The 57671-nt window shown below is 63.2% G+C and carries 48 protein-coding genes, 1 tRNA gene and 1 pseudogene (1 of these 50 only partly in view); 15 read left to right on the forward strand and 35 right to left on the reverse strand.

Translation table 11 applies throughout. From position 1 onward, the window contains the following. The 6 genes from ACTQ1Z_RS04530 to ACTQ1Z_RS04555 form a co-directional block, all read left to right on the forward strand. A protein-coding gene (locus tag ACTQ1Z_RS04530; RefSeq protein WP_441859080.1) for a response regulator crosses the window boundary here: on the forward strand, positions 1-168 show its 3' portion. Its footprint begins 462 nt before the window's first position; only the last 168 of its 630 coding nucleotides appear in the window; its start codon lies beyond the left edge, outside the window; it ends in the stop codon at positions 166-168. A 455-nt stretch (positions 169-623) separates the two neighbouring features. Continuing rightward, positions 624-1835 carry a tyrosine-type recombinase/integrase gene (locus ACTQ1Z_RS04535; RefSeq protein WP_441859082.1) on the forward strand — a complete coding sequence of 404 codons (1212 nt, stop codon included), beginning with the start codon at positions 624-626 and terminating at the stop codon, positions 1833-1835. A 2-nt stretch (positions 1836-1837) separates the two neighbouring features. Beyond that, complete coding sequence (locus tag ACTQ1Z_RS04540) at positions 1838-2554, forward strand: hypothetical protein (protein ID WP_441859084.1); 717 nt, start codon at positions 1838-1840, stop codon at positions 2552-2554. A gap of 377 nt (positions 2555-2931) precedes the next feature. Then, positions 2932-3108: a helix-turn-helix domain-containing protein gene (locus ACTQ1Z_RS04545; RefSeq protein WP_441859086.1), complete on the forward strand. Its 177-nt coding sequence runs from the start codon at positions 2932-2934 to the stop codon at positions 3106-3108. A 161-nt stretch (positions 3109-3269) separates the two neighbouring features. Continuing rightward, complete coding sequence (locus ACTQ1Z_RS04550) at positions 3270-4340, forward strand: CHC2 zinc finger domain-containing protein (RefSeq protein ID WP_441859088.1); 1071 nt, start codon at positions 3270-3272, stop codon at positions 4338-4340. Beyond that, positions 4327-5475: an AAA family ATPase gene (locus ACTQ1Z_RS04555; RefSeq protein WP_441859090.1), complete on the forward strand. Its 1149-nt coding sequence runs from the start codon at positions 4327-4329 to the stop codon at positions 5473-5475. Before ACTQ1Z_RS04550 ends, ACTQ1Z_RS04555 begins: the two co-directional genes overlap by 14 nt. 702 nt (positions 5476-6177) lie before the next feature. Here the strand turns inward: ACTQ1Z_RS04555 and ACTQ1Z_RS04560 are convergent. From ACTQ1Z_RS04560 to ACTQ1Z_RS04630, 15 genes and pseudogenes are all read right to left on the reverse strand, one after another. Then, a tRNA-Phe gene (locus ACTQ1Z_RS04560) sits at positions 6178-6253 on the reverse strand. 119 nt (positions 6254-6372) lie between these two features. Next, the gene (locus tag ACTQ1Z_RS04565; protein WP_441859092.1) at positions 6373-7131 is read right to left on the reverse strand and encodes a hypothetical protein; all 759 of its coding nucleotides are present in this window, start codon (positions 7129-7131) and stop codon (positions 6373-6375) included. A gap of 391 nt (positions 7132-7522) precedes the next feature. Then, positions 7523-8125, reverse strand: a complete 603-nt coding sequence (locus ACTQ1Z_RS04570; protein WP_320678610.1) for a hypothetical protein — start codon at positions 8123-8125, stop codon at positions 7523-7525. Further along, positions 8122-10257 (reverse strand): hypothetical protein, encoded by a 2136-nt coding sequence (locus ACTQ1Z_RS04575; RefSeq protein WP_441859094.1) that lies wholly within the window; start codon positions 10255-10257, stop codon positions 8122-8124. Before ACTQ1Z_RS04575 ends, ACTQ1Z_RS04570 begins: the two co-directional genes overlap by 4 nt. Continuing rightward, entirely contained in the window at positions 10232-10555 is a 324-nt protein-coding gene (locus tag ACTQ1Z_RS04580; protein ID WP_320678615.1) for a hypothetical protein, read from the reverse strand. The genes ACTQ1Z_RS04575 and ACTQ1Z_RS04580 overlap by 26 nt, the downstream gene beginning before the upstream one ends. A gap of 12 nt (positions 10556-10567) precedes the next feature. Then, positions 10568-11020: pseudogene (locus ACTQ1Z_RS04585) on the reverse strand (TadE/TadG family type IV pilus assembly protein); the annotation flags it as partial. After that, positions 10936-11304, reverse strand: a complete 369-nt coding sequence (locus ACTQ1Z_RS04590; protein ID WP_320678606.1) for a hypothetical protein — start codon at positions 11302-11304, stop codon at positions 10936-10938. The gene ACTQ1Z_RS04590 and the pseudogene ACTQ1Z_RS04585, both read right to left, overlap by 85 nt. A 226-nt stretch (positions 11305-11530) precedes the next feature. Beyond that, entirely contained in the window at positions 11531-11707 is a 177-nt protein-coding gene (locus tag ACTQ1Z_RS04595) for a Flp family type IVb pilin (RefSeq protein ID WP_441859229.1), read from the reverse strand. 102 nt (positions 11708-11809) lie between these two features. Continuing rightward, complete coding sequence (locus ACTQ1Z_RS04600) at positions 11810-12418, reverse strand: type II secretion system F family protein (protein ID WP_320678605.1); 609 nt, start codon at positions 12416-12418, stop codon at positions 11810-11812. Next, positions 12418-13323: a type II secretion system F family protein gene (locus ACTQ1Z_RS04605; protein ID WP_441859097.1), complete on the reverse strand. Its 906-nt coding sequence runs from the start codon at positions 13321-13323 to the stop codon at positions 12418-12420. Before ACTQ1Z_RS04605 ends, ACTQ1Z_RS04600 begins: the two co-directional genes overlap by 1 nt. 8 nt (positions 13324-13331) lie before the next feature. Continuing rightward, positions 13332-14678, reverse strand: a complete 1347-nt coding sequence (locus ACTQ1Z_RS04610; RefSeq protein WP_441859099.1) for a CpaF family protein — start codon at positions 14676-14678, stop codon at positions 13332-13334. 2 nt (positions 14679-14680) lie between these two features. Beyond that, the gene (locus ACTQ1Z_RS04615) at positions 14681-15913 is read right to left on the reverse strand and encodes a P-loop NTPase (RefSeq protein WP_441859101.1); all 1233 of its coding nucleotides are present in this window, start codon (positions 15911-15913) and stop codon (positions 14681-14683) included. Further along, on the reverse strand, positions 15913-16614 hold the full coding sequence (locus ACTQ1Z_RS04620; RefSeq protein WP_320680143.1) for an SAF domain-containing protein: 702 nt from the start codon (positions 16612-16614) through the stop codon (positions 15913-15915). Before ACTQ1Z_RS04620 ends, ACTQ1Z_RS04615 begins: the two co-directional genes overlap by 1 nt. 363 nt (positions 16615-16977) lie before the next feature. After that, positions 16978-18165, reverse strand: a complete 1188-nt coding sequence (rsgA, locus tag ACTQ1Z_RS04625; RefSeq protein ID WP_441859103.1) for a ribosome small subunit-dependent GTPase A — start codon at positions 18163-18165, stop codon at positions 16978-16980. Positions 18166-18168: 3 nt separating this feature from the next. Then, a complete protein-coding gene (locus ACTQ1Z_RS04630; protein WP_441859105.1) occupies positions 18169-20850 on the reverse strand; it encodes a cation-translocating P-type ATPase in 2682 nt (893 codons plus the stop codon). A gap of 503 nt (positions 20851-21353) precedes the next feature. On the opposite strand from ACTQ1Z_RS04630, the gene ACTQ1Z_RS04635 reads away from it, so the two are divergent. Next, positions 21354-22346: a 2-hydroxyacid dehydrogenase gene (locus ACTQ1Z_RS04635; RefSeq protein WP_293814269.1), complete on the forward strand. Its 993-nt coding sequence runs from the start codon at positions 21354-21356 to the stop codon at positions 22344-22346. 162 nt (positions 22347-22508) lie between these two features. Then, positions 22509-23990 (forward strand): pyruvate kinase, encoded by a 1482-nt coding sequence (gene pyk, locus ACTQ1Z_RS04640; protein ID WP_441859107.1) that lies wholly within the window; start codon positions 22509-22511, stop codon positions 23988-23990. 189 nt (positions 23991-24179) lie between these two features. On the opposite strand, the gene ACTQ1Z_RS04645 is transcribed toward pyk, so the two are convergent. The 15 genes from ACTQ1Z_RS04645 to ACTQ1Z_RS04715 form a co-directional block, all read right to left on the reverse strand. Beyond that, complete coding sequence (locus tag ACTQ1Z_RS04645; protein ID WP_441859108.1) at positions 24180-25331, reverse strand: iron-containing alcohol dehydrogenase family protein; 1152 nt, start codon at positions 25329-25331, stop codon at positions 24180-24182. A gap of 201 nt (positions 25332-25532) precedes the next feature. After that, positions 25533-26267, reverse strand: coding sequence for a GntR family transcriptional regulator (locus ACTQ1Z_RS04650; protein WP_320680136.1), 735 nt, complete (start codon positions 26265-26267; stop codon positions 25533-25535). Between the two features lie 365 nt (positions 26268-26632). After that, on the reverse strand, positions 26633-27448 hold the full coding sequence (locus ACTQ1Z_RS04655; RefSeq protein WP_441859110.1) for a hypothetical protein: 816 nt from the start codon (positions 27446-27448) through the stop codon (positions 26633-26635). Between the two features lie 138 nt (positions 27449-27586). After that, positions 27587-30049: a phenylalanine--tRNA ligase subunit beta gene (pheT, locus tag ACTQ1Z_RS04660; RefSeq protein WP_441859112.1), complete on the reverse strand. Its 2463-nt coding sequence runs from the start codon at positions 30047-30049 to the stop codon at positions 27587-27589. 148 nt (positions 30050-30197) lie between these two features. Further along, positions 30198-31274 (reverse strand): phenylalanine--tRNA ligase subunit alpha, encoded by a 1077-nt coding sequence (pheS, locus tag ACTQ1Z_RS04665; protein ID WP_441859114.1) that lies wholly within the window; start codon positions 31272-31274, stop codon positions 30198-30200. A 508-nt stretch (positions 31275-31782) separates the two neighbouring features. Continuing rightward, positions 31783-32892: a hypothetical protein gene (locus ACTQ1Z_RS04670; protein ID WP_441859116.1), complete on the reverse strand. Its 1110-nt coding sequence runs from the start codon at positions 32890-32892 to the stop codon at positions 31783-31785. Positions 32893-33801: 909 nt separating this feature from the next. Then, positions 33802-34509, reverse strand: coding sequence for a hypothetical protein (locus tag ACTQ1Z_RS04675; protein ID WP_441859118.1), 708 nt, complete (start codon positions 34507-34509; stop codon positions 33802-33804). 9 nt (positions 34510-34518) lie between these two features. Further along, the gene (locus ACTQ1Z_RS04680) at positions 34519-36006 is read right to left on the reverse strand and encodes a S10 family peptidase (protein ID WP_441859120.1); all 1488 of its coding nucleotides are present in this window, start codon (positions 36004-36006) and stop codon (positions 34519-34521) included. Next, a complete protein-coding gene (locus tag ACTQ1Z_RS04685) occupies positions 36007-37269 on the reverse strand; it encodes a M20 family metallopeptidase (RefSeq protein ID WP_441859122.1) in 1263 nt (420 codons plus the stop codon). Between the two features lie 121 nt (positions 37270-37390). Next, on the reverse strand, positions 37391-38383 hold the full coding sequence (locus ACTQ1Z_RS04690) for an ABC transporter ATP-binding protein (protein WP_293814279.1): 993 nt from the start codon (positions 38381-38383) through the stop codon (positions 37391-37393). Then, a complete protein-coding gene (locus ACTQ1Z_RS04695) occupies positions 38384-39436 on the reverse strand; it encodes an ABC transporter ATP-binding protein (RefSeq protein ID WP_320680125.1) in 1053 nt (350 codons plus the stop codon). Between the two features lie 5 nt (positions 39437-39441). Beyond that, the gene (locus tag ACTQ1Z_RS04700; protein WP_320680124.1) at positions 39442-40347 is read right to left on the reverse strand and encodes an ABC transporter permease; all 906 of its coding nucleotides are present in this window, start codon (positions 40345-40347) and stop codon (positions 39442-39444) included. Next, positions 40347-41303 carry an ABC transporter permease gene (locus ACTQ1Z_RS04705; protein WP_320680123.1) on the reverse strand — a complete coding sequence of 319 codons (957 nt, stop codon included), beginning with the start codon at positions 41301-41303 and terminating at the stop codon, positions 40347-40349. The genes ACTQ1Z_RS04700 and ACTQ1Z_RS04705 overlap by 1 nt, the downstream gene beginning before the upstream one ends. A 115-nt stretch (positions 41304-41418) precedes the next feature. After that, complete coding sequence (locus ACTQ1Z_RS04710; RefSeq protein WP_320680121.1) at positions 41419-43020, reverse strand: ABC transporter substrate-binding protein; 1602 nt, start codon at positions 43018-43020, stop codon at positions 41419-41421. A gap of 365 nt (positions 43021-43385) precedes the next feature. Beyond that, positions 43386-44801 carry an aminopeptidase C gene (locus ACTQ1Z_RS04715; RefSeq protein ID WP_441859126.1) on the reverse strand — a complete coding sequence of 472 codons (1416 nt, stop codon included), beginning with the start codon at positions 44799-44801 and terminating at the stop codon, positions 43386-43388. A gap of 145 nt (positions 44802-44946) precedes the next feature. Here ACTQ1Z_RS04715 and ACTQ1Z_RS04720 point away from each other — a divergent pair, with 145 nt between their 5' ends. Then, a complete protein-coding gene (locus ACTQ1Z_RS04720) occupies positions 44947-45885 on the forward strand; it encodes a DUF1177 domain-containing protein (protein WP_441859128.1) in 939 nt (312 codons plus the stop codon). A 99-nt stretch (positions 45886-45984) separates the two neighbouring features. Then, a complete protein-coding gene (locus tag ACTQ1Z_RS04725) occupies positions 45985-46665 on the forward strand; it encodes an AroM family protein (protein ID WP_441859130.1) in 681 nt (226 codons plus the stop codon). Here ACTQ1Z_RS04725 and ACTQ1Z_RS04730 read toward each other — a convergent pair. Continuing rightward, positions 46662-47063, reverse strand: a complete 402-nt coding sequence (locus tag ACTQ1Z_RS04730) for a hypothetical protein (RefSeq protein WP_441859132.1) — start codon at positions 47061-47063, stop codon at positions 46662-46664. The two genes, ACTQ1Z_RS04725 and ACTQ1Z_RS04730, sit on opposite strands and share 4 nt — an antisense overlap. Positions 47064-47336: 273 nt before the next feature. Then, positions 47337-48521 (reverse strand): N-acetylglucosamine-6-phosphate deacetylase, encoded by a 1185-nt coding sequence (nagA, locus tag ACTQ1Z_RS04735; RefSeq protein WP_441859134.1) that lies wholly within the window; start codon positions 48519-48521, stop codon positions 47337-47339. A 200-nt stretch (positions 48522-48721) separates the two neighbouring features. Between nagA and ACTQ1Z_RS04740 the strand changes: the two genes are divergently transcribed. From ACTQ1Z_RS04740 to ACTQ1Z_RS04750, 3 genes are all read left to right on the forward strand, one after another. Further along, positions 48722-49456, forward strand: a complete 735-nt coding sequence (locus tag ACTQ1Z_RS04740; RefSeq protein ID WP_320679999.1) for a GntR family transcriptional regulator — start codon at positions 48722-48724, stop codon at positions 49454-49456. Positions 49457-49640: 184 nt separating this feature from the next. Beyond that, positions 49641-50060 (forward strand): RbsD/FucU family protein, encoded by a 420-nt coding sequence (locus ACTQ1Z_RS04745; protein ID WP_441859136.1) that lies wholly within the window; start codon positions 49641-49643, stop codon positions 50058-50060. 229 nt (positions 50061-50289) lie between these two features. Next, complete coding sequence (locus ACTQ1Z_RS04750; RefSeq protein WP_441859138.1) at positions 50290-50787, forward strand: PTS sugar transporter subunit IIA; 498 nt, start codon at positions 50290-50292, stop codon at positions 50785-50787. A 323-nt stretch (positions 50788-51110) separates the two neighbouring features. On the opposite strand, the gene ACTQ1Z_RS04755 is transcribed toward ACTQ1Z_RS04750, so the two are convergent. From ACTQ1Z_RS04755 to glmM, 3 genes are all read right to left on the reverse strand, one after another. Beyond that, positions 51111-52613, reverse strand: coding sequence for a PTS transporter subunit EIIC (locus tag ACTQ1Z_RS04755; RefSeq protein ID WP_441859140.1), 1503 nt, complete (start codon positions 52611-52613; stop codon positions 51111-51113). A 492-nt stretch (positions 52614-53105) separates the two neighbouring features. After that, on the reverse strand, positions 53106-53912 hold the full coding sequence (locus ACTQ1Z_RS04760; RefSeq protein WP_441859142.1) for an HAD family hydrolase: 807 nt from the start codon (positions 53910-53912) through the stop codon (positions 53106-53108). Between the two features lie 81 nt (positions 53913-53993). Beyond that, positions 53994-55325 carry a phosphoglucosamine mutase gene (gene glmM / locus ACTQ1Z_RS04765; protein ID WP_441859144.1) on the reverse strand — a complete coding sequence of 444 codons (1332 nt, stop codon included), beginning with the start codon at positions 55323-55325 and terminating at the stop codon, positions 53994-53996. A gap of 260 nt (positions 55326-55585) precedes the next feature. Here glmM and ACTQ1Z_RS04770 point away from each other — a divergent pair, with 260 nt between their 5' ends. Continuing rightward, positions 55586-57100, forward strand: coding sequence for a carboxypeptidase M32 (locus tag ACTQ1Z_RS04770; RefSeq protein WP_441859146.1), 1515 nt, complete (start codon positions 55586-55588; stop codon positions 57098-57100). Between the two features lie 10 nt (positions 57101-57110). Next, the gene (gene dtd, locus ACTQ1Z_RS04775) at positions 57111-57563 is read left to right on the forward strand and encodes a D-aminoacyl-tRNA deacylase (protein ID WP_441859147.1); all 453 of its coding nucleotides are present in this window, start codon (positions 57111-57113) and stop codon (positions 57561-57563) included. Positions 57564-57671 lie beyond the last annotated feature (108 nt).

Raw genomic sequence — 57671 nt, forward strand, 5'->3', positions numbered from 1 at the left:
CGCGAGTTCGAGGTGGTTCGCCTGATTGCCGAAGGTCTCGACAACAAGGAAATCGCCGCCACCGCCTACATGGGCGAAGGCACGGTACGCAACCACATCAGCTCGATCCTCGCCAAGCTGGGTCTGCGCAACCGCACGCAGATCGCGATCGCGTACCTGAAGGCGTAAGCGCGACGCGCCCGCCGGAACCCGCCTCTTGCCCGCCGGAACCCGCCTCTTGCCCGCCGGAACCCGCCTCTTGCCCGCCGGAACCCGCCTCTTGCCCGCCGGAACCCGCCTCTTGTAAGGGATTGGCGGCAGAAACGGGCCCAATTCCTTACAAGAGGCGGGTTTGGCGAAGGTGGGCTTGGTGAGCAAAAGAAAACAGGCCAGAGGTTTTGGCCTCCGACCTGCATCTTTTCTGGTGGCGGGGAAGGGAATCGAACCCCTGACACGGGGATTTTCAGTTCTATTTTCCTGGGAAACCTTGAAGCACGCGTTTGGACAGGTTTCTCACGTTTCAGCTGGTAGGCATAGACATTTATGGACTATGATGGACAGGGATGAAGCAGAGTCACAAATTGATTTTTCCCCGATTTTTCCCCGGATTTTTCCCCTAAGCGCATCATCAGCAAGGAGGAGCCATGTTCTATACGTCTGCGGGGCTTGAAGAGCGCGACGGCTCATATCGCGGATATCTCACCTACAAGAAGGATGGAAAGTGGCACAAGCGCAGGAAGTCCCTTGGGACGAAGAGCAAGGCGGAGGCCAAACGCCTCCTATCGACGTGGCGTGCCGAGATGGAGAACCAGGCGGAGATAGACGCCAAGCGTGGGCCGTCCGCCACGTCAATGGCGAAGCGCCCCGTGGCCGATTGCGTGGACGCCTACATATCCGAGCAAGAGGCCAACAGGACCGTTGAGGCATCGACCATCAAGGGATACCGGGCGACCGCCAAGTTCATCCGCGAGGCGTTCGCGAGCATCCCCCTGGAGAAGCTAACGGCGGAGCAGGTCAGGGATTGGGAATCGAGCCTCACCGGGCGCGGACTCTCCTCCTCAACCGTTGGCAAGTGCCACAGGCTGCTCAAGATGGTCGTTCAGGACGCCGTGAACATCCGCGCGATCGACTGGAACCCGGTCAGCGCCGTCAAGCCGCCAAAGCGCGAGAAGGTCCACAAGGGAATCAACGCGTTGGACGCTGAGGGGCGCTCTAAGGTCCTCACGGCCCTGGACGCCATGGACCTTACCCCCGTCACCGTGGCGGCGCGAATCGCCCTCTATACCGGGCTCAGAGAAGGCGAGATATGCGGCCTACAGTGGCGCGACATCGACCTGGAGGCACGGACCCTATGGGTGAGGCGGGCCATAGGCGAGGGCGTGGGCGGCTGCTACGAGAAGGAGCCTAAGACCGATAAGACGCGAGACGTGGCGCTCCCCGACACGCTCGCCGACCTTCTCGCCGCCTGGAGGCGTCAGCAACGCGTGACGTTCGCCGAGGCAGGGGCGCTCCTCGACGGGTCTTCATACATCCTGGGCGACGCCATCGGCTTCATGAATCCGAGGACCCTGGGGCGCGGATGGGCAACGCTCGCCAAGGCTATGGGCGTGAAGGGCACGGAGGGGCGCATCCCGACGTTCCATGATCTCAGGCACACGTGGGCGACGCTGTACCTAGCGGCGGGCGGAGACGTGAAGACCGCAGCGAGTAATCTGGGACACGCCAACGTGGCAATGACGCTCAACGTGTACGCGAGCGCCGACCCCCACGCCAAGCGCGAGGCCGCGCGGCTCACGGAGGTAGCCATGAAGAGGCGACCCGCCGAGGTCCTGCGCTTCAACGGGACGGAGGGCTAGCCATGGCTGCAAAGGCGAAGGCGAACCGCGAGCAGCTAGAGGCGTTAGAGAGGGAGCTAGCGGCCCACGGCATCAGGCCGCAAGTCCCAGCCCACCCGCTGCAAGAGAGACCGTCAAACGCGCTCAGGGACGCGCTAGCAAACGGTCTGGGCATTGGGAGCACGAAGGAGGCCGCAGGCTTCCTAGCGGGGCGATGCGGCTGCTCAGACAGGGCTACGAGGGAATGGCTCAGGGACAGCCGAAAGATGAACAGGGACCAAGTGGCGCTCGCGCTCGACGCCCTAACGAACGGGATACTCGACGCCCCGTGGGCCGACGGGCCATACGCGGAAGAGATTGCAAACGCCGAGCAGGACGCTAGCCTCAGCGGGCTCTATCCGGTGAGTTTCGAGACACCGGAGGAGCGGGCGGGGCGATATGCGTTCGAGCTCCTATTCATGGGCATGGCCGACGCCGACCGCGCCAAGGTCCTAGAGCTTGAGGCCATGCGCGCCATCACCATGCTGGGGACCGACTCGCTCGAAGCCCTTCTCGACCTACTCAAGTCGCTGGGCGCGGGCACCGCCCCATTCACCAACCTTGGGGTGAGGGACGCCGAGAAGCCCGGCAACGCCAAGTTGGCGGCGGCATGGGCCGATTGCGTTCTCCTACGCGCGGAAGAGCTCAAGGAGTGGGCCGACAGGCAACGGAAGGAGCCCGACGAGCCATTGCCGTTCTGACGGAATGTGTTCAGCACGTGAAGGCGATGCATCGGCGGGGCCGCAGGCAGATGAAGCGGCGGCCCCGTTTTGCCCCAAGTCCTCATAGGCAGGGCGATGGGACGCCCGTCCATGTATTTCGGAAGGCACTACAAATTTCAGGTAGAGAAGTACAACAAACCAGTATGGTTCTCTCATCAATTCATGTATCGGACATTAACCAGCCATCCAAATACAGTGAAGCAAAACCCGACATCTAGCTTCATCACATCGAGAGGCCATCGTCCGAATCCGAATAATGAGCAATCTACCTGCATAGATTAAGTACGTTACGCGTGGTACCTTGGGGCCAACGAGGGGGCAAACGGTCCCCTCGAACCCATCGAAAGGAATCACGTATGAATGACAGCGGAAACGCCCTTATGACCGTCAATAGGGTGGCCGAGGTGCTTGGCGTCAGCAACAAGACCGTCTATCGCATGATTGCCGACGGCCAGCTCAAGGCCGTCCGCATCCGCAACGCGTGGCGCATCAGCGCCGACGAGCTCAAGCGGGTCGTTGCCTATGCGGAGTAGCGGGGGCGCGGCGAACGCCCGCCGCGACAGGAAAGGACCCCTCCCCGCCCACTCGCCAAAGTATCGCGGGAAGGGGCCTGACGAGCGCCCTCAAGGGCACACCCCAAATTCTACCAGCATGGCAATGGCTGGGCCTCACCGGCGGGGATTGGGGGCAGGCGTTGCGTACTTCCTCCTATAGGGACGAGTTCGAGCGAATCAAGGAGGTCGTCAGCCTCAGGGAATACGCCGATGCTCACCTGGAGAGGCGGGGCCGTCAGTACGTGTGCCCCGCGTGCGGAAGCGGGACCCACGCAAACGGAACACCCGCGCTCAGCATCACACCGGACGGCAGCCGCTGGAAGTGCTTCTCATGCGGCATCGGTGGCGACGTGTTCGACCTCGCCGGGGCCGTCAACGGGACGGACGACAAACGCGAGCAGCTAACCGAGGTTGCCAACTGGGCGGGGCTGAGCGCCGAGCCCGAATCCCGGCCCCCCAGGCGAGAGAAGCCCCACCGCGCGACCGTCGCCGAGACCAAGGAGCGCATGGCAAGGATTGCATCCGAAGCCGCTCGCAGGAAGGCCAACAGGGAGGCGCACGCCGAGGCCGTCAGGCGTGCCCGTGAGCGCATCGGCGACCCCGTGGCCGTCTCCTACCTTGCGTCGCGAGGAATCACGCTGGAGCAGGCCCGGGAATGGGGCCTTGGGTACGCGGAGCGCTCGACGCACTACCGAACGCCTCACATCGTCATCCCCTACCCCGGCAACGAGTGGTACCACGCCGACCGCTCAATTCGACCAGACATCACGCCGTGGAAGTACTTCAAGTGGCCCACCGACGAGGTGGGGCCTGAGCCGCTGTGGAACCCCAACGCCCTGGACGGCAGCCTCATCGTCCTGGTGGAAGGTCAGCTAGACGCCTTGGCCGTTCAGTCGTGCGGGTTCGAGGCCGTGGCGTGCGGTGGGCACGGGACAAAGGCCCTACTCGCCGAGATGGAGCGCCGTCGCTGGACGGGTGTGGCGCTCCTCATGTTCGACGCCGACGATAGCGGCATGGACGCGAGCGTGAGGCTTGGGCTGGAGCTCGACCGTACCCCTGGCGTCACGGCGTGGACCTTCTGGCGTTGGCCGGAGGACGGGCGGGGCATGAGATTCAAGGACCCCGCCGAGTGGTTCGCCGCAGACCGTGACAGCATGGCCGAGGCCATCGCCGAGACCGCCGAGGAGGCGGCCACTTATGGACCGCGTTAGGAACCTCCCGCCCGTGAGGTCATGGGCCGACGAGTCGCAGCAGCTTCCGACGCGCCCACGGGTCCTCATCGGGAAGGAAAACAACGGGCTGCTCAGGGCGGGACACAAGATGGTCATCACCGGACCGTCAAAGGCCGGAAAGTCGTGGCTCGCGCTAGAGCTTGCATGCGCCTTGGCGACGGGCGGCGAATGGCTTGGATACGGCTGCAAGCCCGGCAGGGTCATATACGTGAACCTCGAACTGGACCCCTCATCGAGGCCGCATCGGCTCAATACGGTCTGGAGCTCCCTCTACGGGGAGCAGGAAGAGGGAAGGGACAATCTCCTATCCGTGGACCTGAGGGGCGAGCACTGGGCCCTTGGCGAGCTGTGCCCGGCACTCGCTAACCGCATCGCCGAGTTGGCCGGAAATGGCGGAGAGAACCCGCAAGGATATATATCCGCCATCATCATCGACCCGTTTTACAAGGCGTTCGACGGCGACGAGAACTCAGCCGGGGACGTTGAGGACGCCATGAGCGAAATGGACGGACTCGCAGCGGTCACCGGCGCGGCGGTCGTGTTCGTCCATCACCACGCCAAGGGCACGGCGGGCGCGAGGAAGTCCATTGACAGGGGAAGCGGCTCAGGCGTGTTCGCCCGCGACCCCGACGCCATCCTGGACGTGTCGCCTATCAGCATCGACGAGAGCGGCTTGGAGCTCATCGGGGCCAACCACCCGGATCTAACGGACCCGAAGCCGTGGCGCGTCTCCTTGACGCTCAGGGAGTTTCGCGACCTCGGCCCCATCGACGTGCTGTGGGCGTTCCCGGTCCACGTCCTCGCATCCGAGGAGGACGGGCTATCCGGCTGCGACGTAGAGGGGAGCAACCCGCTAGCGGAGAAGTCCCGCGCCTATTCCTCAAAGGGGTGGCATCTCAAGAACGAGGCCATCGGAATCGCCCTCGCAAGGTGCGACACTGAGAAGGTCACAGCGACGGCCAAGAAGGTCTATGACCGCATGGACTGGACCGGCTTGCAAATTGTGGGGTTAGAGACGTTCAAGAGGTGGCTCAAGAACCCAAGGTGCGAGTTCGAGAGCCGTGAGACCATCCCAGGAAGTTGGGTCGTCACACCCAGGGCGGTCAGCGACTAGGGGGGGGTACACGCACCCTTATATAAGGGTGTACACCCTCCCTAGAGGGAGGCGGCTGGATTGCCGCCGCCTCCTCCCCCGTAGGGAAACAAGGTTAGCCCAGAAAGGATGGCGGGCCCGGTCACCCCATAGCCCCATTCGCGGGCGGGGCGCGGGGACCGTTGGCACCATCGCTGTTCTACGGCGTCACTCCGTTTTTGGATGAATCGAACTCGCGACAGGCGCGTCATATCGTCAGTGCAGGCGACCACGGGGGTCTTTTGGGCGGGCGTCACGGGCCACCCCACGGCACCAGGGCCGAAATACCCCCGAATGCATCTCTTTTTCTGCGGCCTCCAACCCTAAAGCCGCGCTTGAGGGTTTCGGGTTGGACGCGTGGGGGGCACCCCCCCGCCCATACCCGGCGGCACGCCCGGCGGCATTGCGCCCATATAGCGCGGACCATTTATTTCCACGGGCGAGTCGAAGGCCCGAAGCCATCAACGGCACCGCCCGCATACCCCCCCCTATCCGCGCGGGGAGAGAAAGAATGACGGCCCGGCGGGCTCTTGGCTCACGAGCGGCCCGAGATTTCGACTCCCCCGCCCATCGACGGGGACGTTTTCGGAAGCCGAAACGTGGATTTTTTCCCCGGATTTTTCCCCTGCTTTTCCCCGACAAGAAAACAGGCCGGAGGTTTTGGCCTCCGACCTGCATCTTTTCTGGTGGCGGGGAAGGGAATCGAACCCCTGACACGGGGATTTTCAGTCCCCTGCTCTACCAACTGAGCTACCCAGCCGAATATGTTGCTCTCCACTCGCGCTTCGAGCTCGTTAACTATATCAAATAGCAAACCTCGGTCAAGCGACTTTTTTGGAAAAGTTTGAAATTGGTCAGACCGCCGGCAAACGCCCTATCTCAGTCGCACGCCTTCGGTCGCCCTTCGACACCGACAAGAGGCTCTTGCCTGATAGTGACGTTGCTTCCGTCAACCTCGACAACGACCGTCGACACCGGGGTCTGAATCCTCACGCAAGGCACCCCGCGGACAAATGCAACGGGCTTCTGAACGGAGTCGGAAATCGACGACACCACAACGTGCGAAGGTGCCGGGAAGGTGGGAGCGACTGATGCCGAAAATGCCGGAGAGGCGGGGTTCTCGGACACCGGAGAGGTGGCACCCGCAGGCGACACGGTGCGAGGCGAAACCGAACGGGCAAAAAGGGTGGCGGGAGTGGCGCCAGACGGCGATTGAGCTCCCAGGGACTCGGAAACCCCAGCTCGAGACTCCCCCTCGACGCTCTCCTCGGCGCCCTCCTCGGCGCCCGGCACGACATCCGGCATCCCCGTGAATTCCTCAAACGCCGCATCGCGTTTGTCAGCGCTTGGCAACGCCCCACCAACGGCGGCCTCACCCTCAGCCCAAAGCCCGTCAAGCGACCCCCAAGGCTCGTCAACGTCCTCCCATGGCTCGTCGGTCGTCATAGGGCCAACCTCGGGAGCCTGCTCCGGGAAGTCATAGAGACACCCGTAGCACCTATTCATGTCCGAGAAGAGCACGGCCCCGCATCGTGGGCACGTCTTCGTGGCACCCGTCTCATCGTTTGCGCCAGAACGCCCGACCGCACTCCCGCGCCCTCTCCCCTCGCTCATCCCCGTCGTCTGCATCCCAGACATCGATTCTCCCTTCAAGTCTCCTCATCAACGATTCGAATCCCCAGCTGCTGTCCCACGCAGGGCCAGGGTCCCGGCATACTCAGCCTCTCGAGCGCATGGCACGCGCCACGGGCTCGCACGAGCCTCCCCGGTCGGAGTCCTCGCCACGAGCCGAGGACCTCGCCGGATTCACCCACCAATGCCACGTCGATCGCATAACGCATCCCAAAGGTATGGACAGACGCGCACGGGGTGAGCAGCACGCACCTAGCACCCGAGTCCAAGCTCGTCCCCAACAGGCCCCGAGCACGTCTCCACCAGCTCCGGAACACCTCCGCCTGAGCGACCACGACCTCGCGCCCGCTCTCCTCGAGAGTCACCTCGACTAACTGGCCCTTCACATCCGCCCTCCTCACGTAATGATCGCCGCACGATATCTGTCAATGACAATCTCCCGTTCGTGCCGGATCGAAGCAGGTGCTTGATATCCCACGCCCGCAATGGAGACGGACGAGGGCCACGGCCGGAACACGAGCGTGCAGGTAAAGCGCGTCGTTCCCGCGGAAAGGTCGAGAAGCGCGCCGGAAGCGCCTTCCATCAGGTCCTCGACGGAGACCTCCACCTCGCAAGCCATGGGACTCATGCCGCGCTCGATGGCGCTCCTCACCTCGTCAACGCCCGCAAGCGAGCTCGTAGCCCCCGAAGGCGACACGCCATGGGCGAGCACCGCATCCGGCGCAACCCTATCGAAGCGAGCGCAGAGTTCGGCATAGCGCATGACGTTCACCACCACAAGTGCACAAGCGACGATGACGGGGATGAGCACGGCCAGCTCGACGGCCATCTGCCCGCTCGACTCGCGAAACACGGCGCTTCCGTGCCGTCCGGTGCCCACGCGCAACGCCGTGATCGCACGCCTACCGAAGCCCGCGCTTCGCGCTTGATTCGCACGCCTACCGAAGCCCACACGCTTACCGGAGGCCGCGCGTCCCTCGGCGCCCCCATATCCCCTCATGACGAACCAGCCCCCAGAAGAGCGCCGACGTCGATTGTGAGCGGCACCGTGATATCCGTCCCAGGTATTGGCAGCTCCGCAATCGCATAGGGACCGCCACCAAGCTCGTTGACGACTACCTGACCGAGCGCTCTCGCAATCGAGGCGGGATCCCCTGCATCCGGCAGACGCTCGATGAGCTCTCGTGCGTTCGCCACCTGCCCGAAGCCCGCTCGGTCAAACACGTTCTGGGAGTTGGTGAGAACCGGCTTCCGAAGTCGCAGGTCAGCTGGCTCAAAGCCCACGGCCCTCACGATTTCCGACAACTTATCGTTCAACCAGGAGGCAACCGGCCCAAGCAGCGTGCCGCTCAAGCCTGAGAGAGCCTCGCTCGCCGCGTCTGACAAGCCATCCGCACTCGAGCCATAGCCTCGCAAGAGCCCCACCCACAACTCGCCAATCCCACCGAGTACGCCAGCGCACCCCCAGCCGATGTCATCGCCCAAAGCCTCGAGGAACCGCGTAAGGACATCATTGCCAGCAGCGTCAAAATCCGGCGCGAGCGTGGCTGCGGATATGGCAGCGCCAGTCGAAACGGCGAGGGGTGCGGCGAAGCCGTTCTCGAGGGAATCCGGCAGGTCTCCCTCGCCCCTTCCTACCACGGCGACGCAACCCCATGCTCCCGGCGGGCAGATCTTGAGACGCGGCGACGCGAGGGTCTCGAGCGCTTCCTCGAAGGCCGACGCACCTTCATCCGCATAGTCCCTCATCTCCGCCTCGGCGGCGGCGAGATCGTCGGCGGCGACCTCGTAATCGAGCGAAGCCGCGACCACACGAGCCCAGTAGTACTCGTAGCCGTTGTCGATACTCGTTGACGCGGCGGCAACCTTACCCATATCCGCCGAGCTCATCTGGCAGGTGGGGCACCGTGCGACGGCACCCGCATCAAGCTGCGACAGAGACGCCTCGCCGGCGGACGCGCCCTGAGCCCCCGGGCACCGAAGAGTTGAGTGGAGCGTGACGCGCCCTCCCTCCTGCGTGCAGGGCCAGCGGGCATCCGTGTAAAGACACGTGCCCTGCATCTCGCCGGTATTCTTGGGGAGGCTCGGGAGATCGATGTCGACTGATCCATCCGGAAGCTCCAGATAGTAGCCTGTCTCCATCTCAGACAGCGCGTACTCATAGAACGCCAGCCTACACTCGGAGTCAGTGAGATATCTGATTCCCTGTCCAGCGGGCGCTTCGATGGCGGCGCGCCTCGCGTAGTAACTGCGCGAGCGCAAGAGCGGAACGCCAAACGTCCAGCTCTCCGGCGAGGGATAGTGCGGGTTCTCCGTCACCAAGAGACCAGCAAGGCTATCCGCCCGCTCGCGCATGTTCATGGGTTCTCCGCCACAATCGGCAAGCCAACCCTCATGCAGGGCCTCATCAAGACGGTCCTGGGCATCCTTGGCTCGGTCTGACGCATCCTGCAGATGATCCGCCACCTCGGCTATCTCGTCTCCCGTGACGTCAGCTTCGAGCGCGGAGAAGTCGCTCTGGGATTCTTGGGGAAAGGGAATCGCGCAGCCGATGTAAGAAGAACCCTCACCCTCGTTCGCCTCCACGACGGCGGCAGAGCGAGCGGCAATTGCCAAGGGCAGCGTCTTCTCGACTGCCTCGAGGCCGCGTGCCGCCGACATGGCGAAGTCCCTGCGCGCATCGAGCATTTTCACGCCCGCCGAAATGGTCTCGGCACCCACCGCGGAGAGACCGGGAACGGCGGAGACCACGAGGCCGGCGCCCAACGTGACCATGCCCGCAAGGCCCAGGGTAAGCACGCACGCATCAAGCGTCGTTGCCACGGTCGAATACGCCGCCACCACGTTCGCACCGGCAAGCGCGACGGAGTCCGCCACAGACTGAACGTCCGCAGAACGGTTTTGCACCCATGCGACCGAGACGAGCGAACATACGAGAGACAGGCTCACGAGAAGGGCAAGAGCCACCGCGACGGAGGTGTAGCCGCCCTCGTCGTCGACAACAGCACCGATGCCCAGCTCGAAGCTCGCAACGCCTCTCTTTGGCTCGCAGCAGGACGCGCGGGAGCCTTCCCTCGCCGGCGCGTCTCCACGCTCGCTCCGCCCGTCAGTCCCACATAGTGACCCACTCACCGTAACCTCCCTCCAACCAGTCCGGGCGAGCCCCTCCCGTCACCTCGACGCGCAGCACCACCTCGTCGCCATCAGGCTCGCCGAGCATCTGGGCCAGCACGCCAAGCAACGGCAGCGGGCGCAAACGGCCCTCAACGCCCACGCGAACCTCACGCGACGTCGAGTCACCCGAGAGCTCGACCTCCCATTCGCCGGTATGGAACGCCGCGACGTCAGGTACCGCGCGAAGGCGTCTTTTGACATACGCCTCGCACGCGGCATCATCGCCAGCACCTCCCACTTCTCTCGTGGCCAGCACACGCACCCCCTCAGCCGCCGCCTGCTGCATGACCGATCGCGTATAGAGCAAGAACGCCGGTTGTAGCAATAGCGCGAGGAGCAGCATGATCACCGGAATGAACGCCGCGGCCTCGACACTTGCCTGCCCTAGCGCCTCAGAACAGAACGATGTCCCGCATGCCCCCGAGCACCCCCTCGCCCGAAAGAGAATGCGACGAAGCAGATTCCCCAAGGCGCGCGAGGCCTCCCGCGCCCACAGCCTTCCAGACGGCGCCAAGAGCGAACAGCATCGCAAGGAAGGCCGAGAGCACGAGCACATACTCGACCGTCGACTGTCCTCGACACTCGTGCACGAGAGACGCCCGCTCAGGGCCGCTCTCGCGTGGCCCCGTCGGTTTCCTAGCCAGACCCCTCGCTCTCGCCCGCAGCCTCCTCCGTCTCTGCCTCCCCCTCCGTCGCCGTTGCCGCATGGGAATCCCTCCATTCCGCGACCTCCATCCGCACCGTCGTCACCCGGCTCCCCTCGCCCGCCTCACAGACGAGGCGCAGCTCAGACCAGCTCGGCCCACGCACCACACAACCCCATGTCCGGCCAAGCAGATCAATCCAACCGGCATGGGCAAGCACCACCTCTCCCTGAGAGCGGTACTCGTCAAGAACCTCCCGCGCCGCCTCAACCACGCCAAGGTCAACCTCGCGCACAGAGGTAGAAGAAGGAGCAGAGAAGGCGAGGTCGCCGAGGCTCTCGACACCAGAGGAGACACCCAAATTGGCGGCGCTCCCATCTGGCGGAGGCGGGGAGGACGCTCCACCCGTCCAAGGCAGTGGCTCGATCGGTGAGGCCAGACCGCCCCCTCCACCAGCACTTTCAGCCGAGCCTGACCCGGTAATGCCTCCTCTCGCACCCAGAGCGAGGTATCCACAGACCAAGACCACCAACAGAGCGCCAAAGATGACGAGCAACACCACCTTCATCCGGCGCCGCGGCGAGCGCCTAAAGCGAGTTGATGCCATCAGTGATCTCGGTCCAGAGCTCTTGGAGCCTGCCCCTGAACGCCACGACGGCAACTATCGCCATCAGGACCAGCACGCCAACGAGAATCGCGTACTCCGTCGTCCCCTGGCCCAACTCCTCCTTAGCGAGCTCGCGCGAACGCACGGGCAGGCACATCCTCGAGAACAAGCCCGTCTTCACGCGACAGACCGCATCTCGAACCCGCCCAGCAACCAGACCAACAGTCATCTCATCCTCCATTCCGAGCGGCATCGCCGCTCAACCTGCCAGGGCCGCCGACAGCAACGGCCCCAATATCGCCAGCAACATCGCCGGAACCACAAGCGTCCCCAGGGGAACGAGCATCTTCACCGGAACCTTTTCGATGCGCTCCTGTACCCGCGACCTCTGCTCCTGCCTGATCGAGGCAGCCTGGCGCTCAAGCGTCTGCGCAAGCGGGGCACCAAACGAAAGTGCCTCCGTCGCGGCCGAGCAGAACCCCTCGAAAGAGGGCGACCCCAAGCGGGCGGAGAGGGAGGAGAGCGCCTCCGAGCGTCCTTCCATGCCCATCTGCCACGAGAGCATCGCCGCCCGGATCTCCCTCGAGAGCTCGCAGTCTCTGCGGTCGCAGAACAGCGCGAGCGATGCGTCGAAGGAAAGGCCCGCGGACAATCCCAGGCCAAGGATGTCGAGAAACTCCGGCATCTGCCTCTCGCAGGCACGCGTCACTCGAGCCGACCCCTCGCGCTCGAGAGCCTTCCGGACCCTGGGCATATGTCTGAGCAGCGCCCTGGCATCAAACTCCGGAGCGCCCTCACCCCTCTCCCCGCCAAGCGCGAGCCATGCCGCCAGACAAGCCGCGGCTCCCACCGCAAGCCCACCGGTCATCACATCACGCTCCTCATGAGCCGCCGGATAACGAGGAGGGCAACGGCGTCGAGAAGCACCGCCGCGCACACGCAACCACAACCAACCGGTGTCGCGAGGCCGAGCCTAAAGTCCGGCGAAATCAGCGCCAGGGCACCAACCATGCAGGCCGGCAACGCGCTCACGACCCTTGCAGAGAGCCTCACCTGAGCAGTCTTGGCGATGAGCTCCCGCTCGAGCTCAAAGCGCTCCTCCACGAGCCGCGCCGAGCGCGCGAAAAGCCCCTGGAGCGGAGCCCCGGTGCGCGAGGAGACCACGAGGGCGCAGACCATGAGAGACACGCCCGGCGCCTGGGTGCGCTGGGCGATCTCCTCGACCGCCTCCGCTGCACCCACCCCACACGAAACCGCAAGCGAGGCTCGGGAGAATTCCCGATATAGCGGGCCGTCACCTCGTGACCCCACGTAGGCGATGGCCTGCGATAGGGTTCTTCCCGCCGCCATCGCACCAGCGAGGGAGCGAAACGTCTCCGGTACCTGGCGGGCAAGCTCGCGCTCGCGCAGGCCCGTTCGCGAGCGCGCCCAAGCGGGCACGCCCGCAAGTGCGCAGCCAAGCCCCACGACAAGGCCAACGACAGAGCGAGCGCAAACAAGCCCGGCAAGGGCGGACGAAGCAACGATACAGACGAGGAGCGCGAGGCCCGCCTCGCGTCCGCGCACGATTCCCGCGAGCGCATCCTCAAGCGCGAGTTCGTCCGCCGCGATACGCCAGCTCTCGATCCGAGAGAGGAGCGTCACCGGGCGCGTGGCGCCCAGCGAGTCAAGCGCGGACGCCACGACAGCCCGCACATAGTCCTCTTCCCCGCCCGGACGCCGGGCAACGCCCCTTGCACCGCATAGCAACCACGCAGCCAGGGCTGCGAGCATGCCGCACCCTACGGCACTTGCCCACGCCATTCGACCACCTCTCCCTCATCCAACAAGCCCTCGCGCACGGCTCTCTCAACAAAGCGAGGCACCTCGACGAGCCGCCACGAACGCGTCGCCGAATCGAAGGACACAAGCTCGCGGAGGGCCACCCCTCCCGCCTCGTCGCGCCCGACCTCACATGTCGAGGACACCACGCGCGAGCCGTCCGGCATGCGCCTCGACATCACAATCAGGTCGAGCGCCGTGGCAACCTGCTCCTCGATCAGCGCCGCCGGGAGGTCCATTCCAAAGCGCGCCATAAGGACGAGCCTGCTCACCGCCTCCCGCGCCGTGCCGGCGTGTAGCGTGGTAAGGCTTCCGTCATGGCCCGTGTTCATGGCCTGGAGCATGTCGATGCACTCCTCGCCGCGCACCTCTCCCACGACGATGCGATCCGGTCTCATTCGCAGGGCATTCGTGACGAGTGTTCGGATGCTCACGGCACCCGTCCCCTCGATAGAGGCATCCCTCGCCTCGAGCCTCACCACGTGAAGGCCCTCCTCGAAGTGGAGCTCGGCGGAGTCCTCAATCGTCACGATGCGCTCGCGTGGATCGATCTCGGCAGACAGGGCATTCAGGAGCGTCGTTTTCCCCGAGCCCGTGCCTCCCGCCACGGCGATATCGCACCTGAGGCGCACGGCCCACCCGAGAAGACGTGCGTACCAGGCGGGAAGAGACCCAAGCCCCACAAGACTCGGCAGGGAGCGAATCGCACCCGAGAACTTGCGAATCGTGAGCGCGGGGCCCTCCATCGCCACGGGCGAGATCACGGCGTTTACGCGAAAGCCATTCGAGAGGCGCGCGTTCACGATGGGGTTCGCATCATCGAGGCGCCTGCCAAGCGGCGCCAGGATGCGATCGATAGCAAGCATGATCTGCTCGGGCGAATCGAAGACTCGCTCAGCCTGCTCGAGCTTGCCATCGCGCTCGAAGTAGAGCGAGCGGCATCCGTTCACCATGACCTCCGTGATCGAGTCGTCATCAAGCAGAGGCTGAAGCGGTCCGAGGCCAAGGACCTCGTCAATCACTTCGCGGACGAGTGCCTCGACATCAAACGCCTCCGCACCGGCAACCTCGCCAGCATTGATCGCCGCCACGCATGCCACGGAGAGCTCGTCGCGCGCTCGCACCACGTCACCCGAGGAGACAAGCGAGGCCATCTCCCGCAAACCGAGTCTGTCCACGAGGGCACGTTTGAGCGCAGCACGAACCTCGACCGGGGTCGCCACGGCAGCCGAGACCTCGCCCCCGACAGGCGAAGCGACGGCTCCGGCATCCGTCGCGGACTCGCGAACACGCTCGAGGACGCCCATCCCTAGCTCGCCTCCCGCACGCGGCCGAAGAGCCTACGCTGGCGCTTCCCACCCGCAAGGGCGCGCGCCGGCTCGTCGCCCTCAGGAAGACGCCCAAGCTCCTTCAAGAGCGCCGCAAGGCCATGGGCCACGGCACGAGGCATCGCGCCATCGAGCGTCGCCAGCTCGGATGACCCACCAGTTGCGAGCAGCTCAACGACCTCGAGACCGCCATCTGGCACGCGCACCTCGCGGGCGCATTCAAGCCCGACGGCCGCACGCGCAACGAACGACTCGTCTCGCATTTTTGGGTCGCAGCCATTCATCAGACGCACAATCCTCGTACGCGCGATACCGAGACGAACGGCAAGCCCGCCGCAGCGAGCGAGCGCCGCGATCGCGCCCGGCCGATCATCAGAGACGATCACGAGCCTGTCAGCCGCCTGCGCGGCAGACGCCGTCGCATCTCCCCAGCTTGCCGAAGTGTCAACGAGCACGAGGTCATGACTCTGGGTTAGCCTCGCGATGATATCCCCAGCAAGCGGCTGCACGCACTCCGCATACTCCGGCTCGCGGCAGGGACCCCAAACACGTACGCGGTCGCCCGCCACGGCTCCGAGAGACTCGAACGCCTCATCATCAAGCGCACCCGTCGCCACCTGCGCCAAGTCAGCGGGCCTCTCGGCACCGGCAAGCGCGGAGAGGTTGCCAAAGGCGAGGTCGAGGTCGAGGCAGGCCACATCGAGCCCCCATGACGCCGCCACGTGGGCACAGGTCGCGACGATGGTCGACTTGCCCACGCCTCCCCTACCCGAGACGAACGTGACCACGGGCACGCCCTGCCGCCGCTCGCTTGCCGTCGCCCGACCCGCAGCCATAGCGCCCGCGATCCCCATCGTCTTGCGTTCCACAGCCTCCCGCGAACGGGCGGCGGCAAGCTCTTCCTCAGTTATGACGCGATCTATGCCGGCACTCTTGGCGCGGGAGCGCAGCGAGCCAGACGCGTGCGGCACGGCAAGCACCACCTGTGAGGCGCCCCCGTCCGCCGCGACGGCCGCCGCGACATTTACCGTCGCAGGTCCGCGCGCACCCTCGGCTACGAGGGCCGTGGCACCCCTCAAGTCACCGCGAAGCCGCTCCCTAAAGCCCGCGGCGTCACCAACGCACGCGATGATGGCATCGACGTCACAAGCGCGCACATACGCCTCGAGAGCGGCAGCCTCTCGCTTGCCAGAACAAATAGCCCAGTTCGCCATCACGCCTCATCCCCCATCACGGGAGGGACGGAGGTCGGGGCAACGGGAGTCACGCCATCCTCCTCAAACTCCACGTCGTCGGCAGGAAGCGCCAGGCGCAGGCTGCCATCGGCGCCGGCGGAGAGAATCGTCGTGACATGCTCGGGATCGACCGCAAGGGTTACTAGCCCGTCCGTCCCTCCAAAGGCGGATGCACCGGATGCCCCGAGCACGATCACATCCGCCGAAACAAGCTTTACGCCCGAGGCCGAAGACACGTAGGCGAGCACGCGCGACCCCGCCGGCGTATCTGCCGCGACGCCAGACTTATCGCCAATCTTCACACTGACGGCAACTCGCCCCTCTGGCACCTCGATGGCGCCCTCCGCGGAGGCGACGTCCAGCTCCGTCAAGGGCTCGCCGGCACTCACCGACGCGGCGAGGCGGACTCCTACCACGTCATCAAAGCTCGTCACCGCCTTTGCGGGCGCGAGGTCTGCGAGCCACTCGCGCATCTCGAGGTCTGACTCGGCAAGCACGCTTCCCGCTGGCAACTCCCTGCGAGCGACCACGAGCTGGGTGACCTCGCCGCCATAGCGCTCGAGCACCTCCGCGCGCTCGGACCTCACCTCCGCACGCGCAGCATCAGCCGCGGCTGCCGCAAGCAGCATCGCGAGCACGCCGCACGCCGCGGACGTCGCAAGCCTGACCCTTCGCTTCATGGTTCCTCCCGCCACTCGTTGAACGTGGCGGAATCATCGCCTGAAAGCGGTCCCGAAAATGGCTCGCTCGCGAGAAAGTCCCGCGCGCTCAAACCCAAATCAGACACGTTCCCAACACGTTTTGCGCAAATCGTGCCAAAGTGCGTCAAACAGACTGTTGATAACTATGGTTTTCGCAGGTAGAACGCCCGTTAAAGCAAGCCGGCGAGCGCCCCAGAAAGGCACTCGCCGGCTCAAAATTCTTTATTGTCTTGATTCCGCCGCGCGCTCGCCCGGACCGCTCCACCCACTCGTACGGGCCACGGCAACCGCTCGCCCGGACCGCGCCGCCCGCTCGCCCGGACCACGCCAGGCGACCAGCGTCTACAGCGTCACGTCCGGATCGAGCGTGTCCGCGCTCCTGCGCATCTCCGCGGCAAGCGCGAGATACGCTTCAAGCCGTATCCCATCAAGCTCGCCCGCCGCCTCGGCCTCCCTCACGGCGCAGCCCGGTTCTTCGCCGTGCGTGCAGTCGCGGAACCTGCACTCACCCGCAAGCTCGGCGATCTCGGGGAACGCAAGCGCAAGGCCGCGCTCGTGACCCACAAGCGGCAGGCTCCTGAGGCCCGGCGCGTCGCAGATGACGCCCGCACCCGGAAGCTTCACCATCATGCGTGCGACCGTCGTGTGGCGGCCCATATCGTCGCGCTCGCGAACGGCAGCCGTGGCAAGAGCGTCCTGCCCGAGCAAGGCATTCAGCAGCGTCGACTTGCCCGCACCGCTCTCCCCCAGGATAAGGGCGATCGTCCGCTCCGGCACGAGCGCGCGCACGTCATCCAGGCCCTCGCCCTCGGCGGAGGAGGTCACCACGACGTCAACCCCTTCGCCGGCGAGCCTACGCACGCGCTCGACATCGCACTCGAGCTCCTCCGCCGTTCCCTTGCGATCCGCCTTGGTGAGCACCACGGACGCGCGGCAGCCGCAGTCACGAACGAGCACGAGCGAACGCGCGATGCGCGCAAGCGCAAGCTCCCCCTCGCCCAGAGCCGCCACGATGATGACCTCGTCGAGATTAGCCGCAAGCGTCTGGAACTCCCCGCGCTTGCCTCCGCGCCACCGCGCGAACGCGCACCTGCGGGGAAGAACCTCGTGGATGACGCCCATGTCATGCGTGGGGTCAACGGCGACCGCCACCCAATCACCGACGGTCGGCATGATGCCCGCCTCGGCGGCGGCACCCTTCGCGAAGTCCACGGCGTGCTCCGCGCGAAGCGTCACGCCCTCGCACGCCACGAGCGGGAAGCTCCTGTCGAGGCGCACCACGCAGCCCAGCGTGAGGGTTGCGGCGGCACCGTCTCCCAGGCGTGAGGCCACGCGCTCCCGCGCGCCCTCAAACGCAGCAAGCTGCTCGTCGCTCGGTCGCACGTCACCAAAACCGGGCACGTTCGCGAGCTCATCCACGGCGGGCAGCCCCGCCAGGATCTCGTCGCGAGACGCGCGCGAGGCGCCGCCCCCGTGGGAGCGACGCCTCGGCTGCTTGGTTGACCTGCTCTTTGCCGGTCTCTTTCCCATGCGTTAGTCTTCCTTCTCCACAGAACGCATGATGGCCTTGTAGATCTCGACGAACGGGATGATCAGGAAGGCGATGCCCAGCGCGGTGAGGGAGCCCTTGAGCTCGAGGCCCGGCACACCAAAGAACATCATCGAGAGCGGCTCGAACTCGACCACGATGAGGGTCAGCACGAGCGCGAGGGCAGAGGCGGCCCAGAGCCAGCCGTTCTGCTTCTTCATCGTGAAGATCGACTGACGACGGCTGCGCATGTTGAAGCAGTGGAAGATCTCGACCATGTTGAGCGTGATGAATGCCATCATGACGCCCTCTTCATCCGCGGTGCCGGCAATCATATCCGCGACGTTGATGTAGCCCATGTCAAAGTACACGCCCGCGAAGAAGCTCGCGAGGACGAGCACCGTGATGATGATGCCCTGGACCACGCAGTCGAGACCCATGTGACCGGCGAAGACGCCGTCAGAGGCCTTGCGCGGCTTGCGACGCATGATGTCGCCCTCGGCGTCCTCCATGCCCAGCGCCAGAGCCGGGAAGCAGTCCGTCACGAGGTTGACCCACAGCAGCTGGACCGGCTGGAACAGCGTGAAGCCAACGAGCGTGGCGACGAAGACCGAGAAGACCTCGGCGAGGTTCGCGGAGAGCAGGAACTGGATGACCTTGCGGATGTTGTCGTAGATGCGACGGCCCTCTTCGCACGCGGAGATGATCGTGGCGAAATTGTCATCCGCAAGCACCATGTCGGCGACGTTCTTGGTAACGTCGGTACCGGTGATGCCCATGCCCACGCCGATGTTGGCACGCTTGATGGAAGGGGCGTCGTTCACGCCGTCGCCGGTCATGGCGACGATCATGTCGCGGCTCTTCCATGCCTCGACGATGCGCGTCTTGTGTTCGGGCTGGACGCGGGCGTAGACACCGTAGTCCTCGATGTGGGCGTCAAGCTCCTCGTCCGTCATGCGGTCAAGCTCGGCGCCAGTGATCGCCTGCGAACGGTCCTCGATGATGCCGAGGTTCTTGGCGATGGCCACGGCGGTGTCGATGTGGTCGCCCGTGATCATGACGGTGCGGATACCGGCGGTGTGGGCCTCGTCGATGGCAGCGGCCACCTCGGGACGCTCGGGGTCGATCATGCCGGAGAGGCCGCAGAACGTAAGGTCCTGCTCAAGGGCGTCAGCGGAGAAGTCCGTGGGCTTGGTCTCGTAGTGGCGGCAGGCAAGCGCGAGCACGCGCAGGGCCTGGTCTGCCATGGCCTTGTTGGCCGAGAGGAGCTCAGCGCGCTTCTCGTCAGTGAGGGGCACGATCTTGTCGCCATCGAAGATCGAGGTGCAGCGGCCAATCACGACGTCCGGGCCACCCTTGGTGTACTGCTCGAACTCATTGTCGAGAGTCTCCACCACGACGGACATCATCTTGCGGCCGGAGTCGAACGGAGCCTCGCCCACGCGCGGGTGCTCCTCGACAAGGCCCGTGAGGCCCGCCTTGCCCGCGTCGTTCACGAGGGCGCACTCGGTGGGCTCGCCCACGGCCTCGCCGGCCTCGGCATCCCACTTGGCATCAGAGCAAAGGGCCATGCCGGAGAGGAGCCTCTCCTCGGGGGCGGCGAGCAGGTGGTCAACGACGGTCATCTTGTTCTGTGTGAGGGTGCCCGTCTTATCCGAGCAGATGACCTGGGTGCAGCCGAGGGTCTCGACCGCGGAAAGGTTGCGGATGATCGCTTGACGACGGGCCATCTTGGTGACGCCGAGCGACAGGACGATGGTCACGACGGCAACGAGGCCCTCGGGAATGGCGGCGACGGCGAGCGACACGGCCACCATGAAGGTGTTCAGCAGAAGCGTGGGCTCCTCGGCCATGTTGCCGAAACCGTGACGGAGGACGTCGACCGCAAAGATGACGACGCAGATCACGATGACGAGCTTGGTGAGGATGTGAGACAGCTCGTCGAGCTTGACCTGGAGCGGGGTGAGCTCCTCCTTGGCGTCCGAAAGGGCGCCTGCGATCTTGCCCATCTCAGTGTCCATGCCCGTGGCAACGACGACGGCGCGGCCGCGGCCGTAGACCACGGTGGAGCCCATGTAGCACATGTTCTTGCGGTCACCCAGGGGCACGTCATCGGCATCGGCGGCGAGCTCGATGGCCTCGGCGTGCTTCTCGACCGGGACGGACTCGCCGGTAAGCGCCGCCTCCTCGATCTTCATGGAGGCGCTCTCGATCACGCGGCAGTCCGCCGGGACGGAGTCACCGGCCTCGAGCAGGATGACGTCGCCGGGCACGAGCTCGGAGGAGTGCAGCATGACGAGCTTGCCGTCGCGCATGACCTTGGACTGCGCGGCGCTCATCTCCTGCAGAGCCGCGAGGGCCTCCTCGCTCTTGGCCTCCTGGATGACGCCGAGGGCGGAGTTGATGATGACGACCGTCATGATGATGATGACGTCCGCGAAGTCGACCTCGCCCTGAATGGCGCCCGTCACCGCGCTGATGGCCGCCGCGGCGATGAGCATGATGACCATCGGATCGGCCATCTGCTGGAAGAAGCGGATCCACAGCGGGGTCTTCTCCTCTTCCTTCAGCTTGTTGGGGCCGAACTTAGCGGCACGAGACGCGGCCTCCGCGCTGGTGAGACCAGCGGTGGCGTCAGTCTCCTGAGCGCTCAGGACCTCGGCGGATGTAGATAGGTATTCTCTCAAGATTGCCCTCCTGGTTTTCAGGCGCGAGCCAGATTGATGCCCGATCATAATTCCCAGGAAGGGCAAGGGCTCATCAAGGTTGCCGTGGCTCGCGCGTTGTCAAATCCTTTCAATGATACCCAACTCGACGGGCTCTCACCAATCAGGCGCGCCATGCTCTCAAACCGCGCAACCAGACGTCAGGGATCCTGCCGCCACTACGTGGACTCCGCGCGGCTGAAAAAGGGACTGTCCCTTTTTCAGCTTCCACGGCTCGCCTCCCCTGGAGTTGACAAAGGGACTGTCCCTTTGTCAACTCGCACGCAAAAGCTGGGGGCCAGACCCCATCAAGGGTCACGAAAATGCCTATCGCATCGAAGTCAACCGTATCTAGCTGCGATTATTCATTCAGTCTTTACGTGTTGCTAGCACATTCGACCACGCTTCATGTTTTACAATTCCTCTTGGAGTATGGAATGGAAGGGCCATGTGCCCAGCAACGATCCAGGAGGGAGTCAGGCAGCGTGAAAATCCTCTTCTACGACGCCCGTGACTACGACCGAGATTCTTTCGACGCCCAACTCAAGAACTATCCCAACATCAAGATCGACTACATCGAGGCCGACCTTTCGCCCGTCACCGCCTCTCTTGCGCGTGGCTATGACGCGGTCTGCGCCTTCGTCAACTCCGACGCCTCCGCCATGGCGCTCGAGATCCTTCGCGGCTTTGACGTGAAGCTCGTCCTCATGCGCTCCGCCGGCTTCGACGCCGTCAACGTGCCCGTCGCCAAGGACCTCGGCATGACGGTCCTGCGCGTCCCGGCCTATTCGCCGGAGGCCATCGCAGAGCAGGCCATCGGCCTGGGCCTCTGCGCCGCCCGCCGCATCCACAAGGGTTACGCCCGCGTCCGCGAGAATGACTTCTCCCTCCAGGGCCTCCTCGGCGTCAACCTCCACGGCAAGACCGCCGGCATCGTCGGCACCGGCAAGATCGGCGCCGCCATGGTCCGCATCTGCAACGGCTTTGGCATGAAGGTCCTCGGCTATGACGTCTACCAGAACCCCTCCCTCGAGGGCATGGTCGAGTACGTCGAGCTTGACGAGCTCCTCCGCAGGTCCGACCTCATCTCCCTGCACTGTCCGCTGTTCGACAGCAACCGCCACATGATCAACGCCGACGCCATCGACAAGATGAAGGACGGCGTGATCTTCATCAACACCGCCCGTGGCGGCCTCGTTGACACCAAAGCCCTCATCGAGGGCATCCGCTCCGGCAAGATCGGCGCGGCTGGCCTCGACGTCTACGAGGAGGAGGGCGACAACGTCTTCCGCAACCGCTCGAACACCATCATCGAGTCCGTCACTTCGACGCTGTGCTCCTTCCCCAACGTCGTCATGACGAGCCACCAGGCGTTCTTCACCAAGGAGGCCCTCGCCTCGATCGCCAAGACCACGCTCGACAACGCGACCGCGTTCATGAATGGCGAAGAGCTCCCCAAGCCCGCTGTCGTCTGCTAGCAAACCCGCGCTGCCCTCCCCGACGAGGCAGCGCTTTTGATATCTAGCCCCTTTGGGCAACCAGGCGCGCGTAAAAGTCGCTCGCGCCGAGCAGGCGGAACCCCCATTCCGCCCCCGAATGTCAGGCATGGGGTCCGGCATTCGTCACGCGAAAGGAAAGAAATGCAGTCCAAGAAGACCAAGATCGTCTGCACCATGGGTCCGGCCACCGAAGACGAGGCCGTCCTCGCCGAGCTCATCAAGGCCGGCATGAACGTCGCCCGCTTCAACTTCTCCCACGGCTCCCACGATTACCACCGTGCCGGCGTCGAGCGCGTCCGCAAGGTCTCTGCCGAGCTTGGCATCCCCGTCGCCATCATGCTCGACACCAAGGGCCCCGAGGTCCGCACCGGCGTGCTCGAGAACGGCGAGAAGGTCCACTTCGAGACCGGCGACAAGACCATCATCACCACTGATGACGACGTCATCGGCAACCACGAGCGTTTCTCCCTCGACTTCAAGAACCTCCCCAACGAGATCAAGCCGGGCGACCGTATCCTGATTGACGATGGCCTGCTTGAGTTTGACGTCGACTCCATCGACGGCACCGACATCCACTGCACCCTCGCCAACTCCGGCGACCTGGGCGAGCGCAAGGGTGTCAACATCCCCGGCGTCGACATCTCCCTCCCCGCGGTGACTGACCGCGACCGCGAGGACATCATCTTCGGTTGCGAGGTCGGCATCGACGCGATCGCCGCCTCCTTCATCCGCGACGGTAAGGGCGTCGAGGAGATTCGCCAGATCTGCCACGAGCACGGCCGCGACAACGTCTCGATCTACCCGAAGATCGAGTGCGCCCTCGGCATCGAGAATTTCGACGACATCCTGGCCCACGCCTCCGGCTGCATGGTCGCCCGTGGTGACCTCGGTATCGAGATCCCGCCCGAGAAGGTGCCGCACGCGCAGAAGGAAATGATCCGCAAGTGCAACGCCGCCTACAAGCCGGTCATCACCGCCACCCAGATGCTCGACTCCATGATCCGCAACCCGCGCCCGACGCGCGCCGAGGTCAACGACGTCGCCAACGCCGTCATGGACGGCACGGACTGCGTCATGCTCTCCGGCGAGACCGCCGCTGGCAAGTACCCGGTCGAGGCTGTGAAGATGATGGCCTCTATCTGCCGCGAGACCGAGCAGTTCCTGCCCGAGCGCCACAGCTACCACGAGCGCGGCGGCGTCCGTGACGTCAACGGCTCCATCGGCTTCGCCGCTGTGACCACCGCCAACCGCGTGGGCGCCAAGTGCATCGTCGCCCCCACCGAGAGCGGCCGCACTGCTCGCCTCATCTCCAACTTCCGCCCGAAGCTGCCTATCTATGCCGTGTCCCCGCACGATGAGACCGTCCGCAAGTGCTGCTTCTACTGGGGCGTCACCGTCCTTCCCGGCACCGCCCAGGGCGCCATTGACGTGACCGTCCGCCAGGCCCTCGATCTCATCCACAAGAAGGGCCTCGTGAACGAGGGCGACCTCGTCTGCGTCACTGCCGGTGATCCGCACACCGCGCCGTCCCAGGGCGACTACATCACGTCCACGAACATGCTGCTCGTGGCGCAGGTTCCCTCTGGCGACGCAGCTGTCGCTGGCAACAAGCACGAGCTGTAAGCCTCGCACCAAAGAGCCGCAGGCGGCTAGCGCAAAGCCACTAGGCCAAAAGCCGCGACACAGGTCGCAACGCGAATCAGTCGCTCCCAAGTGACAACAAGGCGCCCCGAGCCATCAGGTTCGGGGCGCCTTTCGTGTGTCGAGCTAGCTGTTTGCGCGAACGCGCGTATGCAAGCGGACTCGACGCCTCTAGAGCTTACGGGGCGTGGGCTCCACGCAACGATGCGCATGAACCGCCTCAAGCGCCCTGGCCTGGCCCGCGGCGTCCCCGGCAAGGAGGGCCCTGCCATACGCGTCCGCGTCGAGAATGGCGATCTTGAATCGCTCGGGAGTGAAGCCATAGGGAGCGCGGCCCCACTCGTTGGTCTTTTGAGCGCGCTCGACGATTCCCTCAAGCGCATCCTCGCCGCACTCAAGCTCGCCCAGGGTAACCGTGAGACCAAGGGTGCGGTTAAGCGCCGCGTACTCGACGAGACTCTCTGTCTGGTCATCAAACGCCTTGAGAACGAGCACGCCAAACGAGACGACCTCTCCGTGAAGATGGCGCTCCGCGGCCTTCCCCATGCCCGTATAGGCGTTATAGAAGGCATGCGCCGTGCTCGAATTGAAGTAGTAGGTGCCCTCGGCGGCACCGAGGTTCGTCGTCATGTTCGAGACGAGGCCCGTGGAGACGATGATGTCGAGGACGATCTGCTCGAACTCATAGCTCGACTCACCCGCGCGCTTATCCGCGAGGGCCTTCTCGGAATAGTCGAGCAGCGGGCGCTCGCACGACACCGCGAGCGCACGACCCATGAGCGGTGTGTGGGGCAAGTCGAGGTCTCGGCTCGAAAGCTCGACCTCAGGCTGTTTGGAGAGTGCGTCTCCGATGCCCGCCCAGAAGTAGTCGTCAGGGCTCTCCGAGATGACCTTCGTGTCGATGAAGGAGTGGATGGGCGGCTCCTTGGGCAGGAAGTAGTTATCGACCGAGCCATCCTCCTTGTAGAAGACACCGATCGCCGTCACGGGAGCGCAGTTCGAGGCGACGGTGGGGAACGTGAAGAGGGGCTTGCCAGCGAGCTCCGCGATCTCCTTGCTCTCGTCGATGGCGCGGCCGCCGCCCATGCCAAAGACCATGTCAGCCTCGGCGACACGCGGATCCTGGGCGATTCGAGCAGCCGACGCGTGCGTGGACTGGCCGCCATACCAGATGAAGCCGAGTATCTCGACGTCCGTACCCTCAAGAGCGTCCGAGAGGCGCGGGCCGGCCTTCTCCATAGCGGTCTTTCCGCCAATCACGACGGCCTTGCGCCCGAAGCGGCGCGTGACCTCGGGCGCTGCCTTATAGGCATCAACACCCACGGTGTAGCTGGGCAGTTAGTTGATAGTCGTAAGCTCCATGCATGTCCTTCCCCCGATGATGACAGTCAAGACAAGCCCAGCCCTCTTGGAGAAAGGCGTTGTTGGGTATGAGAAATGTCGCCGTCAAGGATTAACAATCCCGGCGGCGACATCAAAGGAGAATCAAAAGAGAGCGCGGCAAACACGCTGTTTATAAGGCCATTACCTCGTGCGAACGGAGCTGATCACGCAGCGGTTCGCGGGGAGCCAGACGCTACCCCACTCCACGGGTGTACCGTCCTCGAGGCGTACGAGCTGGTCGAGGTCAAGCACGGGAGAACGCTCGCCGCACTCGAGCCAGCGGCCACGCCTCTTGCCCGCGGCGCGAGCGCTGTACGTCATCTCCGCATCCCCAACGGGCTGGCCACTCGTGCGCTCGACGGCATCGAACAGACCCTCGCGCTCAAAGTCGACGTTCTCGAGACCAGGGCACGGCTCAAGGTTAATGCGGCTCTCGATGAGCATGACGGGCTGCTCCGCAACGGAGCGGACGCGCATGAGGTAGAGAAAAGTTGACCCCTCCGCAATGTCGAGGTTCTGCGCGCAGACGCGGTTGGCACGGTCAATGCGCTTCTCAACCACACGGGTCACGTACTCGATGCCCTGCTCGTTCATAGATTCCGCGAACGAGTGGAGCTTGTTGCCCGAGGGACGAGCCATGACCGGCTGGATCACGAAGGTGCCGCGACCACGCTGTTGAACGAGCAGGCCCTCCTCGACAAGTGAGCGAATGCCCTTCTGAACGGTACCGCGAGAGAGGTGGAGCATGGCCATTAGCTCGTGCTCGGACGGGATGCGTTCATCAACACCCCACTCCTTGGAATAAATCTTCTCACGAACATAGTCTGCTACCTGCACGTAGAGCAGCGAGGTGTCCTTCTTCTCGAAGTCAGCCATTGCGTGCCTTCCCATGAGTGCCAAGCGCCCGGCGTCAGGAGCGCTCTACGGCTCCCAGCAACTTGACTAGTTCTGACTGAAGTGTAACCCCGAAGTTGAACTCCACGCAATTGGTTAGGCCAAAATTACACGACTAGTCAACCAAACTCTACCTGCGGTTTTAGTAGTAGTTCTTTATTGGGCAAGCAAGCGTATACGCAACAGGAGACGTAATACTCAGGCAAGTAACGAATGGTCAACCTCGCCAGAAGCATGTCTTCAAATAGACGGGATGGTCAACTTCGCCGTGGACGGGATGGTCAACTTCGCCGTAGACGGAGTGGTCAACTTCGTCGTGACAGACGCGCGGAACCGGGCCAATAGCCCTACGCCGAGACGCGCCTCGCGTAGTCACTCAGGCGCTCGACGAGCAGCTCGGTCGCATGCTCAAATACCTCAAAGAAGAAATCGCTGGTGAACAGGCTGTACTCAGGTGTGCCATCAATATGGTTGCGCTGGTTATCCTCGACAATGCCGCGCGCCACGTCAACGGAACGCCTTACGTCCCGCTCGCGGAGCGCATACTGCGGAAACTCCGCCGCCTGGGCAAGCACCGCGGCGGTTGCCTCGCAGGTCAGCGTGATGGGCAGGGTACGCCCAAACTTGTCGAAATCTCCCTGTTTGCGAATGCGAGTCGCCTCGCCCGTTGGCACGTGGTAGCGCTCGAGCCAAGCATGCGTAGCCGTGTTATAGACGCTGTCGCAGAGCAGATGCGCCCAGGCACCCAGCACGACGTCGCTTGCACGATAGTCAGGGTGGGACAGGCGCTTCGCCACCTCGTTGTGCGCTGGCTGGCTAGCCGGAATGATGAAGGATCCACCCGCACGGGAGATCCTCACGCCCTCCTCCACCGTAATGGCAGCAGGGCCAATGGGCACATCCGCAGGAATCTCGAGGGTAGGCTCTACGTAGAGATCCCAGAACTCGCGCTCGCGAGGAATGGGGATGGCACATGGGTCCGCGAAGTGGGTGAGCGCATACGGCAGAATGCCGGAAGGATGCGGCAGCATATAGCCTACGTATACATCTGGCACATAGTTGCCAAACAGAAATGCATCGACGTCACGGATGCCAAAGGAGGAGGCTGTCCCCTCCTTGAGCAGACGCTGAACATGGGCGGTATGTACGTTCCAACTAGGCATAGGCCCATGGTAGCACGCACGCGAAGGGGGCCGCCACAAATGTGACGACCCCCTAACTTTCGGGAATTCTATCGAGCAACGACGTCCGCGCCTATCGCAAGCCAAACGTCATCGAATCTCGGGTCTCGCTCCGTCGCTCTAGGAGCGCACCTCGCCGCCCGTAGAGGCACAGACCTTCTTCACGACCTTCGCGTGCGCACGCTCGACCTCCTCGCTCGTGAGCGTGTGGTCGTTCGAGCGATAGGTGAGCTGGAAGGCCATCGACTTCTTGCCGAGGCCCACACGCACCGGGTCACGATAGACGTCAAAGAGACGGGCGCTCTCGAGCAGCTTACCGCCAGCGCTGGTCAGACGCTGCATGAGGGTCTCGCACGTGACGCTCTCGTCAACGACAATCGCAAGGTCGTGCGTGATGGCGGGAAGCGTGGGCACGTCGACATACGGCAGCTCGCGCTGGGCAAGACGCAGGAGATGCGACTCGGAGAGTTCGAAGGCAATGACGTCCGCGTCAATGCCAAAGGCATCGAGACTCACGGGATGGACGTTGCCCACCCAGCCGATGAGCTCGCCGCCGGCATAGACCTCGGCCGCGCGACCAGGCTGCAACCAGGTGTACTCCTCGGCATCAGCCGGCTTGAAGCGAACCTTCGTGATGCGAAGCGCGGAGAGCAGACGCTCGACGATGCCCTTCGCATCGAAGAAGTCGAGCTTCTCGTGCTTCTGGTTCCAGCCGTCCTCGCCCCAAGCACCGGAAAGCACACCGCAGACGTAGCGGGGCTCGTCGGGAAGCGTGCGCTTCGCATGACCAAAGAACACGCGGCCCTGCTCGTAGAGGGCGACGTTCTCGACGCCGTGGTCGAGGTTGTAGGCGACGGAGCGGAGAAGGCCCGGGAGAATCGAGCGACGCATCTCGGAATTGTTGGCGAGCAGCGGGTTCATGATGCGAACGGGCACGCCACGGCCAGTCTCGGTGATCTTTGCACGCTCGAGGTCACCGTCTTCCGCGAAGCAGTAGGTAAAGGTCTCCGAGAGGCCGCAGGAGCGCAGCGTGCGACCGATGAGCTGCGTGCGCCGCTGATCGACCGTGAGGCCACCGTGGTGGTTCTTGGCGCCGGGGAGCGTCGGCTCGACGCGGTCCATGCCCCACAGGCGAAGGACCTCCTCGATGAGATCGGCCTCACGGGTGAGGTCCGGGCGAGAAGTGGGCGCCACGACCTCGAAGTCATTGCCGCCCTTCTGCGGAACGACGGCGCAGCCAAGGCGCTCGAGCAGGTGGGAGATCTCCTCGTTGGTGATGGGGGCTCCGCACACGGCGCGGACGCGATCGCCGCGAAGGGTGATGCAGACGGCCTCGACGGGAACGGGATAGACGTCAACGCGGCCACGGCAGACGGTGGCGCCACAGCAGCTCTCGAAGAGGGCGGCCGCGATGTCAGAGACTTCCTCGCAATTGGCGGCGTCGACCTGGCGCTCGTAGCGAATGGAGGCCTCGCTCATGAGGTTGAGATTGCGACTCGTGCGGGAGATGTGGCTCTTGTCAAAGCAGGCACTCTCGAGAAGGACGTCAACGGTGGTGTCGTCAATCTCGGAGTTGAGGCCACCCATGACGCCGGCGAGGGCGATGGGGCGCTCGCCGTCGTCGGTGATGACGGCCATGTCGCTCGTGAGCTTACGCTCCTCGCTGTCGAGCGTGGTGAGCTCCTCGCCATCGCGAGCGGCGCGGACAACGACGTGACGACGGCCGTCGCGCTCGGAGAGCTTTCCGAGGTCGAAGGCGTGCAGCGGCTGGCCGGTGAGGTACATCACGTAGTTGGTGACGTCCACGACGTTGTTGATGGGACGGCTGCCAGCGGCGATGACGCGACGTGCGAGCCAGTCCGGGGACGGGCCGATCTTAACGCCACGGACGACGCGGGCCACGTAGCGAGAGCAGAGCTCGGGAGCGTCGATGCGCACATCGACGAGGTCAGAGGACTTGGGGCCCTCCTCGTGCTGAATCGCAGGAAGCTCGATGTGCGTGTCCTCGTCGAGAACCGCGCCGACCTCGGTAGCCATGCCCACATAGGAGAGGCAGTCCGGACGGTTGGGCGTGATCTCGCAGTCAAGAACGGTATCGGACAGGCCACGGTACTCGGCGAAGTCCATGCCCACGGGAGCGTCCTCGGGAAGGATCATGATGCCGGAGTGGTCGCCACCGAGACCGAGCTCGCGAGCAGAGCAGTTCATGCCACAGGACTCCACGCCACGAAGCTTGCTCTTCTTGATCTTGAAGTCACCGGGGAGTACCGCGCCAATCATCGCGACGACGATCTTGTCGCCCTCCTCGAAGTTCTGGGCACCGCAGACGATCTGCAGCGGAACGGGGTTGCCGTCCGCGTCGACGTTCTTGACGCCAACGGAGACCTTGCAAAGCCACATGTGGTCAGAATCCGGGTGCGGCTGCTTCGAGACGACCTGGCCAACGACGACATGGTCGAGATCGGCACCAACGCGCTCGATTGTCTCGACCTCGGTGCCGGTGCGGATGAGCTCGCGGTACAGGACCTTGGGATCGGCCGGAAGGTCGACCATGGAGCCGAGCCACTCATATGAGATGCGCATGTGAATACCTTTCTATAGCGCAGAAAATACGGGGTTAAACCAGGGTTTTCACAGTGCCCGAGATGGTCGCGAAAGAGGAGCGAAGCGTGCCAAGGCACGCGAGCGACGGTTTGAGCGGCCAGATTGGGTGCTGTGGAAAGCCTGGGGGTTAGAACTGGGAGAGGAAACGCATATCTCCCGTCATCAGCATGCGCAGGTCAGGCAGGTCGTAGCGGAGAGCGGCGACGCGCTCGGCGCCAATGCCGAAGGCGAAGCCGGTGTACTTCTCATGATCGATGCCGCAGTTGTCGAGAACGTTCGGGTCGACCATGCCGCAGCCGAGAATCTCAAGCCAGCCGGTGTTCTTGCAGAAGCGGCAACCCTTGCCACCACAAACGCCGCAGGACACGTCAACCTCGCAGGAGGGCTCGGTGAACGGGAAGAAGTGGGGACGGTAGCGCGTGGCTCGGTCCTTACCGAACATCTCGCGGCAGAAGTAGTCGAGGGTTCCCTTGAGATCGCCGAAGGTGATGCCCTCATCCACAACGAGGCCCTCGATCTGGTTGAACTGGGGGAGGTGGCACGCATCGGGCGTGTCGGGACGGAAGACGGTGCCCGGGCAGATCATGTAGATGGGCGGCTTCTGAGCCTCCATCGTGTGAGCCTGGACGCCGGAGGTCTGCGTGCGCAGGAGGATGTCAGACTCGCCGTTGGCGTGGACCTCGGAGTGATCGAGGCTGCCAGGATTGTTGTCCTCGACATAGAAGGTGTCACGGGCGCTACGGCTCGGGTGGTCGAGCGGCGCGTTCAGCGCGGTGAAGTTGTAATAGCTGGTCTCAATGTAGGGACCGTCCTCGACGGTGTAACCCATGCCGCAGAAGATTTGCTCAATCTCCTCGATGATCTGCGAGATGAGGTGCTGCGTGCCCACGGACGGGACACGACCGGGAAGCGTCACGTCGACCGAGTCGGCGGCGATGCGCGCCTCGAGGGCCGCGTGCTCGAGCTCGTGCTTGCGCTCCTCGAGGGCGGCCTCGATGCGGGAGCGCACCTCGTTGGCGAGCTTGCCCACCTTCGGACGGTCCTCCGGAGAGAGCTGGCCCATCTGGCGGAGGACACCGGTGAGAGAACCTTTCTTGCCCGTCACCGCGACGCGAACGCGGTCGAGCTCGGCAAGGTCGGCGACGCCGCCGATGCCCTTGTGCGCCTCGGCCTCGATGGCCTTGAGGTCGTCAATGATCGTCATGCCTTTCATGCCCCTTTCGTTCGCGGGCTCGCGCCCGCCTTCCTTGGCGAGAGTGCGCGACAAAAAAACCGCCCTCGCTCGCCTTCTTGCGAGCAAGGGCGGATGAGTCTCCGCGGTACCACCTTGCTTGGCCGCCGGATGTCTTGCCCGACGTACCCGCTCTTCTCCCCGTCTCGTGGGGCGGACGGCTCCCCTACTTGCGCGTACGTTGACGCATGGCGCTTTCAGTTCGCGGCTGGTGGAGTGAACTCTGGCCGTCAACCTTGGAGGGACCTCTCAGCCGGTGGGTCCCATCTCTTATCCGCTGGCGACGCGACAGCCAAACCTCTCCGTCATTGCCTAAGGAAGAATATTAGCACAGCTACGCGCGGTGCGCCCGTGGCACAGGGAGCTTTGGCGGCGCGGCGCGCGTTTGCGACCCGGCGCGACGCGCGGCGCGGTCACGGCATGCGATTCGATCGCAGCGCTCGCGGCACGCGAAGCGTTTACGGCGCACCACGGGCCATGCCTACGCCGATAGCTCCCACTTCGACCACGCCTCGCCATCGTCGCCCGTGAAACCCCAGGGCACGTCCTCTCGCGCGCTTCCCCGTGACAGCGAGGAACCCGCCGCATCCATGAGCCGCGCATGCAACGCCGCCCTTTCCGACACACGCTCGAGGGAGTCTAGCTTTGCGTTTCGCCTCCTCATTGGACGCCCGACGCCCTTGGCGAGGCATGAGCCGATCTGACGCCCCAGCAGCTCGGCGCGCTCGCACGTGGACAACGTGAGCTTAGTCGCCGAGATGACTGCGATTCCCATTGCCTGGATATCCGCGACACGGGCCTTATCCCTCTCCACCTGCGCTTCTTCGTTGTGATAGCCGCCATCGTATTCCACGTCGAGCAGCTCCGGCCAATAGACGTCGGGCGTGAAGGTGTCGCGAGCGACAAGGTGCCGCATGCTCGGGGGAACGGAGATCTCCGCGTTCAGTATCGGCCTCGGATACCCGCGGCCCCCGCGCTTCGGCGGCAGGCACTGTTCGAGGGCGATCACGGCCTCGCGCGGGGAATACGCGTTATCAAGGACCCAAGGCACCGCCGCGCGAGCGGGGCGCGAGCCCGTCATGCCCGCGCATGACTCGATATAGCGTGACAGCTCCCGGGAACTCGTCACCGGGTCGACGAGGAACTCGCAGGCAGTTGACGCGTCATCCATTCGCGTGTGCGCGTAACGGCCGGAGAGTTCGATGCCCAGAAGCACGAGCTTTTCAAACGAGAGGTCGCGCGCTTTCAGGAGGAAGTAGCATTCGAAAGACGGGGCCAAAATGCCCGGCGCTATCTCCAGGAGCGTCCCTTTCGGAAACTCCTCCGGAAACGTCGAGAACTCGAATCCTGGAACGCGATGCCTGAGGCGGGCATCCGTTACGGCAACGTGGAGCGGACGGTCCTCACTGACGTCGATGAGGCTTGCAAGCTGGCCTAGGTTGATCGAGAGAAGGTCACTCATCCGGGAGGCGCATCGGTCCGGCGGGAGATGGCAGATGTCGGTCGGCCGGGCGAGAAGCCTGCCCGAGCGGATCAGCGGCATGACAACGTCAAGCGACTTCCCAGCAAGCACTATCGCCTTGTCTGTCATATGGCTCCTCCTCGGGCGCGACCGATGTGCCATCCCATGCGCGTAGACCATCGAGCCGCACCCGCACGACGCTTCGTTGAAGTGAGTGTAAGCGCCCCTAGCCACAGAGCCCGAAATCTGACAAAGACGCGGTCCGGTTACCAATTTGCTCGATTGACGGTACGCCCAATTGAGCCTCTCGGCAGCCGTGGTAGGCGCTTTCGCGCATAGCCTCCGGCGCGGCCACCCTCTCCCGAACCGACCATGTGGCAGCTTCCGATTTCAGGAGGGCTGCCTCATACGTATGGACGCAAGCCAATCGCTTACGCTAAGCATCAGAGGCAACCCACGCAGCCCGCAAGAAACTTGTGATTCCCCTACAACGGCGGTCATACGTCTGATTTCGGCATAATTTGGGGCTTGCCACCGCCACGCGTACAAAGGATTTGAGATTCTGCGGCTGAAAAACGGCATTTTGGCCCTCGAATCTAATATCTCACTCTTGCCATCACAAATAAAACCCCAGTTGGCGGTTGCTCATTGCTTACGAAAAGGCAAAAACGAGCCGCAGAATCTCAAATTCGTTGTCAGGCTCCCCCATCGTAACCGCAATTGGCCCTCCACAGACCGCCTTCCGGCCCATTTCGGTCTCGCGAAAGCCGGAACGACTCGCCGACCAGGCATCATGCCACCAAATACGGCGGAAGGACATTCGAAGGAGAGCCATTCGGTCTCGCGGATAGTCGGAACGGCTCGCCGACACGGGCTCCGTCCCGTCTGTCTACGGCGGACATTCCCCTTCTGCTCGCGATCGTCCCAACTCGACTCGCTCGTAAGCAGCGATTTAGGAGAAGAGGGGCGCGCGGCTTTGCCACGCGCCCCTCTTGGTGTCTTTGAGACTGTCGGCCTCTAGTCCACGCGAGCCGAACCCTACTTCTCGCTCGAGGCATCATCCGCATCTGCAGTGGTGTCCTCGCTGGAATCAGCCTGCTCGTCAGCGGGCATTGGGGCCTCCTCATCGGAAGCCGCCGCGTCCTCGGAACTGATGCCAAAGACGGACATGACCCGGTCGAGATGCTCCTTGGCTCGAGCCTCATCTCCCTTGTTCTCGTACTGGAGAGACAAGAAGTAGTTGAGCCTCGCCTTCTCGTCCGGCTCCGCATCCGCAAGCTGGTGCTCCATCTCGGCGATGTGCGCGAAGCTGTTCTTGAACACGATGGCGAACGTCTGGCGCGCGTCGCGGAGCAAATCCTTGTCCTCGAAGCTCTCCATAAGCTCAAGCACGTGCTCGGCACCCTCGCGATCCTTCTGCATCTCGTAGAAGTTCATCGCGCGAGCAAGCACCAGCCGACGTTGCACGTCGGTGCAGCGCATACGCAACAGCACGTTGAGCTCGGCCTTCTCACCCTCGACATCCTGCATTGCCTCAAAACCGTTGAGACGCATGTAGTGGAGGTTGAACGGCGGAAGGCCCGTCTTCGCCGCAGCGCCATCGAGGGTCTTGATCATTCCCTCGAAGTCCCCCGCCATGAATTGGTCTTGTGCCTTTGAGACGGCACGACCCCTGACGAGCCTCCCCGCGACGCTGCCGAGAAGGGCCACGATAACCAGAACGATCCCTAGCGTCCTCACATCCATAAGGGCAACCTACTCCGCGGCGTAGAACTCGCGCATGTCGTCGACCATCTGCATGAGGGTCGGGACATCGGTGTATGCCATGTGACCGCAGCCATAGCGGTGGTAGGTGATGCGGCTCTTGAGCTCTGCCGGGAGGAACAGCTGCGACATCGTGTGGTCCATGTTCCACCAGGGAGTCGCGGCGTCATAGCGGCCACCGAGGATGGCAAGCTTGGTCGTCGGGCTACGACGGAGTGCCGTGGCGATGTCGAACGCGAGGTTGGGAGCGGCGGTCTTGGTGTCGTCCATGCCGGGCTCGTCGTGGACCCAGTTCCAACCGATACCGATCTCGCTCCAGACGGACAGACGGTACTCGGCGGGGTTGACGTAACCAAGCGTGCTGCGGAGGAAGCTACGGAACGCGCCGTACCAGACCTTCTCGAGAGCGTGGGACGCCGGATCCTCGCAGGCGAAGTAGAAAGTGTTGCGCTGCACGGGCAGCGTCATGGTCTCGGTGTAGCGCATATCGAGACGGCCACACATCAGGCCACGGTCGCGCACGATGTTCGCGCGGAAGTCCTCGAGCTCGATGCGGTTGTTGTGAGCGAGCAGGAAGTCCGCGGGGATGCCGATGTAGTGCTCCATCTTCTCGGCGATGCGGCGCTTCTCCTCCGGGTCGATGCGGTCGCCCTTCATGAGAGACGGGGCATACTCGTTCGCGGTGAACTCGCTCGCCTCATCGAACCACTCGTCAACGTCGACGCCCTGGCCCGTGACGCCAAAGTGCTGGGCCGTCGAGGCGAAGCTCGGGAGCATGCCGAGGTAGTACAGGTCATTGCCCGGCAGGTTCTGCGACCAGTCAAAGTACGCAGAGAGCATCACGACGCCGGCCAGCGGCACGCCAGCCTCGCCGAGATAGCGCATGAGGACGGAGGAGCGCATGGTGCCGTAGGACTCACCATAGATGTAGAGGGGGCTGTCCCAGCGGTTGTTCTCATCAAGCCAACGAACGATGGCACGGCAGAACGTACGCGCATCCTCCTCAAGGCCGTAGACGCGCTTCTTGTCATAGCCATCAGCGACGAAAGACCAGCCGGTGCCCAGAGCGTCCAGGAACACGAGGTCCGTCTCGCGCAGGAGCGTGCCAGGGTTGTCGACGACCTCATAGGAGGCGCTCGCGAACTTCTCGCCATCGCTCACGACACGCTTCGGGCCAAGGCCACCAAAGTTGATGGGCACGGACGCGGAGCCCGGGCCGCCGTTGTAGGCAAACGTCACGGGGCGCTTGGAGGAGTCCACGGCCTCGCCGTTAACGCTGGAGGCAACGTAGTTCACGTTGAACATCTTGCCCTCGAGCACACGCTCGGGGTCATAGATGTCGAGGTGACCAGCGGCGGCGGCGTACTCGATGCGCTCGTCGCCATACTGCCAAACCAAGCCCTCGGTGCGCTTCGCCTCGGGAACGGCGTTGGCGTCAGTCGCAGCGTCCATACCGCAGCAGCACTTCTCGTCAGTCATTTACTCCACCCCCAGCATGTCGCAGAGCGACAGCATGTAGATTTCCGCCGAGTGAACGATATCGATAACGTCGACATCCTCGTTGTAGCCGTGGATGCCCTCGTTGTTGGCCGGGCCAAACTGGATCGTCGGGGCGCCGAGCGCACGGTAGTGCGCGGCGTCAGAGCTCGCCCACTGGTAAGCCGGCAGGCACTCCTCGTTCCAGACGTCCTCGATGTTCTTCTTGAGGCTCGTGACCAGCTTGGACTCGTCGTCGGTGTAGTTGCCCTCGGCGATCCAGTTATAGCTGGCCTCGACGCCCTCGACACCGCTCTTGGCGATCAGGGCATCGACCGCAGCAACGACTTCCTCGTGCTTGCAGCCATACGGCAGGCGAACGTCGACGCTGCAGGAGGCAAAGTCCGGCACCTGGTTGATCTTGCCGCCACCCTGAATGATGCCGACGTTGGTGGAGCAGTGGTCGATGACGTTGCCGACGCCCGGGGTGCCGATCGTGCGCTCGGCGATGGTGCGCGAGTTCTTGACGGCGCGAGCCTGGGACTCGTCATAGTGACCGGGAACAGCGGTGATCTCATCGATGAAGGGGATGACCTTCGCAAGCTTGTTGATGGCGTTATCGCCCTTGTAGTTGCCGGTCGAGCCGTGGCCGGGCACGCCATGAGCGGTAAACGTGAGGTGGAGGATGCCCTTCTGACCAATCTCAATCGTGTCGTGGCCGGTGGGCTCGCCGATCATGACGGCATCGGCGCCGTCGGCATAGCCGTTCTCGCAGAACCACTTGGTGCCAGAGCCGGCAATCTCCTCATCGCAGACGACGTGCAGACGGATATCGCCCTTGAGGTTAACGTCAGCCTCGTTCAGCATGGCCATCGAGAAGAGCAGGACCGCGAGGCCGCACTTCATGTCGGAGGTACCGCGGCCGAGCATCTTGCCGTCGCGGATCTCGCCGCCGAACGGATCGAAGTCCCAGCCATCAAGATTGCCGACGGGCACGACGTCAACGTGACCGTTCAGGACGACGCGGAAGCCCTCATCGGAGCCAATGCGAGCATAGACGACAGGGTAGTCCTCGCCACTGTCCGCAACGAGGCGCTCAGACTCGATGCCGTGCTCGGCAAGGTAGTCACGAACGAACTTGATAGCGGGCTCCTGGTCATCAATCGGGCTCTGGTTCTTGATCTGGATGAGCTGCTGGCAAAGCTTGAGCAGATCGTCCTGGTGAGCAAGTACAGCCTCGTGAAGCTGCTCCTTCGTAACCGACACTTCGGTTCCGCCTTCCCTCAAGGCATGCCGGTCCACGGCACACCAGCCATTAGACAAACGCAAGACTTGCAAACAAACAGAAAGGGACCAGCCGGAAACGACTGGCCCCAAGATAATAGACCTACTCCGCGACCTTATCGTGATAGAGGAAGCACGCGACGCGATGATTGTCCTCCACCTCCATGAGCGCAGGACGCTCGTGGTGGCAGCGCTCCGTGGCGTTGGGACAACGACCGGCCAACGGACAGCCGACCTGCTCGCCAACCGGGCTGGGAATCTCGCCCTCAAGTTTCATCTCGGGATGACGCTCGAAGGGATTCTCGGGCGGGATGGCCGAGAGCAGAGCCTTCGTGTAAGGGTGCAGCGGGTTCTCGTAGATGCTGTGGGCAGGCGAGATCTCCATGACGCGGCCGAGGTACATGATGGCAACGCGGTCAGAGATGTGCTTGACCACCGACAGGTCGTGGCTGATGAAGATGTACGTCAGGCCACGCTCGCGCTGAAGGCGACGGAAGAGGTTCAGGACCTGGGCCTGAATCGACACGTCAAGCGCGGAGACGGGCTCGTCGCACACGATGATCTTCGGATCGAGCGAAAGGGCGCGAGCAACGTTAATGCGCTGACGCTGGCCGCCGGAGAACTCATGCGGGTAGCGCTGCAGGTGCTGGATATCGAGGCCGACCTCCTTCATGAGGTCGAGGACCTTCTGCTGGCGCTTCGCGGCATCAGGCTCGATGCCATGGATGACCATCGGCTCCTCGATGGAAGCCGCCGCGGTAAAGCGAGGATCAAGACTCGAATAGGAGTCCTGGAAGATCATCTGGAGATCCTTGTGCACAGGCTTGCGCGCAGCACCCTTAAGCTTGGAGATGTCCTGGCCGTTATAGATGATCTCGCCGCTCGTGGGCTCATGGAGACCAACGATGCAGCGGCCGAGGGTCGACTTGCCACAACCGGACTCGCCGATGATGCCGAGGGTCTCACCCTCATAGACATCAAGCGAAACACCGGACAGCGCATGAAGCGTCTGAGGCTTGCCGAAGAGGCCGTCGCCGCGAAGACGGAACTCCTTGTTAAGGTTCTTGATGCCAAGAATCACATTATCGTTGGCCATTTAGTTCGCCTCCCCACGAACGAGGCTCTCCTCGCCGTTCTGCCTGTGGCACGCCACGAAGTGGCCAGGCTTGACCTCGACCAGCGGCGGAACCTCATGCTTGCACTTCTCACAAGCGTAGGGGCAACGGTTGTAGAAGTTGCAGCAGGTGCCGGTGAGCCTCAGGTCGGGCGGAACACCCGGAATGGTCTTGAGATCGGTCTTCGCCTTATCGGAGAGCTTGGGCATGGAATCCAGCAGGCCCCAGGTATAGGGGTGCAGCGGATTGGCGTAGAGCTCCTCCATGGGGGCATACTCGCAGGTGCGGCCCGCATACATGACCATGACGTCATCAGCCATCTGCCAGACGATGCCGAGGTTGTGCGTGATGAGGAGAATGCCCGTGTTGAGCGTGTCCTGAAGGCCCTTGAGCAGGCTCAGGACCTGGGCCTGCACCGTCACGTCAAGGGCGGTGGTGGGCTCGTCGGCGATGATGAACTTGGGGTGGCAGCTCATTGCCATGGCAATCATGACGCGCTGACACATACCACCGGAAAGCTCGTACGGATACGAATCCATACGCTTCTCGGGGTTGGGGATGCTCACGAGCTTCAACATCTCGATAGCACGCTCGCGCGCGGCCTCCTTGTCGAGTCCGTCATGCAGGCGGATGTTCTCGATCATCTGGGTGCCAACCTTGAACACCGGATCAAGGGCCGTCATCGGGTCCTGGAAGATCATCGAGATGTCCTTGCCACGAAGCTCGCGGAGCTCCGCCTCGGTGGCATGCACAATGTCCTTGCCGTCGAACATGACGCTTCCGCCCTCGATCTTACCGGTCTTGGGCAGAAGGTGCATCAGAGAGCTCGAGGTGACGGACTTGCCGGAGCCAGACTCACCGACGATGGCAAGCGTCTTGCCACGATCGAGCGTGAAGCTCACACCGTCGACGGCCTTGGCTACGCCGGCAGCCGTGTGGAAGTACGTCTTAAGGTCATGGACCTCAACAAGATGCTCCGAGACCTGCTCGGTAGCCGCGCTGGTCTCGGTAGCCTGAGAGTTGTTCTCGCTCATAGGGCCTACCTCTTCTGCTTCGGGTCGAGAACGTCACGAATACCGTCACCAAACAGGTTGAAGCCGAGAACGGTGACGAGAATGAACATGCCAGAAATCGTGGCGATGTGAGGAGCACCCTGCAGGCAGCTCTTACCCTCGGAAAGAATCGAGCCCCAAGAAGCGGTGGGCGGCTGGATGCCAAGACCGAGGAAGGAAAGCGCGGCCTCAGAGATGATCGCGCTGGCGATGTTGAGCGTGAAGTAGACGATGACCGGGCTCATGGCATTGGCGAAGATGTGCTTGAAGAGGATGCGAGAGGGGCTGGCGCCAATGACGCGCTCGGCGTTGCAGTACTCTTCGTTCTTCACGACATGGACCTGACCGCGCACGACACGAGCGAAGTTAGGCACGTTGGCAACGCCAATCGCGATGATCACATTGATGGTGCCCTGACCGAGGATGGTCATGAGGATAAGGGAGAGCAGGATGAACGGGAACGCCATCATGCCGTCCATGATGCGCATGATCACAGAGTCAACGATGCCGCCGAAGAAGCCAGCGACGAGGCCAAGCAGGATGCCGACGATGGCACCGAGGATGGTTCCGCCGATGGCGATGAAGATCGAGATGCGCGCGCCATAGATCACGCGGGAGAGAAGGTCGCGGCCATAGGCGTCAGTGCCAAACAGGTGGCCTCCCACTCCGGGAGCGGCAAACATGTTGCTGGTATCCGTGGCGTTGGGGTCACACGGAGCAAGCAGAGGCGCAAAGATGGCGAGAATCACCATCACGACGACAATCGCAAGGCCCACGAGCGCCATCTTGTTACGAGCGAGTTTGTGCCAGGCGTTATTCGCCTTACGCTCGCGCTCGAGCATCTTGAGCGTTGCCTCGTCAGAAAGGCTAGCGCCAGTAGCGTTATCTGCCATTAGTTGCTACCCCCCTCATAATTGACCTTGGGGTTGATGACCATGTAGACGATGTCAACAACGAGGTTAACGAAGACGAAAACGACGGCGGAGAACAGAACCACGCCCTGAATGAGCGAGTAGTCACGGCCGTTGACGGCATTGACGATGAGCGTGCCAAGGCCAGGCCAGGAGAAGATGGTCTCCGTCAGGATGGCGCCGGCGAAGGCACTGGCGAGCTGAAGACCCAAGACGGTCACGATGGGCGGGAGCGCGTTCTTGAAAGCGTGCTTCCAGATGATCTTGGACTCCTTAATGCCGCGGGCGCGGAGGGCCTTGATGTATTCGCCGTTGATCGTCTCGAGCATGCTGGAGCGCGTGATGCGGGCGAACGTCGCCGCGGGGATCGTCGCCAGGCAGAAGCACGGCAGGATCATGTGGCTAATGACGTCCCAGACGCCCTTCGACATCGCGCCCATGCCCATGGCGGGGAGCCAACCAAGATTCACCGAGAAGGTGAGGACGAGCATGAGGCCCAGCCAGAAAATAGGCATAGACACGCCAACGAGGGCGAGCACCATGAAGACGTAGTCAAAGATGGTGTTCTGCTTCACGGCGGACACGACGCCAATAGGCACGCCGACGAGAAGCGCGAGCACGAGGCCCGTAAGGGTGATCGAAAGCGTGGAGGGAAGCCTGCTCAGGATGATGGGCATGACGGGGCCACTGTAGGAGTACGAATAGCCGAAATCACCGTGCAGGATACCAACCAAATAGTTGATGTACTGCGTAAGCATGGGCTCATCGAGGCCCATCTTTACTCTCATCGTCGCAATCGCATCGGGTGACGCCTGCGGACCCAGCATCTGCGCCGCTGGATCGCCCGGAATCATGCGCGTGAGGACGAAGGTGATGGTGACGACTACGAACAGAACCGGAATCGTCTGGAGAATCCTCTTGAGGATTGTCTTTGCCACCTTTGCAACACCCCCTGAGCGGAGTCTGGCGGGAACTTGTGCCCGCGTAACCATGTGATGGGGGCACGGCTCTGGGCCATGCCCCCATCATTCTTAACTGAATGAAAAACTCTAGTTACGCCGTCTTGGAGAGGTTAATCTCGCTGGAGACGATGGTCGTCTTGTTGTCGGCGCGGCTCTGGAAGCCCTCGACCTTCTTGGTAAGGCCGGTGTTCACGTACTCGGAGCCATAGACGAGCATCGGGTCATAGGAGACGATCTTCTTCAGGGCCTCCTTGTAGTACTTGGCGCGCTCGTCCTGATCCGTGACCTCGAGGGCCTTGTCGAGCAGCTCGTCGACCTCGGAGTGGCTGAAGCCAGCACCATTACCAAGAGCGCCAACCTCAGAAGAGCTGAACAGCTTGTTGAGGAAGAAGTAGGGGTCCGGGTACCAGGTCCAGCTCATGCCGTAGAGGTCAGCCTTGCCGGCGGAGGCGGCGGCGCTGAAGGTGCCCCAGTCGCTCGGGTTGATGGTGAGGTCGATGTTCAGGTTCTCCTTGAGGGACTGCTGGAGGATGGTGGCCATCTTCACGCGAGCCTCGGTATTGGAGATGTACATGTTGAGGGAGAGGCCATCGGGGTAGCCAGCCTCGGCGAGGAGCTTCTTGGCGCCCTCGGGATCATAGGCCGGGACGTCAGCCTCGACGGACTCGTCATAGCCCCAAGAGCCCTTGGGCAGGGGCAGGACGGCGGTCTCAGCCTCGCCGTAGGGGTAGACGCCCTTGACAAGATCGTCACGGTTGATGGCCATGAGGATGGCCTTGCGGACCTTCTGGTCAGCGGTGGGGCCGTTGACCTGGTTCATGTAGACGTAGGCAACGTGAAGCGCCTGCTTCTGATCCATGATGAGCTGGTCGTTGTTCTTGATGGTCTGAATGGACTCGCCCGTGAGAGAGGTTGCGATGTCGATCTCGCCCGTGGACAGGCCGTTGGCAGCCTGGGTCATGTCGGTAACGACCTTGATGGTGACGCCGTCGAGGTTCGGCTTATCACCCCAGTAGTTATCGGAGCGAGACAGGTCGCTCTGCTGATCCTTCACGAACTGGTCGAGCTTGAACGGACCAGAGCCCACGAGGTGGTCGCCGAAGGCGTCACCCCAGCCCTCGACCTCTTCCTTCGGGACGATGACGTTGCCGGCATCCGTAAGAGCGGTGAGGAACGAGGCGTTGGGGGCCTTCAGCACACACTCGACCGTGTGATCGTCAACGACGTTGCAGTGGTCGAGCATGTCAAGGCGGTTCATCGAGGACTCAGTCGCAGAGCGCTCGAGGGAGTACTTGACGTCCTCGGCGACGACGGCGCGACCCTCCTGATACTGGCCAGGCTGGAACTTGGCGTCATCGCGGATGGTGAAGGTGTAGGTGAGGCCGTCGTCAGAGATCTTCCACTCAGTGGCGAGCTGGGGAACGATCTCGGTGAGGTCGATGTTGTAGTCGACGAGGTTGTCGCAGACGTCCCAGATGATAGCGGCCTCATAGGCGCCCGTGTACTTGACGGGATCGAGGTACTTGGGCGAGGAAGGCAGGCTGATGACGAGCGTGCCACCCTCGGCGCCAGCGCCACCGGAAGTCGAGCCGCCATCAGAGCTGCAGCCGGAGAGCGCGGCGCCCGCCATTGCCGCCGCAACGATGGACGCGCCACCGACGAACGAACGACGAGAAATCTTAAGGTTAGACATGGTTCCTCCCATTTTGGTGTCAGGACGCTAACGCCCTCTTGAAAAACGCGGATATGCCTGGAAACTGCAAAATCCTTTCCAGCCATGCAATTCGCTTCATAAAAGATATCTGAAACGGCATCACATTGAGCTAGCGATACGCGATGGTTTACTCAAGCGAAATACTGGACTGCTTTTGGATAAAACATTAAGTTTTTATTTTACCTTATGATTGTCTCTAATTAGTGTACATTTTCGTGTGAACGGCTATAAAAAAGCCGCAGACGGCAAACCGCTGTTTCACCGCCTGCGGGCATTTCATCACGCATATGTGAATAAGGCTCTTAGAGGCGACGTCGCCCTTGGGGATTCCCGCCCTGAAGCCCCTAGCCGATCGCGAGCATGTTATCCCAATAGGCAACGTCCTCGAGCGGCAGGGTATCCCAGAGGTCGAGGATGCGCTGCGGCAGGAAGCGGCGCTCCACCACGACGTCACCGCCATAGAGGCGGAACCAGTCCGCGTCCATGACGAGGTAGCCGTCAAAGCCGAAGTCGTCGCCCCAGCTGTTCTCGACACGCCAAGCCACGGGCTTGCCATCCTCGCCCAGCTCAACGCCCTGGAAGGCCATGCAGTGCGTCATGCCACACTCGCGGTCATCGATCATCTCGGCCTTGGTCTGGGAGAGGTCGACGCCAAAGGTGCCGTCGAGGTCCATGCCATCGAGCGCGAGCACGCCGGAGAAGTCCTCGTCCTTGCGCATGAGGTTCTTGTTGACGGCGCACATCATGAAGGCGGGGACGCCAGCCTTGAGCGACTCGACGGCAGCGTTCTCGAGATCCTCCATCGGCATGTTGAGGAAGCGGAGGCGCTGGCCGCCGATGACCGGATCGAAGTAGCGGATGCCATAGGCGTGCTCGTAGGGACGGGTCTCGCCCGGGAAGTTGACGAGCTCGACGTACTGCGAGAGGTCAAGCTTCACGTAGCGCTCGACAAACTCGACCGGGGTGATGCCGGCGTCGCGCAGGACGCGTCGCGGCTCACCGCCGTTGGCGGAGACGACATCCTCGACCTTGGAGGCGTCGACGTCGGCACCCTCGCCCACCTCAATCGCGAGATCGAAGGTCACGGGCGGCTCGCCCAGGCAGCAACAAAGGATCTGGTGGAACTCGGGCAGCATCTCCTGCTTCTTGGCGCGAAGCTCCTCGACACCGGCGCCATCCGCCGCCATCTTGCGCAGGATCGTGGCATCCTTGCGAAGGAGGGTCGTGAGCAGGGCGTTCATCTGCGCGGTGTCCTTGTTGCAGGCGGTGTCCGGCATGAGGGCCTTGGGGATGGCACCCCACTTCTTCACGATGTTGCAGCAGAAGACGAACTGGCCACCGTCATCGACCGGGGTGAGCATGAGCTGGGTGACCTCGCGGTCGTTCCAAGGCTGGTCCGCGGTGTCGATCATGTACTCGAGACGGGAGTTGCAACGCTCGAGCTTGTCATAGAACTGCACGTAGTTCTGGGAGAACTCAAAGTCATCGATATCGAGGTTGGCGAGGACCTTGGAGCGCAGGACGTTGAGCGTCGAGAACATCCAGCAGCGGCCCGAGTGACGCTGGCCGGTCACGGTCTTGGCGGCCTTGAGCGACACGCCAAAGGTGTCCTGGTAGTTGCGCGCCTGCCTGCGGTCGACGCTGGCCTCGACCACGCCGAGCGCGGTAACGGAGTTGCGCGCCACGCGGTTGGCACGCACGCTCGCGAAATTATTCGTGAGTTCGTTGACGGTAGAGAAGTCGAGCTCCTCGGTTCCCATGCATCCTCCCTTGTATGAAGACGCCGCACGATGCGAACGCCCCTGCCCTTTATCGGTTGACTAGCATAGCGCTTGCACACGTGAGGCGTTTATTGCCGTATGATGGTGAGCGTTGCGAACAACCTCTAAGGAAAGGCGACCATCCATGCTTCTTCGTCAGATGCTCGACATCTATGACCTCATCGACAAGCCCCAGGCCTCCGGTGAGGAGTGCGCCGCGCTCATCCGCAGCCACGGCATCACCGAGGTGACCGTCGAGCGCGTCAGCGGCGACCGTGGTGGCACTGACTGCATCAAGATCCTCATCCCCGGTTCCAACGGCAAGTCCTGCGGCGGCACCGCCCCCACGCTCGGCATCGTCGGCCGCCTCGGCGGCCTGGGCGCCCGTCCCGAGATGATTGGCGCCGTGTCCGACGGCGACGGTGCCGTCGCCGCCCTCACCGCCGCCCTCAAGCTCGCCGAGATGCACGAGAACGGCGACGTCCTCGAGGGCGACGTCATCGTTGCCACCCACATCTGCCCGGACGCCCCGACGCTCCCGCACGAGCCGGTTCCCTTCATGGACTCCCCGATCGACATGGCGACCATGAACCGCATGGAGGTCGACGAGCGCATGGACGCCATCATCTCCATCGACACCACCAAGGGCAACCGCATCATCAACCTCAACGGCATCGCCATCTCGCCGACGGTCATGCAGGGCTACATCCTGTCCGTCTCCAACGACCTCATGGACGTCATGACGCGCGTTACCGGCAAGATGCCCGAGGTCTTCGCCCTCTCCCAGCAGGACATCACGCCCTACGGCAATGACCTCTACCACCTGAACAGCATCCTGCAGCCCGCCACCGCCACCAGCGCCCCCGTCGTGGGCGTGGCCATCGCGACCGAGCAGATGGTCGCTGGCTGCGCCACCGGCGCCACCCACGGCACCGACGTGGAGGAGGCCGCCCGCTTCGCCGTCGAGGTCGCCAAGGTCTTTGGCCCCGGCGCCTGCAAGTTCTATGACGAGGAGCAGTTCGACCGTCTCCAGAAGCTCTACGGCGATATGAGCCACTTCCAGACCCCCGGCAAGTCCGAGTAGTCAGGCATACGCATCACTTGGCCCGTCGACCCAGCGTCGGCGGGCCTTTCCATGTGCCGAGCCCGAATCTATCTCGGCAATCACTCTCTTGGAGGCATCATGGCACGTCATACGCGTATCGCAGGTATCACGGTGGGCCAGAGTCCCCGCACGGACATGACCTGTGACCTCGTCCAGCGTCTTGCGGACAACCTCGAGCTCGTCGAGTACGGCGCGCTTGACCGCATGACACTCGAGCAGGTCGAGAGCGAGCTTAAGCCCGAACCCGGCGAGGAGGTCCTCGTCTCGCGCATGAGCGACGGTCGCCAGGCCACCTTCTCGGGAGACAAGGTCGTCCCCCTCGTCCAGGCAAAGATCGATCAGGCCGAGGCGGACGGCTGCCGCGCCATTATCGTGCTCTGCACCGGTTCCTTCCCGGAGCTCCGTCACACGGTTCCCCTCATCTTCCCGCAGCCTCTCCTGCACTCGAACGCCCGCGCGCTCGCCGGCGGTCGCCGCGTCGCCGTCATGGTGCCCGATCCGTCGCAGATCGAGCAGGCGCGTGAGTGGTGGAGCATGAGCGGCGTCGAGGTCGACATCGTCTCCGCAAGCCCCTATCAGGGCATCGACGGCGTCACGCGCGCCGCGGCCACGCTCAAGGGCGCAGACGACGCGTTCCTCTGCCTCGACTGCATGGGCTTCACGCTCGCCATGCGCGACGCGGCGCGCCGTGCGAGCGGCCTCGACGTGCTGCTTCCCCGCACGCTCGTCGCGAGCGTGGTGTCCGAGCTGCTGGGCTAGGAGATCAAGCGACTCTCCACGCCGCTCTTTCCGGCATCGAGTGCTACGGTCGCGAGCGAATCTGTTGTGGCAGCCGTATCCGCGTTGCGAGTGAAGACCGTCTCGATGACCATCGGGAGATTTGCGCCGGCAACGACGCGCACGTCCGGCATCATGGCGGACGCCGTCATCGACTGGTAGTACGGCGTGCCGCCGATAAGATCGCACATGACGAGGACGCCGTCGGTATGCTCGCGCATAGTGGCGATGGCGGCGCTGATGAGGTGCGGATACTCGCCGGCACGCCTCACGTCAAACGGCACGACGTCAAAGTTCTCCTGGGGACCGGCGAAGAGGTCAAGGGCGTTCGCGAGACCAGGCGCGAACTCTCCGTGACCAGTGAGGACGAATCCAACCATGAAGAACCTCCTGCGGGGCAGCACGTGCCTGACGGGCGATTAGTTCGTCCCATCAAAGCACGCAACGCGCCCCGCAGGAGGTTTCGTTACGCACTGTTTCCAGAAGCGGCACACGCGTGTTATCACAGCCACATTGATACGGGTGCTGCCAGCGAGGCAGCAGTCAGTCTCCAGGCTGCCGTCCGCATCCGCGCCGCTACCCGCGTCCGCACCGCCGCTGCCGCCCGCGTCCGCACCGCCGCTGCCGCCCGCGTCCGCGCTACCGCGCCGCCGCTAATACTCGATCGGGGCTCCCACGGACTCGCCCGCGAGGAACGTCTCGCACAGGTTGAGCTCGTGGTCAAAGACCACGAAATCCGCGTCGCGGCCAGGCTTGATCGAACCGCAGACGTCATCGATGCGCGCGGAGCGAGCCGGGACCTCCGTCGCCATGCGAATCGCCTCGTCAGCGCTCGCAAGGCCCCAATCCACGATGTTCTTCACGCCCTTGGCGAGCGTGAGCACAGAACCGGCGATGTTGCCCCTCGTGCCGTCCTCATTACGCAGGTAACACAGGCCATCGGCGAGGACGACAGGCATGCCGCCGCTCATATAGTTGCCCTCGGGAAGGCCACCGCAGCCCAAGCAATCCGTGATAAGCACCGTATGCTGCCAGCCCTTGGCGCGAAGCAGGGACTCGATTGCGGCAGTGCGCACGTGCTTGCCATCGCAGATGATCTCCGCATAGGTCTCAGGCGTCGACATGGCGCAGCCCACCACGCCCGGATCGCGATGGTGAAGGCCGCGCTGGCCGTTGTAGGTGTGGACGAAGCAGGTCGCACCAGCGTTCACGGCAGCAAGGGCCTCGTAGTAGGTGGCGTCCGTGTGGCCGATGCAGGTCACGACGCCCTCGGCATCGAGCGCAGCGATGTAGTCGACGGAACCGTCCCTCTCGGGAGCGAGCGCGCTCTTGCGGATCATGCCACCGGCGCGCTCCTGCCAGCCACAGAAGACCTCATAGCTGGGATCGACGAGAAAAGCCGGATTCTGGGCACCCACGTGCTTCATCGTGAAGAACGGGCCCTCGAGGTAGATACCCTGCATGTGGGCACGGCCAGAGCCAGGTTGGCAAGACTTAGCGGCCTCGGCAATCGCCGCACAGCACTCGCCGATATGCTCGACGCCATCGGTAAAGGTGGTGGGCAGCCAACTCGTCGTGCCAAACTTCGCGAGGTTCTCGCTCGCCTCGACCATGCCCTCGGCATCGACGTCAATAGTGGCGTGGCCGAAGAAACCGTGGATGTGCGTGTCGACCATGCCGGGAGCGATCCACCTACCCGTGAAGTCACGAATCTCGACGCCCTCGGGAGCAGCAGGGGTCCACGTGCCAAACTTGCCGTCAACGACCTTGAGGTAACCGCCCAGGGCAACTCCACCGGGCAGGAAGAACTTGTCAGCTTTGATAAGATACGAAGCCATTGCAATCCCTTCTCACGCGGAAACGCGCAGAGCAGAGCTATGGATAAACGATATTTGGCAGCCGTTCAACGATGAGGGATTAAGTTGTTGTTCACGCCTGTCATATACTTAGTATAGTAATTCACTAGCACGGCTTTTATCCTATTTTCCCGGCAAACGGCAGCCTTTTGCGACAGGCTGGGCCCCACGGCAGGTGAGACATGCGTACACCCAAGTACGAGCTCATCAAGGAAGACCTCCGCAAGGAGATTGAGAGCAAAAAGTTCGAGAACGGCCAACGCTTCTACAGCGAGTCCGAGCTCATCGAACGCTACGGCGTGAGCTCTATCACCATCGTCCGTGCCATCCGCGAACTCGTGAACATGGGCTACCTCGTGCGCAGCCAGGGCAAGGGCACGTTCGTCTCGCGCACGCGCAAGCGTCGCCTCGTCGAGCTCACGGACATGGAGCCGTGGAAGGGTTACACCGAGCGAGAGACCGTCGAGGTCCTGTCATTCGAGCGCGGCGGTGACCCGGAGGTCCGCCGTTCCATGCGCCTCGGTCCCACGGAGGGCTACCAGCGCATCATGCGCATCCGTAGCTGCGAGGGAATCCCCATCGTCTATCAGCGCAGCTACATCGCGAGCCGCCTCATCAAGGAGAATGCGGAACCGCAGGAGTATTCCTCCATTTACCGCAAGGTCCGCGAGGACTTCGGCATCTCGCTCAATGACGAGGCCGCGGTCGAGGTGGATGACATCATCTTCCCCGCACCGCTCGAGGTGGCAGAGGCGCTCAAGCTCGAGGGTGACACGCCCGTCGTTCGCGAGCACAAGATCACGACGCTCGCCACGGGCGAGGTTGTCGAGGACGCGCTCTCCTATGTGCGCTGGGATTACTTCAAGCTGAAGTTCTCCTCGCTCGATCGCTCTGGCGCCCGTAGCGTGCTCGACTAGGGCGCCCCTCGCCCCTGCACCCGAGCCCACGGCCGCGCCCGCGCCCGCGCCCGCGCCCGCGAACCATCGCGCGCGTCCACCGAAGCGTTGGCGTAGGCCCCGTCCAAAGTGGTTACAACTAAACCAGCTGCCAATTGACGGCCAACCAACGGACATGCCGCTCGCGCGGCAGAAGGGACAACCCATGCTCAACGGAATCCCCAAGAACGTCTCACCCGACCTGTTGAAGGTCCTGATGGAGATGGGCCACGGCGACGAGATCGTCCTGTCGGACGGTAACTATCCCGCCACCTCGAGCGGCAACCTGCTCGTCCGCTGCATCGGCCTCGGCGTACCCGAGCTGCTCGACTCCATCCTCACGCTCATGCCGCTCGATGATTACGTCGAGTCTCCCGTCGCGATGATGGAATCGCCCACTCCGAAGGAGCCTCCCATTTGGGCCACCTACCGCGAGATCATCAAGAAGCACGCCGGTGACGTGAAGATCTCCCACATGGAGCATGACGCCTTCATCGAGCGCGCCCGCAAGACCTACGCCATCGTGGCCACCTCTGAGGAGGCTACCTACGCGAACATCCTTCTCCGCAAGGGCGTCGTTAAGTAGACGGCTAAGATAGTGCCTTCGCCATCCAAGCCGGAATTCAAGCTTGGCGGGGCTCTGGCGCATTTTCACACACGATTTGACGCAGAACGGGAAGGCAAGTCCAGTCGCTTGCCTTCCCGTTTCAGTTAACTGATGAATCATACCGCATGCCGACGCAAGCGCAATGATCTCATGCTTCCAACTTATAATATCAAGTATATGTTTACTCCCCCCAGCGAACGGAGACACTATGGGACTGTTCGACCGCTTCAAGAAGACCGAGGACAAGCCGGTCAGCAACGTCACCGAGATTCTCGCTCCCGTCGACGGTGAGCTCGTCCAGCTTTCCGAGACTAACGAGCCCGTCTTTGGAAGCGAGATGATGGGCAAGGGCTGTGCCATCAATCCCACGAGCTCGACCGTCATCTCCCCCATCTCCGGCAAGGTCTCCGTCGTCATGCCACACGCCGTGGGCATCATCGCCGATAACGGCGTTGAGGTCATGGTTCACGTGGGCATCGATACCGTCGAGATGAAGGGCGATGGCTTCGAAGTCAAGGTTGCCCAGGGCGACTCCGTCACCTGCGGTCAGGAGCTCCTCACCTTCTCGCGCGAGAAGGTCGCCGAGGCGGGCCACCCTGACACCACCTTCGTCATCATCACCAACACCGCCGAGTGCGCCGAGGTCGCCCCCGTCGCCAACTGCACCGTCAAGGTTGGCGATGTCGTGGTGAGCGTCACGAAGTAGCTTCCGCGATTCTGCGGGCGTGCTCCCGCGCAAAGCACGTTGGCTCGTACAGAGGATCCGTCGGCTCGATGCCGGCGGGCCCTCGTTTTGTGTCTAGAGAGGCGGATTGTCGGCAACGGTCTGCCGGTTGTGGTGGGGCCGCATCCTCGCGCGGTTGTGACACGACACGCCACTCGCGCGGCAACCATGCGCCCGAGCCGCAGCACCAGGTGCGCAAACATCACTTGACCGCAGCGTGCACGCACAAGAAAAGGGCCGTTCCCCGCGGAGTGGGAACGGCCCTTCATGCTGTTACTTCAGCCTTCCGGCTTCAGGTACCAGTCTTAGATGAGCTTCTGGAGCTCGTCGCAGACGGCCTGGACCTGCGTGCCGATGATGACCTGAGCGGACTCCTTGGAAGGAATCATGACGCCCACGGCACCGGCCTTCTTGCAGGCGGCCTCGTCGACCTTGGCGGAGTCAGCGACCTCGAAGCGGAGGCGCGTGGCGCAGAAGTCAACGTTCTTGACGTTCTCCTTGCCGCCCACGGCAGCCAGGACACCAGCGGCGATGGCAGCGAACTTATCGTCGCCAGAGGTAGCGGAAGCAACGCTGGCCTCATCCTCGGAAACATCCTCGCGGCCAGGGGTCTTGAGGTCGAACTTCGTGATAGCGAAGTAGAAGACCGCATAGAAGACCACGAAGGCGGCGATGCCCAGCGGGATGATCATCCAGTTGTTGGAAGCGGCGGGCAGGCTCGCGGAGAAGAGCAGGTCAGTCGCACCAGCGGAGAAGCAGAAGCCCGCACGGAAGTTCACGTAGTAGACGACGATCGTGAAGATGCCGTACAGGGCGGCGTACACGACATAGAGCGGGAAGCAGAGGAACATGAAGCCGAACTCGAACGGCTCGGTGACGCCGCAGACAAAGGCGCAGATGGCGGCGGAGAGGACCAGACCGATGGCGGCCTTCTTGTCCTTGGCGGTCTTGACCATGGCGAGGGCAGCGCCCGGGATGCCGAACATCATGCAGGGGAAGAAGCCGGACATGTACATGCCGACGCTCCAGTTGGCGCCGTTCTGGCCCATGACGTCGCCGGCCCAGAAGTGGGACAGGTCGCCGAGGCCGATGGTGTCGAACCAGAAGACGTTGTTGAGGGCGTGGTGCAGGCCGGTCGGGATGAGGAGGCGGTTCAGGAAGGCGTAGATGCCAGCGCCGATGCCACCCATAGCGGCGACGCCGTTGCCAAGCGCGACGAGGCCGTCAAAGATGATGGGCCACACGAAGAGCAGGACAACAGAGGTGAGGATGGAGACGAGCGCGGTCATGATGGCGACGCAGCGCTTGCCGGAGAAGAAGGCCAGCCAATCCGGGAGACGGGTGTCCTTGAACTTGTTGTACATGGTGCCACCGATGACGGCGGAGAGGATGCCGATGAAGCAGTTGCCAGCGATCTTGGAGAAGGCGATGCCCTCGGCGGTGAGGAGCCAGGCAGCCTGAGCGTCGGCGTCCATGCCGCGAACGGTACCGACGACAGCCGGGTTGAGGAGCTGCTGGATCATCAGGAAGGCAACGAGGCCAGCGAGGCCAGCGGTGCCGTCGTGATCGTCGGCAAGGCCAACGGCAGCGCCGATGGCGAAGAGCCAGGCCATGTTGTCGATAAGAGCGCCGCCCGCCTTGACGAGCAGGAAACCAACGGTGTAGGCCGCACCAGCGGTCTCAGCGCCAGGAACGCCCATGACGCCGGGGGCGAGCAGATAGCCAACGCCCATGAGGATGCCAGCGACGGGTAGCGCCGCGACGGGAAGCATCAGCGCTTTGCCGAGCTTCTGGAGATACTTCATCATTCGGTATCCCTCCTATCTTTCATTTGTACTGCTTTCCAAACAATACGTACGCGTCCCGCGGATTCATCAGTTGGGCCTCCGCGAGCCAACCAGAAGCGGAGACGAACAGGAGCAGTGGGAGTCCCTCTCTTCCTCCAACTCCGTATATTAAGCTATCACAGAATTTCCAAATTGCCCGTTTCCGTTCCCGAACGGTATCTTTTTATTAGCTGAGTGGTAATCGTTTGGTTGCACTCAATTAGGGCGATATCAGGCTGTGAGTTACCGATTATGCATATGTTTACCTGCTTCTTTGTAGTTGTCAGATAATACTCTCGCATTATTTGGGCGCAGCCGCCAACGAATCGCCCGAGCTTCCTCCGTAGCACCTCACTTGACATATCAAGCTGGGGACGTGAGAAAAAACCTGCAAAAGGGACAGTCCCTTTTGCAGGTCTTGCAGGTCAGTGGGTGCCGAGTTGACAAAGGGACAGTCCCTTTGTCAACTTTCGGCTACTCGGTGAAGGGGAAGCCGCCGGAGGCGAGGGCCTTGACGGCGTCGGCGACGGCGAAGTCCTCGCAGGCGCCAATGTGCCAACGCGCGGCAGCGGCGGCCTCGGGCGTGGCATTCGCCACGGCAACGGAGTTCTCCACCGCACGCAGCATCGAGAGGTCATTCTCCGCGTCACCGAAGACGAAGACGTCCTGTGACGCCACGCCCAGGTAATCCGCGAGCCAAAGCACCGCGGTTCCCTTGTTCCAACCCGCAGGCATGATGTTAACGAAGCCTCGTTGCGGCACGTCGAAGTCAAGCTCCGGAATCTCCCTCGTGAGAAAATCCGCGAGCTCGCGCGTAGCCGCGTCGTCGCCCGCGACGAAGGCGTTCGCCTTGACCACGTCATGCGCGGGCAAGGGCTCAAAGACGCCGCACGCCCCATAGCGCGGGAACGCGACCTTAAGGTCCTCCATATCACCCGCGACGACCTTCGGGGCAGCACCATCAAACCAGACGAGACCCGCACGCGGCACCTCGGCGGTGAGGACAGCCATGCGCGCGACCAGCTCGGCGGGGATATGGCGCTCGAGCACGAGCTCGCCACCATAGCTCACCTGCAGGCCGTTCGTGGCGATGTTCGTCTGGTAGCAGGGCTCGTCCCCGTCAAACAGGATGCTAATCCAATCGCGGCCGCGCCCGCTGCAGGGGCCCACGGCACAGCCCGCCTCAACAGCGGCCCTAAACGCCTCGCGCACGCGGGCGGGCACCACGGTATCGCCAAAGGGCATGATCGTGCGGTCGATATCTGCAAGAATGAGCCTCATTCAACTACCCCCTCAAAGAAAGGGCCGGCGCATTCCACTCCCTGGAACGCACCGGCCATACGGTCCTATTGACGCACGAGCCTAGAGGCTCTCGATGACCTTGACCACCTGGTCGACGTACTGCTCGCAGATGGCGAGCGTCGCGGCTTCGACCATGACGCGCACCATCGGCTCGGTGCCACTCGCACGAACCAGCGCGCGACCCTCGCCCTCGAGGGCGGTCTCGACACCGGCAACGGCAGCCTTGACGCGCTCGTCCGCCATAACGGCATTCTTGTCCGCAACGACGACGTTCTTGAGAAGCTGCGGATAGATCTTGACGGGCTCCGTGAGCTCGGAGAGGGTCTTCTTGGAGCCAAGCATAGCCTCGAGAATGCGCAGGCTCGTGTTGATGCCGTCGCCCGTAGCGCTGTACTTGGAGAAGATGACGTGGCCGCTCTGCTCGCCGCCGAGGGAGTAGCCGTGCTCGCTCATGCAGGCGGAAACGTACTTGTCGCCCACGGCAGTCTGCTCGTAGGAAATGCCCGCGCGCTCGAAAGCCTTGTAGAGGCCGAGGTTGCTCATGACCGTGGTGACGACGGTGTTATCCGCAAGCTGGCCCTTCTTGGCCATGTAGGTGCCACAGGCGTACATGATGAGGTCGCCGTCGACGACGTTGCCGTGCTCGTCGACCGCGATGCAACGGTCCGCGTCGCCATCATAGGCGAAGCCCACGTCGAGGCCCTTCTCGGCAACGAGGTTCTGAAGCTGCTCGATGTGAGTCGAGCCACAGCCACGGTTGATGTTAAAGCCGTTGGGCTCGTTGGAGACGACGTAGGTCTTGGCGCCCAGGGCATCGAACACACCCTTGGCGATGGGCGTGGAGGCGCCGTTCGCGCAGTCAAGGCCAACGCGCAGACCGTGCAGGGAGAAGCTGGCGGAGCTGATGAGGAAGCCGATGTAGCGGTTGCGGCCCTCGACGTAGTCGATCGTGCGGCCGATGTCCTCGCCAGTGGCAAGAGGCACCTCGGTCCTGCCGTCGATGTAGTCCTCGACCATCTCGAGGACCTCGGGCTCCATCTTGTAGCCACCGGAGTTGATGAGCTTGATGCCGTTGTCCGTATAGGGATTGTGGCTGGCGGTGATCATGATGCCGCAGTCGAAATCCTCGCTACGAACGACGTAGCTCACGGAAGGCGTGGTGGTGACGTGGAGGAGGTAGGCGTCCGCGCCAGAAGCGACGAGGCCAGCGCCAAGCGCATACTCGAACATGTAGCTGGAACGACGCGTGTCCTTGCCGATAACGACCTTGGCCTTGCGGCCCTCGCGCAGGCCATAGTACCAACCGACGAAACGGCCGATGGCAAAGGCATGGTCAACGGTAAGGCCCTCGTTAGCACGGCCACGGAAGCCGTCAGTGCCAAAGTACTTCATAGTCTGTTCTCCCAAGATCTTGGCGGGATACCCCTTGCGGCTAGCATCCCGGTCGTCGTGAGAATTGCCCTCTTATTATGCAACACGGCGGATAGCTCAACGCAGCTGGCGGGATGGTCTCTAGCTCGTCTCCATCCCTTTTTCCGGATGCGTCTCCAATGCCTTCCTCGGCTTTATTTGGCTTGTCCTCATCACACGACAGACCGCGGCGCCATGTCGGCGCTACACTTCAAATACCGGACCATAATCAAGGAGGAAGCATGCCCGCCATATCCCAGGATCTCGCCGCGCTCGACAAGCTCCAGCGCCACCTCTTCGCCCATCGCCACGCCCAGACCTCGATCGCCTTCGCCGGCGAGACGAGCGACCCCGCCAACGCCACCGCCGCCCGCGCGGAGGCCATGGCCACGCTCGAGGAAGAGGCCCACGACTACCTCTGCTGCGCCACGACCGGCGAGCTCCTCGAGCGCCTCCAGCAAGCCGCCGTCGCCGGCGAGCTCGACGAGACGCGCGCCACCGAGGTCCGCGTCCTCTCCCGCGACCGCGCAGACGCCGTTGACGTGCCGGCAGATGTCGCCGCGGACTTCGCGCGTCTCGCAAGCGAGGCCCAAGCGGTCTGGACCCGTGCCAAGGTCGCGAACGACTGGGACTCCTTCGCCCCCTACCTCGACCGACTCGTTGCCGCCAGGCGCGAGATGGCGCTCATGCGCGCGCCCGAGAAGGACCCGTACGAGACCCTCCTCGACGAATATGAGCACGGTAGCTCGCACGCGTTCTATGACGCCTTCTTCTCCGAGGTGAAGGACTGTGTCATTCCGCTCGTCGCCGAGATTCGCAAACGCGGGTGGCAGCCCAGCCGCGCCTGTGTCGAGGGACACTTCGACCACGACACGCAGATGGAGCTCTCTCGCGACCTTCTCCGCATTGAGGGGCTCGACCTCGACTCGATGACCTTCGCCGAGACCGAGCACCCCTTTAGCGACTCCGTCTCCAGCCGTCACACCTTCATCGCGACGCACGTCTACGAGAACGACGTCATGAGCAACGTCTTCTCGATGCTGCACGAGGGCGGTCACGCCATGTACGAGCAGAACATCGATGTCGCGTATGACCACGGCATCCTCAACGGAGGCATCTCGAGCGGCGTCCACGAAAGCCAGAGCCGTTTCTTCGAGAACTACGTCGGCAGGAGCGAGGCCTTCGCGCCCGTATTGCTCGAGGCGCTAAGGAAGCACTTCCCCGGTCGCTTCGACGACGTCACGCCGCATGAGCTTTACCTCGCCGTCAACCGTGCCGAGCCGAGTCTCGTCCGCACGGAGGCGGATGAGCTCACCTATTCGCTCCACATCGTGATTCGCTACGAGATCGAACAGCTCCTCATCGCCGGCGAAGCCACCGCGGCGGATGTCCCTGCCCTCTGGAACGAGCGTTACCGCAGCTATCTTGGCATCGACGTGCCCACCGACACCCTCGGCTGCCTCCAGGACATCCATTGGTCCTGCGGAGACTTCGGCTACTTCCCCACCTATGCGCTGGGCGGAGCCTATGGCGCGCAGCTACTCGACGCCATGCGTGCAGACGGCATCGATTTTGAGGGCAACGTTGGCGCCGGCGACCTCGCCCCGATTCGCGATTGGCTGCGCGAGCGTATCTGGCGCCACGGACGCGCCATCGAACCCATGCCACTTATCGAGGCTGCATGCGGCGGCAAATTCGACGCCTCCCACTACACTCGCTACCTCACGGAGAAGTTCTCCGGCATCTACAACCTGTAGGGAGGCACGGATGCGAGCACTCATCCAGCGCGTGAGGCACGCGAGCGTCACCGTCGACGGCGAGGTCACGGGCAGCTGCGGAAAGGGCCTGCTCGTGCTCCTCGGCGTCGGACACGAGGACGACGAGGCCCTGGCGAAGAAGCTCTGGAACAAGATCTTGGGCCTGCGCATCTTCGAGGACGAGAACGGAAAGACCAATCTCTCGCTAGCTGATGTGGCAGGCGAGGCGCTCGTCGTGAGCCAGTTCACGCTCTATGCGAATTGCCGTCGTGGGCGCAGGCCGTCGTTCACCGACGCGGCCGCGCCCGCGCAGGCCAATGCCATCTATGAGCGCTTTTGCGAACTCGCAGAGGCAGACCTTGGCACCGAGCACGTCGGGCGCGGCATCTTCGGCTCGATGATGGAGGTCTCCCTCGTCAACGACGGCCCCTTCACCATCTGGCTCGACACCGCTGAGCTGTAGGCGTCCAACCGCACCGGGCATCGCGTGGGAGAGGTTGCGGGCGGCACATCGATTGGCACAGATAAACGCGAGTCGAAGCGAGACCCCGTCGGCCCGGCGGCGCCTCAA

Origin of the sequence: Parolsenella sp. LCP21S3_E11 (genome assembly GCF_052118165.1) — a bacterium.
Classification (GTDB): Bacteria; Actinomycetota; Coriobacteriia; order Coriobacteriales; family Atopobiaceae; genus Parolsenella.

Excerpts from the sequence above, each read along its gene's own strand:
- ACTQ1Z_RS04535 (WP_441859082.1), top strand. The coding sequence starts at position 624 with ATGTTCTATACGTCTGCGGGGCTTGAAGAGCGCGACGGCTCATATCGC.
- ACTQ1Z_RS04540 (WP_441859084.1), top strand. The coding sequence starts at position 1,838 with ATGGCTGCAAAGGCGAAGGCGAACCGCGAGCAGCTAGAGGCGTTAGAG.
- ACTQ1Z_RS04545 (WP_441859086.1), top strand. The coding sequence starts at position 2,932 with ATGAATGACAGCGGAAACGCCCTTATGACCGTCAATAGGGTGGCCGAG.
- ACTQ1Z_RS04555 (WP_441859090.1), top strand. The coding sequence starts at position 4,327 with ATGGACCGCGTTAGGAACCTCCCGCCCGTGAGGTCATGGGCCGACGAG.
- ACTQ1Z_RS04565 (WP_441859092.1), bottom strand. The coding sequence starts at position 7,131 with ATGTCTGGGATGCAGACGACGGGGATGAGCGAGGGGAGAGGGCGCGGG.
- ACTQ1Z_RS04570 (WP_320678610.1), bottom strand. The coding sequence starts at position 8,125 with ATGAGGGGATATGGGGGCGCCGAGGGACGCGCGGCCTCCGGTAAGCGT.
- ACTQ1Z_RS04595 (WP_441859229.1), bottom strand. The coding sequence starts at position 11,707 with ATGTGCCTGCCCGTGCGTTCGCGCGAGCTCGCTAAGGAGGAGTTGGGC.
- ACTQ1Z_RS04600 (WP_320678605.1), bottom strand. The coding sequence starts at position 12,418 with ATGACCGGTGGGCTTGCGGTGGGAGCCGCGGCTTGTCTGGCGGCATGG.
- ACTQ1Z_RS04605 (WP_441859097.1), bottom strand. The coding sequence starts at position 13,323 with ATGCTCGCAGCCCTGGCTGCGTGGTTGCTATGCGGTGCAAGGGGCGTT.
- ACTQ1Z_RS04610 (WP_441859099.1), bottom strand. The coding sequence starts at position 14,678 with ATGGGCGTCCTCGAGCGTGTTCGCGAGTCCGCGACGGATGCCGGAGCC.
- ACTQ1Z_RS04615 (WP_441859101.1), bottom strand. The coding sequence starts at position 15,913 with ATGGCGAACTGGGCTATTTGTTCTGGCAAGCGAGAGGCTGCCGCTCTC.
- ACTQ1Z_RS04620 (WP_320680143.1), bottom strand. The coding sequence starts at position 16,614 with ATGAAGCGAAGGGTCAGGCTTGCGACGTCCGCGGCGTGCGGCGTGCTC.
- rsgA (WP_441859103.1), bottom strand. The coding sequence starts at position 18,165 with ATGGGAAAGAGACCGGCAAAGAGCAGGTCAACCAAGCAGCCGAGGCGT.
- pyk (WP_441859107.1), top strand. The coding sequence starts at position 22,509 with ATGCAGTCCAAGAAGACCAAGATCGTCTGCACCATGGGTCCGGCCACC.
- ACTQ1Z_RS04650 (WP_320680136.1), bottom strand. The coding sequence starts at position 26,267 with ATGGCTGACTTCGAGAAGAAGGACACCTCGCTGCTCTACGTGCAGGTA.
- ACTQ1Z_RS04655 (WP_441859110.1), bottom strand. The coding sequence starts at position 27,448 with ATGCCTAGTTGGAACGTACATACCGCCCATGTTCAGCGTCTGCTCAAG.
- pheT (WP_441859112.1), bottom strand. The coding sequence starts at position 30,049 with ATGCGCATCTCATATGAGTGGCTCGGCTCCATGGTCGACCTTCCGGCC.
- pheS (WP_441859114.1), bottom strand. The coding sequence starts at position 31,274 with ATGACGATCATTGACGACCTCAAGGCCATCGAGGCCGAGGCGCACAAG.
- ACTQ1Z_RS04670 (WP_441859116.1), bottom strand. The coding sequence starts at position 32,892 with ATGACAGACAAGGCGATAGTGCTTGCTGGGAAGTCGCTTGACGTTGTC.
- ACTQ1Z_RS04675 (WP_441859118.1), bottom strand. The coding sequence starts at position 34,509 with ATGGATGTGAGGACGCTAGGGATCGTTCTGGTTATCGTGGCCCTTCTC.
- ACTQ1Z_RS04680 (WP_441859120.1), bottom strand. The coding sequence starts at position 36,006 with ATGACTGACGAGAAGTGCTGCTGCGGTATGGACGCTGCGACTGACGCC.
- ACTQ1Z_RS04690 (WP_293814279.1), bottom strand. The coding sequence starts at position 38,383 with ATGGCCAACGATAATGTGATTCTTGGCATCAAGAACCTTAACAAGGAG.
- ACTQ1Z_RS04695 (WP_320680125.1), bottom strand. The coding sequence starts at position 39,436 with ATGAGCGAGAACAACTCTCAGGCTACCGAGACCAGCGCGGCTACCGAG.
- ACTQ1Z_RS04700 (WP_320680124.1), bottom strand. The coding sequence starts at position 40,347 with ATGGCAGATAACGCTACTGGCGCTAGCCTTTCTGACGAGGCAACGCTC.
- ACTQ1Z_RS04710 (WP_320680121.1), bottom strand. The coding sequence starts at position 43,020 with ATGTCTAACCTTAAGATTTCTCGTCGTTCGTTCGTCGGTGGCGCGTCC.
- ACTQ1Z_RS04715 (WP_441859126.1), bottom strand. The coding sequence starts at position 44,801 with ATGGGAACCGAGGAGCTCGACTTCTCTACCGTCAACGAACTCACGAAT.
- ACTQ1Z_RS04720 (WP_441859128.1), top strand. The coding sequence starts at position 44,947 with ATGCTTCTTCGTCAGATGCTCGACATCTATGACCTCATCGACAAGCCC.
- ACTQ1Z_RS04725 (WP_441859130.1), top strand. The coding sequence starts at position 45,985 with ATGGCACGTCATACGCGTATCGCAGGTATCACGGTGGGCCAGAGTCCC.
- ACTQ1Z_RS04730 (WP_441859132.1), bottom strand. The coding sequence starts at position 47,063 with ATGGTTGGATTCGTCCTCACTGGTCACGGAGAGTTCGCGCCTGGTCTC.
- nagA (WP_441859134.1), bottom strand. The coding sequence starts at position 48,521 with ATGGCTTCGTATCTTATCAAAGCTGACAAGTTCTTCCTGCCCGGTGGA.
- ACTQ1Z_RS04740 (WP_320679999.1), top strand. The coding sequence starts at position 48,722 with ATGCGTACACCCAAGTACGAGCTCATCAAGGAAGACCTCCGCAAGGAG.
- ACTQ1Z_RS04745 (WP_441859136.1), top strand. The coding sequence starts at position 49,641 with ATGCTCAACGGAATCCCCAAGAACGTCTCACCCGACCTGTTGAAGGTC.
- ACTQ1Z_RS04750 (WP_441859138.1), top strand. The coding sequence starts at position 50,290 with ATGGGACTGTTCGACCGCTTCAAGAAGACCGAGGACAAGCCGGTCAGC.
- ACTQ1Z_RS04755 (WP_441859140.1), bottom strand. The coding sequence starts at position 52,613 with ATGATGAAGTATCTCCAGAAGCTCGGCAAAGCGCTGATGCTTCCCGTC.
- ACTQ1Z_RS04760 (WP_441859142.1), bottom strand. The coding sequence starts at position 53,912 with ATGAGGCTCATTCTTGCAGATATCGACCGCACGATCATGCCCTTTGGC.
- glmM (WP_441859144.1), bottom strand. The coding sequence starts at position 55,325 with ATGAAGTACTTTGGCACTGACGGCTTCCGTGGCCGTGCTAACGAGGGC.
- ACTQ1Z_RS04770 (WP_441859146.1), top strand. The coding sequence starts at position 55,586 with ATGCCCGCCATATCCCAGGATCTCGCCGCGCTCGACAAGCTCCAGCGC.
- dtd (WP_441859147.1), top strand. The coding sequence starts at position 57,111 with ATGCGAGCACTCATCCAGCGCGTGAGGCACGCGAGCGTCACCGTCGAC.